Source organism: Aquabacterium soli (assembly GCF_003933735.1).
Taxonomy (GTDB): Bacteria; Pseudomonadota; Gammaproteobacteria; order Burkholderiales; family Burkholderiaceae_C; genus Aquabacterium; species Aquabacterium soli.
Genome location: NZ_RSED01000002.1, coordinates 336018 through 377245, shown reverse-complemented (window position 1 = coordinate 377245; position 41228 = coordinate 336018). Strand labels below are relative to the sequence as shown.

The 41228-nt window shown below is 66.5% G+C and carries 34 protein-coding genes (1 of these 34 only partly in view); 25 read left to right on the top strand and 9 right to left on the bottom strand.

Annotation, left to right across the window (positions count from 1 at the left end):
- Positions 1–278: 278 nt before the first annotated feature.
- The 4 genes from EIP75_RS03920 (at position 279) to EIP75_RS03905 (ending at position 2153) form a co-directional block, all read left to right on the top strand.
- The gene (locus EIP75_RS03920; RefSeq protein ID WP_125241918.1) at positions 279–731 is read left to right on the top strand and encodes a DoxX-like family protein; all 453 of its coding nucleotides are present in this window, start codon (positions 279–281) and stop codon (positions 729–731) included.
- A 48-nt stretch (positions 732–779) separates the two neighbouring features.
- Entirely contained in the window at positions 780–1073 is a 294-nt protein-coding gene (locus tag EIP75_RS03915) for a hypothetical protein (RefSeq protein WP_125241917.1), read from the top strand.
- A gap of 404 nt (positions 1074–1477) precedes the next feature.
- Positions 1478–1828, top strand: coding sequence for a DUF2185 domain-containing protein (locus tag EIP75_RS03910; protein WP_125241916.1), 351 nt, complete (start codon positions 1478–1480; stop codon positions 1826–1828).
- Positions 1818–2153 (top strand): hypothetical protein, encoded by a 336-nt coding sequence (locus tag EIP75_RS03905; RefSeq protein ID WP_125241915.1) that lies wholly within the window; start codon positions 1818–1820, stop codon positions 2151–2153. Before EIP75_RS03910 ends, EIP75_RS03905 begins: the two co-directional genes overlap by 11 nt.
- 168 nt (positions 2154–2321) lie before the next feature.
- Here the strand turns inward: EIP75_RS03905 and EIP75_RS03900 are convergent, their stop codons facing one another.
- Complete coding sequence (locus EIP75_RS03900; RefSeq protein ID WP_199758481.1) at positions 2322–5177, bottom strand: YncE family protein; 2856 nt, start codon at positions 5175–5177, stop codon at positions 2322–2324.
- A gap of 272 nt (positions 5178–5449) precedes the next feature.
- Here EIP75_RS03900 and EIP75_RS03895 point away from each other — a divergent pair, with 272 nt between their 5' ends.
- The 4 genes from EIP75_RS03895 to pdeM are packed head-to-tail and all read left to right on the top strand — an operon-like array spanning position 5450 to position 11575.
- Complete coding sequence (locus tag EIP75_RS03895) at positions 5450–6526, top strand: ligase-associated DNA damage response exonuclease (RefSeq protein ID WP_125241914.1); 1077 nt, start codon at positions 5450–5452, stop codon at positions 6524–6526.
- Positions 6523–8175 carry an ATP-dependent DNA ligase gene (locus EIP75_RS03890; protein ID WP_125241913.1) on the top strand — a complete coding sequence of 551 codons (1653 nt, stop codon included), beginning with the start codon at positions 6523–6525 and terminating at the stop codon, positions 8173–8175. Before EIP75_RS03895 ends, EIP75_RS03890 begins: the two co-directional genes overlap by 4 nt.
- Complete coding sequence (locus EIP75_RS03885; RefSeq protein ID WP_125241912.1) at positions 8172–10883, top strand: ligase-associated DNA damage response DEXH box helicase; 2712 nt, start codon at positions 8172–8174, stop codon at positions 10881–10883. The genes EIP75_RS03890 and EIP75_RS03885 overlap by 4 nt, the downstream gene beginning before the upstream one ends.
- On the top strand, positions 10880–11575 hold the full coding sequence (pdeM, locus tag EIP75_RS03880; RefSeq protein WP_125241911.1) for a ligase-associated DNA damage response endonuclease PdeM: 696 nt from the start codon (positions 10880–10882) through the stop codon (positions 11573–11575). Before EIP75_RS03885 ends, pdeM begins: the two co-directional genes overlap by 4 nt.
- On the opposite strand, the gene EIP75_RS03875 is transcribed toward pdeM, so the two are convergent.
- The 5 genes from EIP75_RS03875 to EIP75_RS03855 all read right to left on the bottom strand — a co-directional run bounded on the left by EIP75_RS03875 (position 11550) and on the right by EIP75_RS03855 (position 18811).
- On the bottom strand, positions 11550–12974 hold the full coding sequence (locus EIP75_RS03875) for a TolC family outer membrane protein (RefSeq protein ID WP_125241910.1): 1425 nt from the start codon (positions 12972–12974) through the stop codon (positions 11550–11552). The two genes, pdeM and EIP75_RS03875, sit on opposite strands and share 26 nt — an antisense overlap.
- Before the next feature lie 71 nt (positions 12975–13045).
- Positions 13046–13699 carry a protein-L-isoaspartate O-methyltransferase family protein gene (locus tag EIP75_RS03870; RefSeq protein WP_125241909.1) on the bottom strand — a complete coding sequence of 218 codons (654 nt, stop codon included), beginning with the start codon at positions 13697–13699 and terminating at the stop codon, positions 13046–13048.
- 67 nt (positions 13700–13766) lie between these two features.
- Entirely contained in the window at positions 13767–16979 is a 3213-nt protein-coding gene (locus EIP75_RS03865) for an efflux RND transporter permease subunit (RefSeq protein ID WP_125241908.1), read from the bottom strand.
- A 6-nt stretch (positions 16980–16985) separates the two neighbouring features.
- Positions 16986–18137 carry an efflux RND transporter periplasmic adaptor subunit gene (locus EIP75_RS03860; protein ID WP_125241907.1) on the bottom strand — a complete coding sequence of 384 codons (1152 nt, stop codon included), beginning with the start codon at positions 18135–18137 and terminating at the stop codon, positions 16986–16988.
- Positions 18134–18811 (bottom strand): TetR/AcrR family transcriptional regulator, encoded by a 678-nt coding sequence (locus EIP75_RS03855; protein WP_125241906.1) that lies wholly within the window; start codon positions 18809–18811, stop codon positions 18134–18136. Before EIP75_RS03855 ends, EIP75_RS03860 begins: the two co-directional genes overlap by 4 nt.
- 108 nt (positions 18812–18919) lie before the next feature.
- On the opposite strand from EIP75_RS03855, the gene EIP75_RS03850 reads away from it, so the two are divergent.
- From EIP75_RS03850 to EIP75_RS03780, 15 genes are all read left to right on the top strand, one after another.
- Positions 18920–19369 carry an acyl-CoA thioesterase gene (locus tag EIP75_RS03850; protein ID WP_125241905.1) on the top strand — a complete coding sequence of 150 codons (450 nt, stop codon included), beginning with the start codon at positions 18920–18922 and terminating at the stop codon, positions 19367–19369.
- A 7-nt stretch (positions 19370–19376) separates the two neighbouring features.
- Positions 19377–20108, top strand: coding sequence for a nitroreductase (locus tag EIP75_RS03845; RefSeq protein ID WP_125241904.1), 732 nt, complete (start codon positions 19377–19379; stop codon positions 20106–20108).
- A 111-nt stretch (positions 20109–20219) separates the two neighbouring features.
- On the top strand, positions 20220–21851 hold the full coding sequence (locus EIP75_RS03840; protein ID WP_125241903.1) for a 3-(methylthio)propionyl-CoA ligase: 1632 nt from the start codon (positions 20220–20222) through the stop codon (positions 21849–21851).
- A 235-nt stretch (positions 21852–22086) separates the two neighbouring features.
- Positions 22087–23322 carry a branched-chain amino acid ABC transporter substrate-binding protein gene (locus tag EIP75_RS03835; RefSeq protein WP_125241902.1) on the top strand — a complete coding sequence of 412 codons (1236 nt, stop codon included), beginning with the start codon at positions 22087–22089 and terminating at the stop codon, positions 23320–23322.
- Positions 23323–23483: 161 nt separating this feature from the next.
- On the top strand, positions 23484–24509 hold the full coding sequence (locus tag EIP75_RS03830) for a branched-chain amino acid ABC transporter permease (RefSeq protein ID WP_125241901.1): 1026 nt from the start codon (positions 23484–23486) through the stop codon (positions 24507–24509).
- A gap of 7 nt (positions 24510–24516) precedes the next feature.
- Positions 24517–25812, top strand: a complete 1296-nt coding sequence (locus tag EIP75_RS03825; RefSeq protein WP_125241900.1) for a branched-chain amino acid ABC transporter permease — start codon at positions 24517–24519, stop codon at positions 25810–25812.
- Positions 25813–25837: 25 nt separating this feature from the next.
- The gene (locus tag EIP75_RS03820; RefSeq protein WP_125241899.1) at positions 25838–26635 is read left to right on the top strand and encodes an ABC transporter ATP-binding protein; all 798 of its coding nucleotides are present in this window, start codon (positions 25838–25840) and stop codon (positions 26633–26635) included.
- 4 nt (positions 26636–26639) lie between these two features.
- Positions 26640–27341 carry an ABC transporter ATP-binding protein gene (locus tag EIP75_RS03815; protein WP_125241898.1) on the top strand — a complete coding sequence of 234 codons (702 nt, stop codon included), beginning with the start codon at positions 26640–26642 and terminating at the stop codon, positions 27339–27341.
- Positions 27342–27657: 316 nt separating this feature from the next.
- Positions 27658–29751 (top strand): 3-hydroxyacyl-CoA dehydrogenase NAD-binding domain-containing protein, encoded by a 2094-nt coding sequence (locus tag EIP75_RS03810; protein ID WP_125241897.1) that lies wholly within the window; start codon positions 27658–27660, stop codon positions 29749–29751.
- Positions 29752–29897: 146 nt separating this feature from the next.
- Positions 29898–31829: an acyl-CoA dehydrogenase gene (locus tag EIP75_RS03805; protein ID WP_125241896.1), complete on the top strand. Its 1932-nt coding sequence runs from the start codon at positions 29898–29900 to the stop codon at positions 31827–31829.
- A gap of 22 nt (positions 31830–31851) precedes the next feature.
- The gene (locus tag EIP75_RS03800) at positions 31852–32133 is read left to right on the top strand and encodes a Dabb family protein (protein ID WP_125241895.1); all 282 of its coding nucleotides are present in this window, start codon (positions 31852–31854) and stop codon (positions 32131–32133) included.
- Between the two features lie 15 nt (positions 32134–32148).
- On the top strand, positions 32149–32949 hold the full coding sequence (locus EIP75_RS03795; protein ID WP_125241894.1) for an SDR family oxidoreductase: 801 nt from the start codon (positions 32149–32151) through the stop codon (positions 32947–32949).
- Positions 32950–32974: 25 nt separating this feature from the next.
- On the top strand, positions 32975–33442 hold the full coding sequence (locus tag EIP75_RS03790; RefSeq protein ID WP_125241893.1) for a PaaI family thioesterase: 468 nt from the start codon (positions 32975–32977) through the stop codon (positions 33440–33442).
- Between the two features lie 47 nt (positions 33443–33489).
- Complete coding sequence (locus tag EIP75_RS03785) at positions 33490–34518, top strand: NADP-dependent oxidoreductase (RefSeq protein WP_125241892.1); 1029 nt, start codon at positions 33490–33492, stop codon at positions 34516–34518.
- Positions 34519–34550: 32 nt separating this feature from the next.
- Positions 34551–35474, top strand: coding sequence for an SDR family oxidoreductase (locus EIP75_RS03780; protein ID WP_125241891.1), 924 nt, complete (start codon positions 34551–34553; stop codon positions 35472–35474).
- Positions 35475–35501: 27 nt separating this feature from the next.
- Here EIP75_RS03780 and rapZ read toward each other — a convergent pair whose 3' ends face one another.
- From rapZ to EIP75_RS03765, 3 genes are read right to left on the bottom strand one after another with little or no spacing between them, the layout of a single operon-like run.
- Positions 35502–36422: an RNase adapter RapZ gene (gene rapZ, locus EIP75_RS03775; RefSeq protein ID WP_125241890.1), complete on the bottom strand. Its 921-nt coding sequence runs from the start codon at positions 36420–36422 to the stop codon at positions 35502–35504.
- Between the two features lie 58 nt (positions 36423–36480).
- A complete protein-coding gene (gene recN / locus EIP75_RS03770; protein ID WP_199758480.1) occupies positions 36481–38229 on the bottom strand; it encodes a DNA repair protein RecN in 1749 nt (582 codons plus the stop codon).
- The gene (locus EIP75_RS03765; protein ID WP_199758488.1) at positions 38229–39119 is read right to left on the bottom strand and encodes an NAD kinase; all 891 of its coding nucleotides are present in this window, start codon (positions 39117–39119) and stop codon (positions 38229–38231) included. Before EIP75_RS03765 ends, recN begins: the two co-directional genes overlap by 1 nt.
- 66 nt (positions 39120–39185) lie before the next feature.
- On the opposite strand from EIP75_RS03765, the gene hrcA reads away from it, so the two are divergent.
- Positions 39186–40208 carry a heat-inducible transcriptional repressor HrcA gene (hrcA, locus tag EIP75_RS03760; protein ID WP_125241887.1) on the top strand — a complete coding sequence of 341 codons (1023 nt, stop codon included), beginning with the start codon at positions 39186–39188 and terminating at the stop codon, positions 40206–40208.
- A gap of 179 nt (positions 40209–40387) precedes the next feature.
- A protein-coding gene (locus tag EIP75_RS03755) for an MBL fold metallo-hydrolase (protein WP_158622734.1) crosses the window boundary here: on the top strand, positions 40388–41228 show its 5' portion. It continues 131 nt past the right edge of the window; only the first 841 of its 972 coding nucleotides appear in the window; it begins with the start codon at positions 40388–40390; its stop codon lies beyond the right edge, outside the window.

Genomic DNA, 41228 nt, shown 5'->3' with positions numbered 1-41228 from the left:
GCTCCGGCGCCGGTTAACCTGCTTGGCAAACCTTCAAGGTGGAATCACTTGATAGAGTCCGGGCACTTACTGTGAATGAAAGGTTGTTCGCCTTTGGACTATTCGAACAATGGGACGCGTCAGGGCCAGAAGGGCATAAAGCCCTCATGGCAAAGGTGCATGCCAATGCCTAGCAGTTTTATCGGCTTGAATCCACGAGCCCTACTGGGCGTTCCAGCGTAAGCTGGCCCGTTCCTTCATTCTCAGCGCTCACCGCTCTCAGATATGGCCGCGCAAATATGCACTCCATCCCGCCTTCACAAATTGCGCTCGGGCGCATTCGTCTGCTCTGCAACCTCGCCGTTGCCGGAATCTGGCTATACCAAGGCCTTGTTCCAAAGCTTCTTGGTCCGCATCCAGATGAGTTGGCAATGTCCGGTTCCTTCGGCATCGCTTCTGCCCTTCAGGTTCCTGTCTCGTATGCAGCTGGCGTTGGCGAGTTGCTCTTGGGCATTTGCCTACTGCTTGTTCGGCATCGTGTTTGGCCCCAGTTTGTCTCTGCCGTTGCGACCGCAGCGCTGTTGGGCTTTGTCGCCATCTACAGTCCAATCTATCTCATCGGGGCGTTCAACCCGGTGGTCATGAACTCTGCGTCCATTGCGTTGTCTATCGTGGCAATACTTGCAATTCGGGCCGAGGTGGACATGTCGGCAGCCCCTGCTTTTAAGCACAAGTCTGACGGCGCCACCTAGATCAAAATGTCAGGCCATTATGCTCAAAGACTCAGACGGGGGCCACAATTGAAAGTCATTCGCCTGATCGCTGTGGTTGTCGCCTTGAGTTGTTCATCAGTCTTTGCTGTCCGTGACCCCGGCGCGTCGATGGAAGAGCTGAAAATGCGGCGCGCGGAGGTGCAACGCAAGATTGAATTCAATCATCAGCGACTCAAGCAGCCTGATCCTTCATCGAGCACGAAGCAGCGGCTGAAGGAAGAGCAGAAGCATCTTCTGCAGCAAAGTGCCGAGCTTCAGCGCGCGATCAAGCTATCGGAGATGGTGCAGCGCAATGAGAGCGTCATGTATGCGAACGAGTAATGCGAACGCTCAGGCATTTCGTGGACGCCAACTCCGTTGTTGCTGCTGCCATTGATAGCGCTTTCCTGCGCGGTGGCCGGTACCAAGCTGGATGCATGGCGCAAGAGCTGGCCTGGTAGACGTGGTCACCAGTCGAAGAATGGCGCGGTCTTCAAGTCGCGGTATGAAACCATCCTGACTGACGCTCACACTCAGCGTGATCAGGACAAGTGGGGAGATCGAGGTAGCCATCAAAGTGCGTGATTGAAGGATCTTCTGGCTCGCCGTCAGCGCGAACAGAAGCGCGTGGTGCTCATCAAGTTCGTTATGCCCCTCTCGTCGCCTGGGTCCACTGCCACAATGAGGTCAAGAACGGCCTCCTTGTCCAGACCCGAGCATTCCTCCCCTTCAGATACTGTCGCCCCATGAACAAGAAAATCCACATCCCCGCTGACCAGATCAAGCCGCTCGCGACAGACCTGGGCACCTGCATCGCCACGGCCAAGATCACCCTGGATGGCCTGCCTGTGCGTTTCATGTACCGTGAGGATCCGATCGGCCAAGCAGACAGCGGCTGGCGCTTCCTGTCGGGCCTAGAGAGCGATGCCTACATGGAGAACGCCAACAACCAGGGTGCGTACGACATCAACCTCATCGCCAACTGCGATCCCTCGATCATCCCCTTCCTCGCGGCCCCCATCGGCGCCGCTTTTGAAAAGACGGAAGAGGGCGGTGATTTCCAGGAGGCGGGTGACTGGGAGCCCGATGAAGACTGAGCTTGCAGGCGCGGTGCTGGCCTGCGCCGCAGGGGGCGTCTTCGCATCCCATGAACCGTACGAGCTTGACTGGCCCGTCAAGCAGCAGGCGCTGACCTACCAATCGTGCGGCTGCGCCGATGACTGCTGGGTGGCCGAGTTGTCTGACCGGCAAAGCCGCATTTTCCGTGGCCGCCTGAGGTGCGATTGCAGCACCTTGTTCTTCTACAAGCCATCGCCCAACCCGCAAAGCCGTGTGCTGGGCAGTTGCGCACCGGTCAACGCGGCGCAGAGCAAACCCGCCGCCATCGCCGAAAAACTCATGCAGTTGCTGCCCGCGGATTGACCGCTCACGCCAGGGTGTCGCTCATGGCCCCCCGGGAGTTGTCCACGAATCCTGTGGACAAGTTTGTGTGCAAGCCAAGCACAAGCGGCCTTCCCCCAGGGAAAGCCGCTTGTTTGCCCATAAAACAGGCAGGTGACACTGCCATGAGCCTTTCGGCCCATGCGCTGGTCAGCTGTTGTACGCGATGCGTTTGCCCGAGCCGGGCGGCGTGCAGGTGTAGGTCACCTCCTGGCCGGCCGTGCTGCCCAGGGCGCGCAGCGCCGCATCGGTTCGGCGGCTGCCGTCACCGGCCACGAAGCTGCTGCTGGCCACCTCGTAAACGTAGCCGCGGCGCACGCCACCTTCGACCACCTGCGCCACCAGATCGCATTCCGTCACTGCACCGCCCAACTCCTTCGACACAAAGGGCGTGCGGGCGCGCTGGATAAGCAGGTTCACGCGCGCTGCGGCCGCTGCCGCGTTGGCCGGTGACAGAGTGACCTGCTGGCCCACGATGGGTGCCAGATCACTGTCCATGGCGTGCATGAAGTCGGACACATCGCGGCGCATGCCGTTGGGGTTGATCAGTGGGAAGCCCGAGTTCAGGGTGGGCGTGAACACGCGCACCGTGAAGAAGTGCGCCAGGGTGTCGGAGGTGCCGTCGTGCACGAAGCCGTAGCCACGCACTTGATCGCCCAGGTGCCCTGTTCCGATGGCGCTGGAGAAAGGGATGGCGGGCGAGCCGAAGCGGCCGATCTTGGTGTACATGTTGCGCAGTTGCGGGACCTTCACGATCTGCGAGATGCCCTCGAAACTCTGGTCGCCACCGGTGCCGTACATGCCCTTGGCCGGATCGACCGTGTGGCAGCCGTTGCAGTTCTGGTTCGGCGTGATCGATTCGCCATTGATGATGATCTTGAAGCCATCGGAAGGGCGGTCACCGAAGTAGAAATCCGAGCCGCGCTTCTGTGCCGTGGTCAGCGAGTTGTCCAGGTTGCGGATCGGGTTGGGCGGCATCATCACCGCGAGCTGGAAGTCGGCAAAGGTCTGCATCTCCGCTTCGGTCATGTCGCGCGTGTTCCCCAACAGGCCAGAGAACGCCACGGCGAAGTTCTTGAACGACAGGGTGGCGTCCTTGGCCGAGGTGCCGAACACACCGGTGGCTCGGTCACCGCGCCAGTGCATGGCGCCGGAGTTGACCATGCCCCGCAGGGTCTGCGTCACCATCGGGCCCTTCATGGGGTGGAAATCCTTTGGGTCGTCGCTGCCGTTGATCTTGTTCTGCACGCCAAAGATCACCTTGGCCACGTTGAACTGGATCTTGTCGACGAACTTGCCAGGGATGGGGCTCTTGGTGACCACGCCGTCCGGATCGCCCAGGTCCCAGGCCAGGTCGTCCGCATCGCCGAAGGTGTGGCACGAGGCGCACGATGCCTCGCCATTGGCCGACGAGCGCACGGCGTCATACAGGAAGGGCCGGCCGTTGACGATGTGGGAGGGCTCGGGGTTGTTGAGCATGGCCTTGGCCACTTCGGTGCGGCTGCTCAGGTTGATCACCTTGATCGCGTTGTCGAAGCGGGTCATCACGTACAGGCGGTTGCGGGCTTCATCGAGCACCAGGCCGCTGGGGCCGCCGCCGCTGACGGTGATGTAGTGGCTGCTGGCCGATCGCGGGTTGAAGGTGTCGGCCTCGATCTCGGAGGTAGCGAACACGCCGATGCGGCTGGAGCCGAAGGCGGCCACATAGAGTGTGCGGCCGTCGCGGCTCACCGTCATGTCCAGCGGTGTGGCCAGGCTGTGGTCCTTTGCGCTGTAGTCGAAGCCGGCCTGCCCGGCCAGCTTGCTGTAGTCGATGTGCTTGTTGAGGTGGCGCGGCGATACCTGACCATTGGCGATCACCGTCACGCGGGACAAGGCCAGCTTGCCTTGCAGGGTCTTGCCGGTGTAGTGGCCCGGTCCTTCGAAGCGCACCATGTTGTTGGCTTCCGTATTGGACACATACACAGCGCCGGAGACAGGGTTCACGGCCATGTTGAAGAGCACCGTCCCTACGTGCGGGAAGGCCACCTTCTCGGTGAGCTTGTTGGCATCTACCGCGAACACGTCCTTGTCTGGCAGGGTGAAGTCGACGCCGTTGTTCCAGTTGCGGCCCAGCTCATCTTCCCAGCGCTTCTTGTCGCGGTTGTACTTGACCAGCAGGCCGGTCTTGGGCGCGGGCTTGCCTTCGGCATTGGTCTCGGGGCCCAGGCGGCCGCCGGGCATGATTTTGCTCTTAATGATGCAGGGCACGTTGACTTTGAAGCCATCGCACACCAGCTCTTCGTTGATGGACGAGGTCTGGTTGCCCGATTTGAACGCGGCCACATAGACGGTGTTGCGGTCGGGGCTGACGGCCAGCGCTCGCGGCGTGTCGGCGAAGAAGCTCATGATGCGCAGCGGCACACCGCCCAGGGCGCTGCCCAGCGAGGCGGGGTTGAACACCCACACGTCGGCTCGGCCGATGCCTTCGGTGGTGAGGCCCGGGTCGCCGGCGCCAGGCACGCCCGTGATCGATGGATCGGTGAGGTGCTGGCCGCGGTGCGCGGTGGTGACGAAGGCGCGTGTGGGGGATCCGGCGAAGACGATGTCGCGCGGCTCATCGCCCACCAGCAGGGTGCGCACCACGCGGGGCGCGCCATCCAGGCTGACCACGCTCACGCTGTCGGACAGGTGGTTGACCACCCAGATCTCGGTGTCGGTGCGCGCGGCCACGGCCACCGGCTCCAGGCCCACGGGCACGCGGGCGAACAGTTGCAGGCCGGTGGGCGTGATGTTGAAGATGTCCAGCGTGTTGTTCGGTGTGTTGACGGCGAACAGGCGCGTGCCATCGGGCGATGCCGCGATGGGCCGCACGTGACCGCTTTCGAACGCGATGAAGTTGGGCGAGGCGGCGTGGGCGGCCGGCACGGTGGCGCTCAGCGCGAGCAGGGTGGCGACGACGGTACCAGACACCAGGCGCAACGCAGCAGCCCAGCCCGTGGCACGACGGGGGATGTTGGAAATCATGGCGGGTCTCCTCGGACCTTGTTTTGGGGAACGGACGCCATTCAATGTAAAGAAGTGTTCAGCTTTCGATAAGGCGGGAAGTTCCGACACACCACAGGCGCGAGCGCTCATCCCCCGCGTTTCGAGGGCCGGGTAACCATTGAATGTCCGTTTAATGAGGTTCGGGTGATCCCGGGGCCTTGCAGGGCGCTGCTATGGAGCCCTGGCGCCGCGCGGGCCCTTGCGCGCGGGCGAGGGCGCGTTGCAGGGCCCCGCGCTAGCATGGTCCGCATATGCCTGCCCTGGATCTCGTCGTTGCGCGGCCTGAAGGCCTGTACTGCCCGGCCGGCGACTTCTACATCGACCCCTGGCGGCCCGTGGACCGGGCCGTGATCACGCACGGCCATTCCGACCATGCCCGGGTGGGCCATGGCCACTACCTGGCCCACCGTGACAGCGGCGGCGTGCTGCGCGCTCGCCTGGGCGAGGTCAATCTTCAATTGCTGGATTACGGCGAGGCCATCGTTCACCAGGGCGTGCGCGTGTCGCTGCACCCCGCAGGGCATGTGCTGGGGTCGGCCCAGGTGCGTCTGGAGCACGGTGGGCAGGTGTGGGTGGCCTCGGGCGACTACAAGCTGCAGGACGACGGCACCTGCCCGCCGTTCGAGCCGGTGCGCTGCGACACCTTCATCACCGAATCCACCTTCGGGCTGCCCATCTACCGCTGGCCCACGCAGGCCGAGCTGGTGGCCGAGATCGATGCCTGGTGGGCGGCCAATGCGGCGCAGGGGCGCTGCTCGGTGCTGTTCTGCTATGCCTTCGGCAAGGCGCAGCGCGTGCTGCATGGGGTGGACCCGGCGATCGGGCCGATCGTGGTGCATGGCGCCGTGGAGCCCTTGAACGAAGCCTACCGGGCCGCGGGCGTGGCCCTGCCGCCCACGCGGCGTGTGGGCGAGGGCGCGCCGGGGCCCGCCTTGACCGCGCAGGATCTGAGCCGCGCCCTGGTGCTGGCGCCACCCTCCGCCCAGGGCACGCCTTGGATGCGGCGTTTCGGGGCCTATGCCGATGCTTTTGCCAGCGGCTGGATGCAGGTGCGAGGCACGCGGCGGCGGCGCGGTGTGGACCGGGGTTTCGTGATGTCCGACCACGCCGACTGGCCGGGGCTGCAGGAGGCGGTGGGGGCCACCGGCGCCCAGCGCGTGATCGTGACGCATGGCAACGTGCCCGTGATGGTGCGCTGGCTGTGCGAGCAGGGGCTGGATGCACAGAGTTTCCACACCGAGTACGGTGACGAGGATGTGGGCGATGTGGCACCCGCCGCGCCGGTGGCCGCCAGCGATCTGGCTGTTGATGAAGGGCCCACAGCATGAGGGCCTTCGCCGCCCTGTACCGCGCCCTGGACGCGACCACCTCCAGCCTGGGCAAGCAGGCGGCGCTGCAGGCTTACCTGGGCCAGGCTTCGGCGCGCGATGCGGCCTGGGCCGTGTACTTCCTGGCGGGCGGCAAGCCGCGCCAGATCGTGCCCGTCAAGCTGCTGCGCGAACTGGCCCAGCAGGCCGCGGGGTTGCCCGAGTGGCTGTTCATCGAATGCTATGAATCGGTGGGCGATCTGGCCGAGACCATCTCGCTGCTGCTGCCCCCGCCCGATGCGCCGGCCGACCTGGGCCTGGCCACGTGGATCGAAGAGCACCTGCTGCCGATGCGTGGCCAGCCACCACAGGCTCAAGCCGAGGCGCTGCAGTCGCAGTGGCGCATGCTGGAGGCGCAGGACCGGCTGGTGTACTTCAAGCTGATCACCGGGGCGTTCCGCGTGGGCGTGTCGCGCCTGCAGGTCACGCAGGCCCTGGCCGTGCATGCGGGCCTGGATGCCAAGCGCGTGGCCCAGCGCCTGATGGGCTACACCCACATCGGGGCGCGCCCGGGCGTGGCCGATTTCGAGGCCCTGGTGGCACCCGAATCCGACAGCGAGCAGCGGCGTGCCACCAGTGGCCAGCCTTATCCCTTCTTCCTGGCCCATCCGTACAACGAGCCGGTGCTTGCCATGGATGCATCCCTGGGCCCCGTGGACCAATGGCAGGTGGAATGGAAGTGGGATGGCATCCGCGCCCAGGTGGTGCGCCGTGCTGGCCAGGCCTGGCTGTGGTCGCGCGGCGAAGAGCTGGTGAGCGACCGTTTCCCCGAGCTGATGGCCATGGCCCAGGCCCTGCCCGATGGCACCGTGGTGGACGGCGAGATCGTGGTGTGGCGCGACGGCCGCGTGCAGCCCTTTGCCGAACTGCAGAAGCGCATCGGCCGCAAGACGCTCTCGGCCAGGCTGCTCAAGGACCTGCCCGTGGTGGTGCTGGCCTACGACCTGCTGGAATGGCAGGGCCAGGACCTGCGCACCCAGCCCCTGGCCGCGCGCCGGGCCCTGCTGGATGAACTGCTGGCCCAGGCCAACCACCCGCAGTTGCTCGACAGCCCACGCCTGCACGGCCAGGATTGGGCCGACCTGGCCCGCCAGCGCGAAGCCGCGCGCAGCCTGGGCGTGGAAGGCATGATGCTCAAGGCCCGTGATTCGCGCTATGGCGTGGGCCGCACCAAGGAGTCGGGCGTGTGGTGGAAGTGGAAGATCGATCCACTGTCCATCGACGCCGTGCTGATCTATGCGCAGCGCGGCCATGGCCGCCGAGCCAGTCTCTACAGCGACTACACCTTTGCCGTGTGGGATGCCGAGCCGGGCGCGCCTGACCGCAAGCTGGTGCCCTTTGCCAAGGCGTATTCAGGGTTGACAGACGCCGAGATGGCCCGCGTGGACGCCATCATCCGCAAGACCACGGTGGAGAGCTTCGGCCCCGTGCGCAGCGTCAAGCCCACGCTGGTGTTCGAGCTGGGCTTCGAAGGCATCTCGCGCAGCAGCCGGCACAAGAGCGGCATCGCGGTGCGCTTTCCGCGCATGCTGCGCTGGCGCGAAGACAAGCCCGTGGACGAGGCCGATTCGCTGGACAGCCTTCAGGCCCTGCTGCCTGCCACGCCATGAGTGGTTCGCGCTTGGTAGCCTCGCGCCTGAAGGGCTGGTTCGAGCAACGTGGCTGGCAGCCGTTCAAGTTCCAGCGCGAGGTGTGGCGCGCCGTGGCCGATGGGCGCTCGGGCCTGCTGCACGCCACCACGGGCGCGGGCAAGACCTATGCCGTGTGGCTGGGCGCCTTGCAGGCCTTGATGAAGACACGCCCGGCGCCCAAGGCCCCGACACCCGGCCGCAAGGCCAGTGCGCCGGTGGCCGAGCCTTTGACCGTTCTGTGGATCACACCGATGCGCGCGCTGGCGGCGGACACCGAGCGCGCCCTGCGCCAGCCGCTCGAGGTGCTGCTGGCCGATGGCGGCCTGCGCCACTGGACGCTGGGCGCCCGCACGGGGGACACCTCGTCCAGCGAGCGCCAGGCGCAGTCGCGGCGCCTACCCACGGCCCTGGTGACCACGCCAGAAAGCCTGTCGCTGCTGCTGGCCCGCGCCGATGCCCGGGAAACACTGGGCAAGGTCAGGATGGTGGTGGTGGACGAGTGGCATGAACTGATGGGCAACAAGCGCGGCGTGCAGGTGCAGTTGGCGCTGGCGCGATTGCGTGGCTGGAGCCCGGGCCTGTGCGTGTGGGGCATGTCGGCCACGCTGGGTAACCTGGATGAGGCCATGCACACCTTGCTGGGCTCGGCGCCCGGCCTGCTGGTGCAGGGCCAGCAGCCCAAGCAACTGACGATTGACACCTTGCTGCCCGCCCAGGCCGAGCGCTTTCCGTGGGCCGGCCACCTGGGCCTGCGCATGCTGCCGCAGGTGGTGGCTGAGCTGGACACCAGTGCCAGTTCGCTGGTGTTCACCAATACGCGATCGCAATCCGAGGTCTGGTACCAGGCCTTGCTGGAGGCGCGCCCCGATTGGGCCGGGTTGATCGCGTTGCACCACGGCTCGCTGGACCACAGCGTGCGCGACTGGGTGGAGCAGGGCCTCAAGGCCGGCCAGCTCAAGGCGGTGGTCTGCACGTCCAGCCTGGACCTGGGCGTGGATTTCCTGCCTGTGGAGCGTGTGCTGCAGATCGGCTCACCCAAGGGCGTGGCCCGGCTGCTGCAGCGTGCCGGCCGTTCGGGCCACGCACCGGGCAGGCCTTCGCGCGTCACCCTCGTGCCCACGCACAGCATGGAACTGGTGGAGGCGGCGGCCGTGCGTGCGGCCGTGCAGCAGGGACAGATCGAGGCACGCCACACGCCACATCGCCCTTTGGATGTGCTGGTGCAGCACCTGGTGACGGTGGCCCTGGGCGGTGGCTTCGAGCCCCAGGCCTTGTACGGCGAGGTGCGCAGCACCGCGGCATTTGCCGATCTGTCACCAGAGCAATGGCAGTGGTGCCTGGATTTCGTGAAGCAGGGTGGCGCCTCGCTGGCGGCTTATCCCGACTACCACCGCGTCGTGCCCGATGAGCATGGCCTGTGGCGCGTGCCCGATGCGCGTCTGGCCCGGCGCCACCGCGCCAACATCGGCACCATCGTGAGCGATGCCAGCATGGTGGTGCAGTTCTGGAGCGGCGGTGGAGGGGCAGGCGGGGCCCGGCTGGGCACCGTGGAAGAAAGCTTCATCGCGCGCATGAGGCCCGGCGACAGCTTCCTGTTCGCTGGCCGCCTGCTGGAGTTGGTGCGCGTGCACCAGATGACCGCCTACGTGCGCCGCGCCACGGGCCCGCGCGCCGCGGTGCCCCGCTGGAACGGCGGCCGCATGCCCTTGTCCACCACGCTGGCCGATGCCATGGTGCAGCAGCTTGCCCTGGCCGATGCCGACCGGTACGAAGGCCCCGAGATGCTGCGGGCCAAGCCCCTGCTGGATCTGCAGCACCAGTGGTCGGCCCTGCCTACGCCCGACACCCTGCTGGCCGAAACCCTGAAATCGCGCGAAGGCTGGCACCTGTTTCTGTACCCCTTTGCCGGCCGCCATGTGCACCTGGGCCTGGCCAGCCTCCTGGCCTGGCGCGCCGCCAGCCACCGGGCCGGTACCTTCTCGATCGCAGTCACCGATTACGGACTGGAGCTGCTCAGCGCCACGGAGGTCGATTGGGCGCAAGGGCTGCCTGGCTGGCTGGGCGGTGAGCCCGGGGCCGACGGCATCGATCCCGCGCAAGAGCGAAGCCTGCTGCTGCGCGAAGTGATGGCCAGCCTCAATGCCAGTGAACTGGCGCGCAGGCGCTTTCGCGAGATCGCGCGGGTATCGGGCCTGATCTTCCAATCCCATCCAGGTGAGAAGCGCAGCAACAAACAGCTGCAGGCCTCGTCGTCCCTGTTCTACGAGGTGTTCCGCCAGCACGACCCGGCCAACCTGCTGCTGCGCCAGGCTGAAGAAGAACTGCTCAGCCAGGAGCTGGACATCGAGCGCCTGGCAACCAGCCTGCAGCGCATGCGGGCACAGCGCCTGGTGTGGCGCGCTCTGAAGCGCCCGACACCGTTTGCGTTTCCCTTGATGGTCGAACGCTTTCGCGAGCAACTGTCCAACGAATCGCTGGCCGACCGCATCGCACGCATGGTGGGGCAACTGGAGCGCGCTGCGGGCGCTGGTACAGGCCCCGCCGATGGCGATGACGAAGCCTGGCAACAGCGGGTGACTTTCGCGCAGGACGCGGGTGGGGCGGGTTCGAATGCCACCCGGGCGCCGCGTGCAGGCCGAAGGCCGCGGACGCGTGCTCAACGCACGGTTCCTGGAGGCCGCGCATGAGCGCTGCGTCGCTCACCTGGGCAGGCGAGCCCGTGCACCTGCTGGCCGATCGGGCCCTGTGGTGGCCCGGCGGCCAGGCCCTGTTTGTGGCCGATGTGCACCTGGGCAAGGCCGCCGCCTACCGGGCGCTGGGCCAGCCCGTGCCCGCCGGCACCACCGACGACAACCTGGCCCGGCTTGATGCACTGCTGACCGCGCACCCGGTGCGTGATCTGGTGTTCCTGGGTGATCTGCTGCATGCGCCGCAGGGCGTCACGCCCGCCTTGCTGCAGCGCCTGCGCACCTGGCGCGATGCCCATGCCGAGGTGGCGATGACGCTGGTGCGCGGCAATCATGACCTGCGCGCCGGGGATCCTCCGCCCGAAATGGGCATCACGGTGGTGGACGAGCCCCATGGCATGGGGCCTTTCGCAGCCTGCCACCATCAGCAGCGTGTCCCTGGCTGCTTCGTGCTGGCCGGGCACCTGCACCCAGCCGTGGCGCTCAACGGCCCCGCCCGCGACCGATTGCGCCTGCCGTGCTTCTGTGTGGACGCGGGACCCGAGCCCGGTGAGGGCCTGGCCGTGCTGCCTGCCTTCGGTGCCTTCACAGGCACCTGGCAGGTGACCCCGGCGCCCGGCCGGCAGGTCTATGCCGTGGGCGGCGGGGCCGTGTGGCCGGTGCCGATCAGCGAGCGATCAGCAGGCGGTTGAGGCTTTCCAGGTCCTCGGGCTTGAGCGAGCCGCTGGCCTGGCGCAGCTTCATCGTGGCCACGATCACGTCGTAGCGGGCCTTGTACAGGTCCTTCTGCGTGCTGGCCAGGGCGGTTTGCGCATCCAGCACGTCCTTGTTCACGCGCACACCCACGCGGTAGCCCAGTTGCGTGGCCTCCAGGGCCAGCTTGGCCGAGCTTTCGGCAGCTTCCAGGGCCTTGACCTGCGCCTGGCCCGATTGCACGCCAAAGAAGGCCTGGCGCGTGGCCAGGGTCACGCTGCGCTTGGCGTTGTCCAGGTCACGTTCGCTTTTTTCTTCGAGCGAAAGGGTCTCACGGATCCGGTTCTGGGTGGCAAAGCCGGCAAACACCGGCACGTTCACTTCCACGCCGATGGACGAGTTGGTGCCGTCGCCGGCCCTGACGGTGGCCGGGCCGTTGCCGTCGATGTCCGTCCTGCTGACCGACGCCACCAGATCAGCGGTGGGCAGGTGGCCGGCCTTGGCCCGGGTGGTTTCCAGCTTGGCGTATTCCAGGCCCACCTGCGCCTTGCGGATGGTGCTGGAGTTGGGCGTCAGGCTCACCCATTCTTCGGACGTGGCGGGTTGCAGCGGGGGCAGCACCACTGGCGTCATCAAGCCCTGGGGCTGCACATTGCTGCGGCCCACCAGCTGATCCAGCGTGATGCTCTTGATCTGCACGTCGTTCTCGGCGGCGATCTCCTGGGCAGTGGCCAGGTCGTGGCGGGCCTGGGCTTCGCGCGTGTCGGTGATGGTGGCGTTGCCCACTTCGAAGTTGCGCTTGGCCGAGGCCAGTTGCTCGGCCAGGGCGGCCTTGTTGGCCTGTGCGGTGGACAGCACGTCCTTGGCGGCCAGCACGTCGAAGTAAGCCTGGGTCAGGCGCACCAGCAGGTCGTCTTCCGCCGTTTTGAGATCCGCCTCGGCGGCGATCAGCGATTGATCGGCCTGGTCGATGATGGCCGACAGTTCTGCATTGAACAGCGACTGGCGGGCTTGCAGGGCCAGGCTCTTGGTGGTGATCGAGTAGTTGCTGGAGCTCGAGCCCCCCTGGGCGGCCAGGGCAGCCCGCTGGGCAGGGGTGAGGTCCAGCCCCGATTCAAAATGCTGGCGGTAGACCGTGCCCTTCAGACCCACCTGCGGCAGTCGCTGGCCGCGTGCCTGGGCGGCCTTGAACTCGACGGAATCGGCCTGGGCCTTGGCGGCCAGGTAGGCGGCGTCATAGCCCCGTGCCGCCTGGTAGAGATCCACCAGGCTTTGCGCTTGGGCGCCCGCTGCCATGCCGGCCAGCATCAGGGCGACCGCGAGAGGGGCGCGGGCAAAGGCTCCCCGGGAGCGCTGCAAGGCGTTCGGGCGGGAGGGGCGGGGTGCGCGGATCGGCATGGAGGGTCCTTCTGGGGTGCGACTGAAAACTGCAGAGAGGCATCAAGGCCGGCGCCAGGCCGGCCGGAAGATCAGAACGTGAAGGGGCGGTCCGGGGCCATGCCATCCAGCGGGGGGGCGATGGTGTCGAACAGTTCTTCGTGGGTGACTTGGCCTTGCTCGCTCTTGGTGTAGAGCACGGCCTGCATCACCGGCTCGCGGCCGACGATGGCCAGCAGGCGGCCACCGGGCTTGAGCTGGTCGAACAAGGCTTGCGGCACAGCGGTGACCGAGCCCGTCAGCAGGATGGCGGCATAGGGGCCCTGGGCTGCAAAACCCCGGCTGCCGTCGCCTTCGACGATCTCGGCGTTGTTGATCTGGGCGTGGCGCAGGTTGTTGCGGGCCAGCGACACCAGCTCGGTCTTGTTCTCCAATGCGATCACGCGCTGGGCCTTGTGGGCCAGCAAAGCGGTCACGTAGCCAGAGCCCGCGCCGATCTGCAGCACGTTGTCGCGCTTGCCCAGGTTCAGGTCCTGCACCAGGCGGGCCTCGACCTTGGGGTTGAGCATGGACTGGCCTGCCGGCAGCGGCACTTCCAGGTCCATGAAGGCCAGCGCCTGGTGGGCGGGCGGCACGAAATCCTCGCGGTGCACGGCGGACAGCAAGGCCAGGATCGATGAGTCCAGAACGTCCCAGGGACGGATCTGTTGTTCGATCATGTTGAAGCGGGCTTGTTCGACGTTCATGCGCAAAATCCTAGGAGTCAAAGCGTCTGGGGACGGGCGGCCGACAAAAAATGGCCAGACCACGATTTTAAGAAGGGTGCGAACCTCGATCGGCTGAAATTGTGGGGTTAGGCACGCTTTCTGAACTCCAACGGCGTTTGATCCACTGCGACAAACGGTCGGTGTAACCGTAAATCACTGGGACAACCACCAGGGTCAACACCGAGGAGGCGATCACCCCCCCGATCACGGCCTGCCCCATCGGGGCCCGTTGCTCCGACCCTTCTGACAGGCCAAAGGCCAGCGGCACCATGCCGAAAATCATCGCCAGCGTGGTCATCAGGATGGGGCGCAGGCGCACCTTGGCTGCCAGCAGCAGGGCTTCGCGGCGGGGCAGGGGGGCCTGGGGCTGCCCATCCTCGCCGACCATGCCTTCGCGGGCGCGGTTGGCAAAATCCACCAGCAAGATGGCGTTCTTGGTGACCAGGCCCATCAGCATGATGATGCCGATGACCGAGAACATGCTGATCGACGAACCGAACGTCAGCAGGGCCAGCACCACACCGATCAGCGTGAGCGGCAGCGAGCTCATCAGCGCCAACGGCTGCGAGAAGCTGCGGAACTGCGAGGCCAGGATCATGTAGATGAAGATCACGGCCAGGGCCAGCGCCGACAGCGCATAGCCGAAGGCCTCGACCATGTCCTTGGTGGCGCCGCCGAAACGGCTGCGGTAGCCGGGCGGCAGCGGGTGCTCTTTCAACACGCGCTGGATGTCGGCCGACACCTCGCCCACCGAGCGGCCGGTCACGTTGGCGGTGAACTCGACCTCGCGGTTCAGATCACGCCGGTTGATCTGCGTGGGGCCCACGCCTTCGGTGATGCGCGCCACCTGCGACAGGCGCAGCACCCGCGGCCCGGCATCGGTGCCTTGCCCGCTCTGAGCACCTGGCCCGATCACCAGGCGCGTGTCGGCCAGGTTGGCCGCGTCCTGCCGCGCAGAGGGCGTCAAGGACACGCGGATGTCGTAGTTCTCGTCATCGTCGGCGCGCCAGCTGCCCGCCACGCGGCCACTGACCATCACGTCCAGCGCGCGGCTGATGGACGACACGCTCAAGCCCCGGTCTGCCGCGGCATCGCGGTCCACCACCACGTTCAGAGTCGGCTTGCTGGGCTTGAGGCTGGTGTCCAGGTCCACCAGCCCGGGGATCTGCTGCAGGCGCTGCATCAGGTCCTGGCTCAGGCGGTCCAGGGTGGCCAGGTCGGTGCCCTGGATGGACAGCTGGATGGGCTTGAGCCCTGCCACGGAATCGAGCACGCCCACCTGTGTCACGGTGATGCCCGGGATCCGGCCCAGCGCCTGGCGCATCGGGGCGGACAGTTGGTCCACATTGCGCGTGCGCTCGCGCCTGTCCTTCAGTCGCACGTAGATGGACACCTGGTTGCGCCCAAGCGCAAAGCCCGTGTTGATGGTGGCCAGGGTGTAGCGCACCTCGGGCATGGCGCGGATCACCTGGTCGACCTGGCGCGTGCGCGCTTCGGTAGCTTCGATCGCCGTGCCTGGCGGCGTATAGAAGCTGACGTACGTCTCGGAGAAATCGGCGCGAGGCACGAACTCGGTGCCCAGCAGCGGCATCAGCACCATGCTGAGCACCAGGCTGCCGCCCGCCACCAGCAAGGTGATGGCGGGGCGGTCCAGCGACCAGGCCAGCAGGGACTGGTAGCCGGCCGACAGCGATTCGGTGCGGCGATCGAACCAGCCCGTGAGGCGGCCGATGCTGCGGTCGTACCAGGTGCGTGCGCCTTCCCGGCCGGCCTGCAGGGCCGGGTCGTGCCAGATGCTGGACAGCATCGGATCGAGCGTGAAGCTCACGAACATCGAGATGCCCACGGCGGCCACGATGGTCAGCCCGAACTCGTGGAAGAACTTGCCGATGATGCCGCCCATGAAGCCGATGGGCAGGAACACCGCGATGATCGACAGCGTGGTGGCCAGCACGGCCAGGCCGATCTCGCGCGTGCCGTCCAGCGAGGCCTGCAGCGGGCTCTTGCCCATCTGTACGTGCCGCACGATGTTCTCGCGCACCACGATGGCATCGTCGATCAAGAGGCCCACGCTCAGGCTCAAGGCCATCAGCGTGAGCATGTTGATCGAGAACCCGAAGGCGTACATGAAGAAGAAGGTGCCGATGATGGAGATCGGCAGCGTGAGCCCCGTGATCACCGTGGAACGCCACGAGTTCAGGAACAGGAAGACGATGCCCACGGTGAGCAGGGCGCCTTCGATCAGCGTCTGCCGCACGGTGCTCACGGCCACCTCGATGGGGCGGCTGTTGTCGCGCACGATGCGCAACTCGGTGCCGGGCGGCAGCTCGGCCTGCACCTCGGCCACGGCCTGCTTGATGCCGCGCACCACGTCGATGGTGTTCTCGCCCTGGGCCTTGAGCACCTCCAGCGCCAGGGCTCGGCGGCCATCGATCAGGGCCAGGCTCTCCAGCTCTTGCGGGCCGTCGACGATGTCGGCCACCTGGCCCAGGCGGATGGGCTGGCCACCGCGCGTGGCGATGATCAGCCGCTCGAAATCGGCCACTCGGCGCAGGCGCGCGTCGATCTGCACCACCCGATCCTGGTCGCGTGTGCGCACGCTGCCGGCGGGCTGGTCCTGGTTCTCCTGCGCCACGGCCGAGAGCACCTGCTCAGGGCCGATGCCCAGGGCCTCCATGGCCTGGGGCCGCAGGTAGACATTGATCTCGCGCTTGGTGGCGCCCACCAGGTTGACGGTGCCCACGCCGCGCACGTTCTCCAGGCGCTTGCGCAGCACCTGGTCGGCGTAGGTGGACAGGGTGACGGTGGGCACCTTGCCATCGGGCGAACTGAGCGCCAGCGACAGGATGGGCCGGTTGGCCGGGTCGAAGCGCTGCACGCGCGGCTCTTCCACCTCGTCGCGCAGCAGCGGCCGCAGGATGGCGATCTTCTCGCGCACATCGTCGGCGGCGCGGCGGCTGTCCACATCCAGGTTGAACTGCACAATCACCACGGCCGTGCCTTCGTAGGATCGTGAATAGATCTGGTTGATGCCCGCGATGGTGTTGACGGCCTCCTCGACCTTGCGCGTCACCTCCGATTCGACGATGGCCGGCGCTGCGCCGGGGTAGTCCATCTGCACGGCGATGGTCGGGAACTCGATGTCGGGGAACTGGTCGACCTTAAGCCGCTGGTACGAGAACAGGCCCAGCACCACCAGGGCCGCCATCATCATGGTGGCCAGCACGGGGTTGCCGATGGACAGGCGGGTGAACCACATGGCGGATCAGGGGCCAGCGGCCGGTGCGGAGGCAGGGGTGTCCACCACGGTGCCGGGCCGCAGCAGCCCGATGGTGTCGCGCAGCACGCGCTCGCCTGGCTGCACGCCCTGGGCAATGGCCACCATGGGTGTGGCCTCGCCTTCGATGCGCCCGCCAGTGCCCAACGTCACCGGCAGGTGCTCGATGCGCGTGCCACGCAAGGCCTGCACGAAGGGGCCGGTGGCCCCGGCACGTACCGCAGCGCGCGGAAGCACCACGGCCTCGGCCTGCGACAGGTCCAGCTGCCCCTGGGCGAACAGGCCCTGGCGCAGGGCAGGGTGGGGCGCCACCGACAGGTACACCATCACCGCCCGCGTACCTGCCGTGGCGCTGGGGTTGATGCGTGCCACACGCACGGCCAGTTGCTGCGGCAGGCCATCGACGGCCAGCCAGCCCGTGGTGCCTACGCGCACCTGGGCCACGTCTTCAGGCTTGAGCGCGGCTTCCAGTTCCATCCGCGACAGGTCCACGATCTCGACGATGCGTGCATCGGGCGCCAGGCGCTCACCGGTCTGCGCGAACTGTTGCGACACCAGACCATTGATCGGGCTACTCAACTGCGTGTCGCCCAGGGCCTTGGCGGCCACCCTGGCCGCGGCCTGCGCGGCCTGCAGCGTGGCCTTGGCGGCGGCCTCGTTGGACACGGCCGTGTCCAGCGCGTTCTTCGAAATGAAGCCCTGGGCCACCAGGGCCTGGTTGTTGTCCAGCGTCTGCCTGGCGATCTGCCATTGCGCCTGGGCCGAGGCCGTCTGCTGGCGGGCCTGCTCCAGCCGGCTCTGGGAGTCTTCCGCGTCGATGCGCGCGATCAGCTGGCCGCGCTGCACCCGATCGCCTTCGCGCACCGACAGCCCCTGCAACTCACCGCTCACGCGGGCCTTGATGACCACGCTGTCCACGGCGCGCAGGCTGCCCGAGATGTCGATGGTGCGCCACAGCGGCAGGCGCCGGGCTTCGACCAGATCGCCCGCGCCCAGGCGCAAGGTGCCCTGGCTGCTGGCAGCGCCCGTCTGCGTGATCTGCGCCCGCTCGGCCTGGCGGGCCAGGATGGCCCGCGTGATGCCGCCGGCCAGGGCCAGCAAGGCCACGCCACCCACCGCCCAGCGTTGCCAGCGCTTCATGCGTGGCCTCGGGGCACTTCCAGGCCGTGCAGCAGCAGTTCCATCTGTGTCTTCATGAAGGTCTCCGCATCCAGCGGGAAAGGGTGGTCGGGCAAACTGCCCACGCAATAGGGGTAGAGCATCAGGAACTGCGCCGATGCCATCAATGATTGAACAACGGCGGTCACGTCGAAGGCCCGGAACTCGCCACGGGCCACGCCGCGCTCCACCGCGCGGCCCAGCAGTTGGTGCGTGGGCACGATCACTTCGTCCAGATAGAACTGCGCCAGCTCCGGCATGTTGCCCACATCGGCCACCACCAGCTTGAAGATGCCCGAGGCCTTGGACGCGCCGATACGGCTCCACCAGGTGTGCATCAGCGTGTGCAGCAACTCGGACGTGGGGCCTTCGAAACGGTCCACGATGTCGCTGCCCTCGGTCAGCACCGTGACGACGGAATTGCGCACCACGGCCTTGAACAGCTCGTCCTTGCTGGGGTAGTACAGGTACAGCGTGCCCTTGGACACCCCCGCCTGCCGGGCCACATCGTCCATGCGCGTGGCGGCCAGCCCCTTGCTGACGAACTGCGCGAGCGCGGCGTCCAGCAGTTCCTGCGGGCGCTCGGCCTTGCGGCGCTGGCGTGCGGGGGGCGTGGCGGCGGCGTCGCCCAGGGGCGGTGCCGGGGTCTTGGGCATGGGAGGGGACTGCTTGGTTAATGACTGGTCAGTCAGTAATGGTAGACATGTCCTGCCGTGCAGGTCAAGCCGCATCAGCCCGGGTCAGATGCCCAATAATCGCCATCCATGAGCAAGCCCACGCCCACCACCCGCGCCGAATACGCCCATCTCAGCACCATCACCACCCGCTGGATGGACAACGACATCTACGGCCATGTCAACAACGTCACCTACTACAGCTACTTCGACACGGCGGTAAACCGCTACCTGATCGAGGCTGGCGTGCTGGACATCCACGCCGGCAGCGTGATCGGTCTGGTCATCGAGACGCACTGCAACTACTTCGCCGCGCTGGCCTTCCCGAAAGACGTGCAGGCCGGCATCCGCGTGGCCCATGTCGGCCGCAGCAGCGTGCGCTACGAGATCGGCCTGTTCGAGGCCGGCCAGGAGGCCGCCGCCGCGGTGGGCCACTTCGTGCACGTGTACGTGGACCGCGAGACGCGCCGCCCCGTGGCCCAGCTGCCGGATGATTTCGCCGCCGCGCTCAAGCGCCTGACCCTGCCTGCTGCGGAGTGATCGCGCCATGAGCAACGCCTCGCAGCCACGCCAGGACTCCCCACTCACGGCCGAGCACACTGCGGCCGTGGACCACGCCATCACCTCGCGCCGTTCCATCCGCCGCTTTCTGCCCACGGAAGTGCCGCGCAGCGTGATCGAAGACATCCTGCGCGTGGCCGCGCGCGCGCCCTCGGGCACCAACACCCAGCCCTGGAAGGTGCACGTGCTCACCGGGCAGTCGCGTCAGACCCTGGTCGATCGCGTCACCGCGGCGTATGAGGCCGAAGGGAACGCCCACCGACACCAGGAGCAGTACGCCTACTACCCCTCGCAATGGGTGCCGCCCTACATCGACCGCCGCCGCAAGGTGGGCTGGGACCTGTACGGCCTGCTGGGCCTGGAGCGCGGCGACAAGGCCGGCATGCACGCCCAGCACCGCCGCAACTACGCCTTCTTCGATGCGCCCGTGGGCCTGATCTTCACCATCGACAAGATCATGGGGCAGGGCAGCTGGCTCGATTACGGCATGTTCCTGCAGAGCGTGATGGTGGCGGCGCGCGGCCGCGGCCTGGACACCTGCCCGCAGGCCGCCTGGAACCAGTTCCATGCCGTGATCGCCGAGGTGCTGGGCCTGGACGAGGGCTCCGAGATGGTCGTGGTGGGGATGGCGCTAGGCTATGCCGCCCCCGACGCGATCGAGAACACCCTGCTGACCGAACGCGAGAGCGTCGCCAGCTTCACGCAGTTTTTGGGGTAAACCCGGATCAGTCAGATCTGATTAATCAGACTACAGTGCCCGATCCGACTACGTCGATTGTCCGATTCACACCCCTGCGTTTCTTCGCTGTCCGTTTCCGGAGGTAGTTCCATGAGCCTGATGGGCCAAATGATGCACATGCCCTTGACGATCTCGTCGCTGTTGACGCACGCCTCGCGTCACAACGGGGATGTCGAGATCGTCTCCAAGCGTGTCGAAGGCGACATGCACCGCACCACCTGGACCGAGGTGGATGTGCGCGCGCGCAAGCTGGCCCAAGCCCTGGCGCGCCTGGGCCTGCAGGCCGGTGACCGTGTCGGCACCCTGGCCTGGAACGGCTACCGCCACGTCGAGATCTATTACGGCGTCTCGGGCTCCGAGCTGGTGTGCCACACCATCAACCCGCGCCTGTTCCCGCAGCAGGTGGCCTGGATCATCAACGACGCCGAGGACAAGGTCCTGTTCGTTGACCTGAACATCTTCCCCCTGGTCGACAAGCTGGCCGCCATGCTGCCCACCGTCAAGCACGTGGTCGTCATGACCTCGCGCGAGCACATGCCCAAGGAATCGGCGATCCCGAACCTGCTGTGCTACGAAGAGCTGCTGGCCGCCGAGGACGGCAACTACCAGTGGCCCGACTTCGACGAGAACACCGCCGCCAGCCTTTGCTACACCTCGGGCACGACAGGCAACCCCAAGGGCGCGCTGTACTCGCACCGCTCCACCGTGCTGCACGCCTACGCCGCCGCCTTGCCCGACGCCATGAATGTGGCCTCCAAGGACACCGTGCTGCCCGTGGTGCCCATGTTCCACGTCAACGCCTGGGGCCTGCCCTACACCGCCGCCCTGATCGGCTGCAAGCTGGTGCTGCCGGGCCACCACCTCGATGGCGCCTCGCTGTTCGACCTGTTCGAGACCGAGAAGGTCACCTTCAGCGCCGGCGTGCCCACGATCTGGCTGGGCCTGATCAACCACGTCAAGTCCAACAACCTGAAGTTCAGCACCTTCAAGAGCACCGTCATTGGTGGCGCGGCCTGCCCGCCGGCCATGATCAAGACCTTGCAGGATGACTTCGGTGTCGAGGTGATCCACGCCTGGGGCATGACCGAGATGTCGCCGCTGGGCACGCTCAGCCGCCTCAAGGCCAAGCACGCTGACCTGCCCAAGGACGCCAAGCAGCGCATCCTCGAGAAGCAGGGCAAAGGCATCTACGGCGTCGACATGCGCATCGTCGATCAGGACGGCAAGGAACTGCCCTGGGATGGCAAGGCCTCCGGGGATCTGGAAGTGCGCGGCCACTGGATCATCAGCAGCTACTTCAAGATGGACAAGTCGCCGCTGCACGATGGCTGGTTCCCCACGGGCGACGTGGCCACCATCGATGCCGACGGCTACATGCAGATCACCGACCGCAGCAAGGACGTGATCAAGTCCGGCGGCGAATGGATCAGCTCCATCGACCTGGAGAACGTGGCCATGGGCCACCCCGCCGTGCACGAGGCCGCCGCCATCGCCGCGCATCACCCCAAGTGGGACGAGCGCCCGCTGCTGGTCGTGGTCAAGAAGCCGGGCGCCGAGGTGACCGCCGCCGAGATCCTGGCCTTCTACGACGGCAAGATCCCCAAGTGGCAACTGCCGGACGACGTGGCGTTCGTGGACGAGATCCCGCACACCGCCACGGGCAAGATCTACAAGCTCAAGCTGCGTGAGCAGTTCAAGGACCACAAGCTGCCTACAGCTTGATCCTCGGTGAAGAAAAAGGCGCTGAAAAGCGCCTTTTTTGCGCATCAAGCCTGAACAGGCAATGATTTCTCAGGACAGCTTTCGCTGCTTTCCGGACGTCGTCGTGACTGCACCGCAGACCGTTGCATTTTTGATGTAATGAAAACCCGGAAACGCGGGTCTTCCCGAGGTGACCCCCTCCAAACGGGGGGATAAATTGCCGGGGTCACGGATCATTTTTGACGAGGAGAACTAGATGCGCTTTCCCCACCGTACCCTGGCCGTTCTGATTGCCGCTTCGCTCACTTCTGCTGCTGCTTTTGCCCAGAAGGGCGAGACGGTCAAGGTGGCCTGGATCGATCCGCTCTCGGGTCTGATGGCCAGCATCGGCCAGAACCAGCTCAAGAGCTACCAGTTCGTGGCCGAGAAGCTCAACGCCAGCAACCCTGCCGGCGTGAAGTTCGAGATCATCAGCATCGACAACAAGCTGAGCCCCGCTGAGTCGCTCAACGCGCTCAAGTCCGCTGCCGACCAAGGCGTGCGCTACGTGGTGCAAGGCCTGGGCTCTGGCGCCGCGCTGGCGCTGGTCGATGGCATCAACAAGCACAACGAGCGCAACCCCGGCAAGGAACTCGTGTTCCTGAACTACGCCGCGGTGGATCCTGACCTGACCAACAGCAAGTGCAGCTACTGGCACTTCCGCTACGACGCCGACACGTCGATGAAGATGGAGGCCCTGACCACCTTCATCAAGGAGCAGGCCGACGTCAAGAAGGTCTACCTGATCAATCAGAACTACGCCCACGGCCACCAGGTCGCCAAGTACGCCAAGGCCGGCCTGGCCCGCAAGCGCCCGGATGTCCAGGTGGTCGGCGATGACCTGCACCCCCTGGCCCAGGTGCGTGACTTCGCGCCCTACGTGGCCAAGATCAAGGCCTCCGGCGCCGACACCGTGATCACCGGCAACTGGGGCTCCGACCTGGCCCTGCTGGTCAAGGCCGCGAACGATGCGGGCCTGACCGCCAAGTTCTACACCTACTACGGCAACTTCGGTGGCACCCCCACCGCCCTGGGCAAGGCTGCTGACGGCCGCGTGTACCAGGTCGGCTACGGCCACTACAACATGGGCGGCGTGTACGGCCAGTTGCTGACCGACTTCAAGAAGCGCTTCAACGACGACTTCTACTCGGCCGCCGTGTACTCGGTGATGGTCTCGCTGTCCGACGCGATGGCCAAGGCCAAGTCGACCGACCCCGTCAAGGTGGCCGCTGCGCTGGAAGGCCTGAAGTTCAAGACCTTCAACGGCGACGTCGAAATGCGCAAGGGTGATCACCAGCTGCAGCAGCCGCTGTTCATCACCAAGTGGCAACCGGTCGATGCCAAGAACGCTTACGACGTCGAGAAGACAGGCATGACCTTCGGCCTGGTCAAGGCCTACGACGCTTATGTGTCCAGCACGCCCTCTTCGTGCCAGATGAAGCGTCCTTCCTGATGCTCTGATGCTTCGATACCCCGGCGGTCCGTCCGCCGGGGCTTGAAGACCGCTCCCAGTAGTCGATGCCCTGAAGCCTTGCGCGCAAGGCATCGCCCCGTTCGCGGCCACCGCAGCGGGGCCTCATTTTTTGCCGGCCAACGCCGTGCCGAGCCCGGGTCATGGAAACCTTTGTCGTCTTTTTTCTCAACGGCCTGAGCTACGGCCTGCTGTTGTTCATGCTGAGCGCGGGCCTCACGCTCATCTTCAGCATGATGGGGGTGCTCAATTTCGCGCACGCCAGTTTCTACATGCTGGGCGCCTATTTCGCCTACGCGCTCACGGGTTGGCTCGGCTTTGCCGCCGCCCTGGTGCTCGCGCCGCTGCTGGTCGGCGCGCTGGGCGCCGCGTTCGAGCGCTATAGTCTGCGCAAGGTGCACGCCTATGGCCATGTGCCAGAGCTCTTGATCACTTTCGGCCTGTCCTATGTGGTGTTCGAGCTGGTGCGCCTGGTCTGGGGCCCGTCCAACGTCGACTACCGCGTGCCCGAGGCCCTCAGCGGCCCGATGTTCACGCTGGTCAATGCGCATGCCCAGGGCCTGAGCATGGTGTGGGGCTCGGGTGATCCGGCCCTGTGTTCGGCTGCGTCCGGCAACAGCTGCAACCAGTTCCCCCTCTACCGCGGCTTCATGGCCATCGTGGCCCTGTTCATGCTCGGCTCGCTGTGGCTGCTGCTGACCAAGACCCGCATCGGCCTGGTCATCCAGGCGGCGCTCACCCATCCCGAGATGACCCAGTCCCTGGGCCACAACGTGCCCCGCGTGATGATGGGCGTGTTCGGCGGCGGTTGCGCCCTGGCCGGCCTGGCCGGTGTGATCGGCGGCAACGCCTTCGTCACCGAGCCCAACATGGCCGCCTCGGTGGGCGCCATCATCTTCGTGGTGGTGGTGGTCGGCGGCATGGGCTCGCTGGCCGGGGCCTTCGTGGCCTCGCTGCTGATCGGCCTCATGCAGACCTTCGCCGTGATCGTGGACGTGTCCGTCGTGACCGTGCTGCAGTCCATGGGCCACCCGCTCGATTTCGAGCACTGGGCCTATCCCATCCTGAAGATCACCATCTCGCAGATGGCCCCCATCCTGCCTTACCTGCTCCTTGTCCTGATGCTCATCCTGCGACCCAAGGGTCTGCTGGGCACCCGTGAGGAGTGATCGAACCATGTCCCAACAAGCTGTCTACCATTTCAAGCCGGTCAATTTGGGCCGGTGGATCGTCTGGACCCTGTTCGCACTGATCCTGTTCGTCGCGCCCAAGCTGTTCACCAGCAGCCTGTCGATGACCATGCTGTCCCAGATGGGCATCGGCATCATCGTCTGCCTGTCCTACAACATGCTGCTGGGGCAGGGCGGCATGCTCAGCTTCGGGCATGCGGTGTATTCCGGGCTGGGCTCGTTCGCGGCCATCCACGCGCTGAACCATGTGTCCGGGGGCGGCCTGAACATCCCCGTCAGCCTGATCCCCGTCGTGGGCGGCATCGGCGGCCTGATCGTCGCGGCCATCCTGGGCGCTGTCACCACCAAGAAGTCCGGCACCATCTTCGCAATGATCACGCTGGGCGTGGGTGAACTGGTGTACTCCATGTCGCTGATGCTGCCGGAGTTCTTCGGCGGTGAAGGCGGCATCTCGGGCAACCGTGTCGTGGGCGAGCCCTTCATGGGCATCACCTTCGGCCCGCAAACACAGGTGTACTACCTGATCGCGGTGTACTGCTTCATCTGCACCGTGCTGATGTACGCCTTCACGCGCACGCCGCTGGGCCGCATGCTCAACGCGGTTCGCGACAACCCCGAGCGCGTCGAGTTCATCGGCTACGACACGCAGCGCGTGCGCTTCTTGTCCTTCATGATCGCGGGCTTCTTCGCGGGTGTGGCCGGTGGCCTGTACACGCTGAACTTCGAAATCGTCACAGCTGAGGTGGTCAGCGCGCACCGCTCGGGCGCCTACCTGCTGTTCACCTTCCTGGGGGGCGCGCTGTTCTACTTCGGGCCGATCATCGGCGCGGTGCTGATGGTGTTCGCCACGGTGCTGCTGTCCGAGCTGACCAAGGCCTGGCTGCTCTACCTGGGCGTGATCTTCCTGGTGATGGTGATGTACGCGCCCGGTGGCGTGGCCAGCCTGATCATGATGAACGTGCGCGTGGCCGCCTACGGCATGCTGCGCCGCCTGTGGACTTCCTACCTGGCGCTGGCCGGCACGCTGGCCACCGCGCTGCTGGGCATCTCTGCCATGGTCGAGATGGTCTACCACATCAAGCTCAACGAGGCCCTGGGTCCGCAGATGAGCTTCCTGGGCGCCGAGCTCAACACCCGTGGCCTGGATGCCTGGCTGGGCGCTGTCCTGCTGGTGATCGTGGGCGTGGGCCTGTTCGAGCTGTCACGCCGCACCTTCGTGCAGCAATGGGGCCAGATCCAGGAAGAGATCGAAGCCGAGAACCGCCGTCGCGCGGCCCTGTGACCCAAGGACCACCAAGGCAGTTTCCATGAGCACCCCGACCTCATCCAATGGCTTCGCGCTCGAGTTGCGCGATGTCCGCAAATCGTTCGGCAAGACCGAGATCATCCGTGGCGCCAACCTGGCCGTGAAGGAGGGCGAGCGCGTCGCGCTGATCGGCCCCAACGGTGCCGGCAAGTCCACCCTGTTCAACCTGATCAGCGGGCGCCTGCCCATCACCAGCGGCGAGATCACGCTGCACGGCGAGCGCATCGATGGGCGCAAGCCCTATGAAGTGAACCGCCGCGGCCTGGCCCGCAGCTTCCAGGTGTCCAACCTGTTCCCGCGCCTGTCGGTGTACGAGAACATCCGCTGCGGCGTGCTGTGGTCCCAGGGCGCTGGCTACTCGTTCTGGCGCTTCCTGGGCGACATGAAAAAGGTCAACGACCGTACTGAAGAGATCCTGCACATGATCCGGCTGGACAAGCGACGCGACACCTCGGTGTCCTCGCTGACCTATGCCGAGCAGCGTGCGCTGGAGATCGGCGTGACCATCTCGGGCGGCGGCAACGTGGTGCTGCTCGACGAGCCCACCGCGGGCATGAGCAAGTCCGAGACGGCCCGCTTCGTGAACCTGATCCGCGAGGTCACCGTGGGCAAGACCCTGCTGACCGTGGAGCACGACATGGGCGTGGTGTTCGGCCTGGCCGACCGCATCGCAGTGCTGGTGTACGGCGAGGTGATCGCCTTCGACACGCCCGAGAACGTGCGCGCCAACGAGCGCGTGAAAGAAGCCTATCTGGGCTCGGTGCTGGCCGACCAGCAAGCCGCCGAAGCCGGAGTCTGACCCCATGCTTGCCATCAAAGACCTGCACGCCTTCTACGGCAAGAGCCACATCCTCCACGGCGTGAGCATGGAGGTGAAACCCGGCGAGATCGTCAGCCTGCTGGGCCGCAACGGCTCGGGCCGCTCCACCACCATCAAGACCATCATGGGCCTGGTCGACGGCCAGGGCTCGATCGAGTGGAACCAGCACAAGCTGCTGGGCGAGAAGACCTACGACATCGCCCGCCTGGGCCTGGGCTACGTGCCCGAGAGCCGCGACGTGTTCCCCAAGCTCACGGTCGAGCAGAACCTGCTGCTGGGCCAGAAGCCCGGCGCCAAGGGCAAGAAGGGCCGCTGGAGCATGGACGACATGTACCAGATGTTCCCGCGGCTGAAAGAGCGCCGCCACACCGAGGCCGGCGTGATGTCTGGCGGCGAGCAGCAGATGCTCACGCTGTGCCGCACCTTGATGGGCGACCCGGACCTGATCATGATCGACGAGCCCACCGAGGGCCTGGCGCCCAAGATCGTCGAACTGGTGGCCGAGTACCTGAAAGAGCTCAAGCGGCGCGGCCTGGCCGTGCTGCTGGTGGAGCAGAAGCTCACCATTGCGCTCGACATCTCCGAGCGCTGCTACGTGATGGGCCACGGGCGCATGGTGTTCGACGGCACGCCGCAGGCCTTGCGGGCCGACGACTACATCCGCCGCGAATGGCTGGAGGTCTGAGCCTTCAGCAGGCTCGGCAGCGAGCCGGTATCTGATCAAGGGCGCGCGTCGCCCTTGATCCGCTGTGCGGGCCGACGTGAACGCTTGCTGAATCACGTCCGCCAAACCCGGTAGGCCGGCTCAGAAGCAGATAGGGGTTTGCCCTGGTTTGTCCTCTGTGGACATTCAACCATTGCAGAAGCTCTGTCACAATAAGCCAGGTTCTTACAATGACCATTGTCAGAATTGGCGCCGACAGGGTCAACCCATCCGGCGTACCATTTTCCGCGGCGCCGACCGGCGCTCCCAGACACCCCGATCTGCCAAAGAAACAGCCATGAGCACTTCCTACAACGTCACCGACGGCGTGGCCGTCATCACGCTGGAAAACCCACCCGTCAACGGCCTGGGCCAGAGCACCCGCGCGGGCATCGTCGATGGCATCGCCAAGGCCAATGCGGACGCCGCCGTGAAGGCCGTGGTCATCACGGGTTCGGGCAAGGTGTTCTGCGGTGGCGCGGACATCAAGGAGTTCGGATCGCCCAAGGCCGGCGCCGAACCCAACCTGCACGTGGTGATCGACACGGTCGAGAAGTCGGCCAAGCCCGTCGTGGCGGCCATCCATGGCGTGGCCATGGGCGGGGGCCTGGAGCTGGCCCTGGGCTGCCACTACCGCGTGGTGGTCCCCGGCGCGCAGATCGCGCTGCCCGAGGTGAACATCGGCATCGTGCCGGGCGCTGGCGGCACGCAGCGCCTGCCGCGCGTGCTGGGCGTTGAAACGGCCCTGCAGATGATCACCACCGGCGCCTCGGTGCCCAGCGAGAAGCTGGCCAAGGCCCCCGGCCAGAAGCTGTTCGACCGCGTGATCGAGGGCGATCTGGTGCCCGGCGCCATTGCCTTCGCCAAGGAGTTCGCCGACGCCCGCCCGCTGCCTTCCGTGCGAGACCTGACCGTGGCGGCACCCGCCGATGCCGAGGCCTTCACCAAGGCCCGTGCCGAGCTGGCCAAGAGCCGCCGCGGCCTGGAAGCGCCGCAGCGCTGTGTCGATTGCGTCGAGGCTTCCGTCAAGCTCGACCTGGATGCCGGCATCAAGTTCGAGCGCGAGGTGTTCGAGAAGCTGGTCACCAGTGACCAGGCCCGTGCGCTGCGCCACGCCTTCTTCGGCGAGCGTGCTGCCAGCAAGATCCCCGATGTGCCTGAAAGCACGCCCCTGCGCAAGATCGAGCGCCTGGCCGTGATCGGCGCCGGCACCATGGGCGGCGGCATCACAATGAACTTCCTCAATGCCGGCGTGCCCGTCACCCTGCTGGAAATGAAGCAGGAAGCCCTCGACCGCGGCGTGGCCACCATCCGCAAGAACTACGAAGCGCAGGTGTCCAAGGGCAAGCTGGCGCAAGACAAGTACGAGCAGCGCATGAGCCTGCTGACCACCACCCTGAGCTACGACGACATCGCCCAGGCCGACATGGTCATCGAGGCCGTGTTCGAAGACTTCGGCGTCAAGTCGCAGGTCTTCACCAAGCTCGATGCGGTGATGAAGCAAGGCGCCATCCTGGCGTCCAACACCTCCACGCTGGATGTCGACAAGATCGCTGAAGTGACGAAGCGCCCGGCGGATGTCGTGGGCCTGCACTTCTTCAGCCCGGCCAACGTGATGCGCCTGCTGGAAGTGGTGCGCAGCAAGCACACCGCCAAGGACGTGATGGCCACCGTGATGGCCGTGGCCAAGAAGATCAAGAAGGTCGCCGTGGTCTCCGGCGTGTGCGACGGCTTCATCGGCAACCGCATGATCGAGCAGTACAGCCGCCAGGCCGGCTTCCTGCTGGATGAAGGCGCCACGCCGCAGCAGGTCGACAAGGCCGTCGAGAAGTGGGGCATGGCCATGGGCCCGTTCCGCATGGGCGATCTGGCCGGCAACGACATCGGCTGGGCCATCCGCAAGCGCCGCTACACCGAGAAGCCCGACATGCGCTACAGCGCCACGGCCGACAAGCTGTGCGAGCTGGGCCGTTTCGGCCAGAAGACCGGCGCCGGCTGGTACGACTACGAAGCCGGCAAGCGCGAGCCGATCCCCTCGCCGGTGGTCGAAGAGATGCTGGCCAAGCACCGTGCCGACAAGGGCATCACGCCGCGCCAGATCAGCGATGAAGAGATCGTCGGCCGCCTGATCCTGGCCCTGGCCAACGAAGGCGCCTACATCCTCGAGGAAGGCATCGCCTCGCGCGCCTCCGACATCGACATGGTCTACCTGACGGGCTACGGCTTCCCCGTGTTCCGCGGCGGCCCGATGTTCTATGCCGATACCCTGGGCCTGAAAACGGTGGTCGAGACGATGAAGAAGTTCCAGCAGAACCCGCTGGACGATGCCAAGGGCTGGGAGCCGGCGCCGCTGCTGTCCAAGCTCGCGGCCGAAGGCAAGTCGTTCAACTGAAGACCCACCACACCGTGAGCGTTTGAGCCACATACGCTGACACCAGGCAGCCCAGCACGAGCCATCCGCGCGCGCTGGGCTTTTTTCCGACCCGCCCAGGCTGTTCCGTACAACGGAACGGTGCTGGGCGCACGATGCGCCACACCATGACCCACCGCGCCACCATCGACTTCCTGCTGCACGACTGGCTGCACGCCGATGCCCTGTGCGACCGCGAGCGCCACACCGACCACAGCCGCGAAACTTTTGATGCCGTGCTCGACTTGAGCGAGAAGCTGGCCAACGAGCAGTTCGCGCCCCTTAACCGCCTGATCGACATCCATGAGCCCGAGTTCGACGGCGTGGCCGTCAAGCTCCCAGCCGAGACGCCCGTGGCCTTGAAAGCCTTTGGCGAGGCCGGCCTGGTGGGCGCCAGCAAGGATGTGGAGCTGGGGGGCATGCAGCTGCCCACGGTCGTCGAGATCGCCTCGATGAGCTTTTTCTACAAGGCCAGCGTGGGCCTGGCGGCCTACCCGATGCTCACGCGCGGCAACGCCAACACCATCGTGGCGCACGGCACCCCAACGCAGATCGAAACCTTCGCCAAGCCGGGCCTGGAGGGCCGCACTTTCGGCACCATGTGCCTGAGCGAGCCGCAGGCTGGCTCCAGCCTGTCGGACATCAACACGCGCGCCGTGCCCGATGTGAACGGCGATGGCAGCGGCACCGACTGGGCGCAGGACCCGCTGGGCCAGCGCTACCGCCTCAAGGGCAACAAGATGTGGATCTCGGGCGGCGAGCACGAGATGGGNCGCTACCGCCTCAAGGGCAACAAGATGTGGATCTCGGGCGGCGAGCACGAGATGGGCGAGAACATCGTGCACCTGGTGCTGGCCAAGATCCCCGGTGAGGACGGCAAGCCCGTGCCGGGCGTGAAGGGCATCTCGCTGTTCATCGTGCCGCGCAAGCTGGTCAAGGCCGATGGCAGCATCAGCGATCAGCGCAACGACGTGGCACTGGCGGGCCTGAACCACAAGCTGGGCTACCGCGGCACCGTCAACACGCTGCTGAATTTCGGCGAGGGCAAGTTCCCGGTGAACGGCCAGCCCGGCGCCGTGGGCTACCTGATCGGCAAGCAGGGCGAGGGCCTCAAGTGCATGTTCACGCTGATGAATGAAGCGCGCATCGGCGTGGGCCTGGGCGCGACCATGCTGGGCTACGCCGGCTACGAGGCCTCGCTGAACTACGCGAAAGAACGCCCGCAAGGCCGCCACATGGGCGCCGGCGGCAAGGACCACAGCGCGCCGCAGATCCCCATCATCGAGCACACCGATGTCAAGCGCATGCTGCTGATGCAGAAGGCCGTGGTCGAAGGCGGCCTGGCCCTGGGCCTGCTGTGCTCGCAACTGGTCGATGACGAGCTGACCGGCTCCAGTGAACAGGGCGAGAACGCCCGCCTGTTGCTGGAGCTGCTCACCCCGATTGCCAAGAGCTGGCCCAGCGAATGGGCGCAGGAGGCCAACAGCCAGGCCATCCAGATCCTGGGCGGCTACGGCTACACGCGCGATTTCCCGGTGGAGCAGTACTGGCGCGACAACCGCCTGAACATGATCCACGAAGGCACGCACGGCATCCAGGGCCTGGACCTGCTGGGCCGCAAGGTGGTGATGAACGGCGGCAAGGCCCTGAGCGTGCTGGCCGAGCGCATCAGCCAGACCATCCAGAAGGCGGGCCACGTGCCGGGCCTGGCCGAGCATGGCACCGCGCTGGCGCAGGCCCTGCAGAAGGTGGGCGCCACCACCAAGGCCGCCTGGTCCACCGGCGTGCCCGAAGAAGCCCTGGCCAACGCCACGCCTTACCTGCAGGCCTTCGGCCACACCGTGCTGGCGTGGATCTGGCTGGAGCTGGCGCTGGCCGCCAAGGCTGCCCAAGCCGAAGGCGAGTGGGACCAGCGCCCTGAAGGCCCCGGCTTCCTGCAAGGCAAGCTGGCCGCCGCTGACTACTTCTTCGCCTACGAGCTGCCCAAGATCGACGCCTGGCTGGGCGTGGTCTCGCGCCGCGACCTGACCTGCGCCAAGGCCCAGGCCGACTGGTTCTGAACACACGCTCCAAGGAATCGACATGCTCCGACACATCGTGATGTGGACGCTCAAGCGCCCCGAAGACGCGCCCAAGGTCAAGGCCCTGCTGGACAGCTGCAAGACCCTGGTGCCCGGCATCCATGAGTTCGACATCGGCATCAAGACCGAAGGGCTCGACGCCAACTGCGACGTGGTGCTGGTGTCCACCTTCGTGGATGCCGAGGCGCTCGACGCCTACCAGCCGCACCCGCACCACCAGGAGGTGGTCAAGCAGATCCGCGAGATGGCCTCGACCCGCCACGTGCTGGACTACACCGTTTGACAAGGACTTTTTGAGATGAGCAATACCCCCCGCAAGGTTCAGCAACTGTTCGACCTGACCGGCCGCGTGGCCCTGGTCACCGGTGGCTCGCGTGGCCTGGGCCTGCAGATGGCCCACGCCCTGGGCGAGGCTGGCGCCAAGGTGGTGATCAGTTCGCGCAAGGCGGCCGATCTGGAGCAGGCCGTGATGGCGCTGCAGGACGCCGGCATCGATGCCCGCTGGGTGGCGGCCGACGCCGGCAACCCCGCCGACATCGAACGCCTGGTCGGTGAAACGCTGGAGCGCATGGGCGATGTGGACATCCTTGTCAACAACGCCGGCGCCACCTGGGGCGCCCCCGCGCAGGACCACCCGCTGGAGGCCTGGGACAAGGTGATGAACCTCAACGTGCGGGGCTACTTCCTGCTGTCGCAGGCCATCGCCAAGCGCAGCATGATCGCGCGCAAGAAGGGCCGCATCATCAACGTCGCCTCCATCGCCGGCCTGGGCGGCAACCCGCCCTTCATGCAGACCATCGCCTACAACACCAGCAAGGGGGCGGTCGTGAACTTCACGCGGGCGCTGGCCTGCGAGTGGGGCCAACTGGGCATCAACGTCAACGCCATCGCGCCGGGCTTCTTTCCGAGCAAGATGACTGCGGGCCTGCTGGGCGCTGTGGGCGAAGACAACATCGCCAAGCACGCACCGCTGCTGCGCGTGGGCGATGACGAGGATCTGAAAGGCGCCACCGTGCTGCTGGCGTCTGACGCCGGCAAGCACATCACCGGCCAGATCCTGGCGGTCGATGGCGGCGTGAGCGCCTGCACCGGCGGCTGACCACGCTGAGACAAGGCACACCACCATGTCCATCCCCTTCGCCGTCAACATCCCCTTCGTGAACGTGCTGGGCGCCGAGCTGCAGCGCTATGAAGGTGGCCAGGCCGAGCTGACCCTGCAGCTGCGCGAGGACGCGCACACCAATTCCTTCGGCGTGGCCCACGGCGGTGTGCTGATGACCCTGCTCGATGTGGTCATGGCGCACGCGGCGCGCAGCATCCACCGCCACCTGCCCGATGGCGGGCCGGGCCTGGTCACGCTGGAGATGAAGACCAGCTTCATGCGTCCCGGCCTGGGCCTGCTCACCGCCCACGGCAGCATCCTGCACAGCACCGCCAAGCTGGCCTTCTGCGAAGGCCGCGTCATCGGCGGTGACGGCGAGCTGTGCGCCCACGCCACCGCCACCTTCAAGTTCCTGCGCGCCTTGCCCATCTCGGGCAAGGAGGCGCGCCCCGCGGCCAAGCCGATCCTGCAAGGCCCCGGCTCCGATTGATCAGGGATCAAGCCGAACGAACAACCCATCGCTTAGGAGAACACCCCATGAGCCAGATCAACCGCCAGATCCAATTGGTCTCTCGCCCCCAAGGCGAGGCCACCACCGACAACTTTAAGCTGGTCGAGGTGCCCGTGCCTTCGCAGGCCGAGCTGGCCGATGGCCAGGTGGTGGTGCGCCACCACTTCCTCTCGCTCGACCCGTACATGCGCGGCCGCATGAACGACAGCCGCAGCTATGCCGAGCCACAACCGCTGAACAGCGTGATGATCGGCGGCACCGTGGGCGAGGTCGTCGCCAGCAAGCACCCCAAGTTCGCCGTGGGTGACCAGGTGCTGGGCATGGGCGGCTGGCAGGAGTATTCGGTGGTCGATGCCAACGTGCGCGGCGCCATCCACAAGGTCGACACCACCCACATCCCGCTGTCGGCCTACCTGGGCTCGGTGGGCATGCCGGGTGTCACGGGCTGGTATGGCCTGGTCAAGATCATCAACCCGAAGGAAGGCGAGACCGTGGTGGTCAGCGCCGCCAGCGGTGCCGTGGGCAGCGTGGTCGGCCAGCTGGCCAAGGCCCGTGGCTGCCGCGTGGTGGGCGTGGCCGGCGGTGCCGACAAGTGCCGCTACGTGGTGGAAGAGCTGGGTTTCGACGCCTGCGTGGACTACAAGCAGCACAACGACCCCAAGAGCTTCTACGCCGCCTTGAAGGAGGCCACGCCCAAGGGCATCGACGGCTATTTCGAGAACGTGGGCGGCATGATCCTGGACGCCGTGATGCTGCGCATGAACGCCTTCGGCCGCATCGCCGTGTGCGGGATGATCGCCGGCTACGACGGGCAGTCGCTGCCGCTGGCCAACCCGGCCATGATCCTGGTGTCGCGCCTGAAGATCGAAGGCTTCATCGTGAGCGAGCACCCCGAGGTGTGGCCCGATGCCACGAAGGAGCTGGGCGGCATGGTCGCCAGCGGCAAGATGAAGCTCCGCGAGTCCGTGGCCGATGGCATCGCCAGCGCCCCCGAGGCCTTCCTGGGCCTGCTCAAGGGCAAGAACTTCGGCAAGCAACTGGTCAAGCTGAGCTGACCACCCACTGTTCACGAGAAGGAACGCATTCCATGTCCACACTGGAACTCAAAGCTGGCCGCACGGCCGTGATCACCGGCGCTGGCAGCGGCTTCGGCCTGGAGCTGGCCCGCCTGGGCGCTTCGCGCGGCATGAACCTGGTCCTGACCGATGTGCAGGCCGACGCACTGGAAGCCGCCGTGGCCGAACTGAGCCAGACCGGCGCCAAGGTGGTGTCGCTGCGCGGTGATGTCTCGCGTGCCGAAGACGTGCAGGCCCTGGCCGACCTGTGCCTGGAGCGCTTCGGCGTGCCGCACCTGCTGGTCAACAACGCCGGCGTGGCGCATGGCGGCCTGATCTGGGAGCACACCCAGCGTGATTGGGAATGGGTGCTGGGCGTGAACCTGTTCGGCGTGATCCACGGCGTGCGCATCTTCACGCCGCTGATGCTGGAGGCCGCGCGCAAGGATCCGTCATGGACGGGCCACATCGTCAACGTGGCCTCGATGGCCGGCCTGCTCAACGCGCCCAACATGGGCGCCTACAACGTGAGCAAGCACGCCGTGGTCAGCCTGAGCGAAACGCTCTACCAGGACCTGGCCCTGGTGACCGAGCAGGTCAGCGCCTCGGTGCTGTGCCCGTACTTCGTGCCCACCGGCATCCACCAGTCGCACCGCAACCGCCCTGAAGAGCTGCGCAGCGATGCCCAACCCACCGCCAGCCAGATGATCGCGCAGGTGATGAGCAGCAAGGCGGTCACGTCTGGCAGGCTCACGGCCACCGACGTGGCCAACCTGGTGTTCAAGGGCGTGGAAGACCGCCAGTTCTACCTGTACACCCACCCGCAGGCCCTGGCCATGGTGCAGACGCGCCTGGAAGACGTGGTGCAGGTGCGCAACCCGACGGACCCCTTCGTGGGCAAGCCGGAGATCGGCGAGCAGCTCAAGAAGGCGTTGCGCGAAGCTGCGGCGCGTTGATGCGCAGGTGGCGCGGGCAGGGGGGGCTCAGCGCCCGTCCTGCTCGCGGTGGCGGGCCAGCACCACGTTGCGGCCCGCGAAGCGCTGGGTGAGCTGCTCCACGCAGTACACCGAGCGGTGCTGCCCGCCGGTGCAGCCGATGGCCACGGTCACGTAGCTGCGCTGGTCGTTTTCCAGCGCGGGCAGCCAGCGCAGCAGGAAGGCCTCGATCTGGGCGATCAGCTCGCCGGCCTCGGGCTGCTCGCGCAGGTAGTCGATCACCGGCTGGTCGCGCCCCGTCAAGGGCTTGAGCTCCTTGATGTAGTGCGGGTTGGGCAGCATGCGCGAATCGAACACGAAGTCCGCATCCAGCGGCACGCCGTTCTTGTACGCGAAAGACTGGAACACCAGGGTCAGCCTTGAAGGCAGGGCCTGCACGGTGTGGCGCACCCACATGCGCAGTTGTGCCGGCCGAAGCAAGGTGGTGTCGATGATGGCGGAGCGCTCGCGCAGCGGCTCCAGCAGCTCGCGTTCCAGTTCGATGGTGTCCAGCAGGGCCTGGGCCGAGTCGTCGTCCAGCGGCATGGCGGCGGTGTCGGCGCTGGCATCCCGCAGCGAGGCCAGCGGGTGAGGGCGGCGCGTTTCAGAGAAGCGCCGCAGCAGCGCCTCGTTGCTGGCGTCCAGGAACAAGGGGCGCACCACGGTGCCTTCGGTGCGCAGGTTGTCCAGCACAGGCAACAGGTAGGGCAGGGACTTGGCGCTGCGCGCGTCCACGGCCACGGCCAGGCGGCGGGTGCGTCCTTCGTCTTCGCTGGCGCGCTGGCGCTCCAGGGTGAGCAGCTGCGTCAGCAGCTCCGGCGGCAGGTTGTCCACGCAGTAGTAGCCGGCGTCCTCCAGCGCATTGAGCGCCACAGACTTGCCCGAGCCGGACATGCCGGTCAGCACGATGATGTCGAGCGCGGCGCTCATGGACGGGCCTCCGCCTGGCAAGCTGTGGCGCGAGCGCCTTCGGGCGGCCGGACGGCGCTCATGCCGCTTTCCGAGGCTTGCCGCCTTTGCCTGCGGGCGTGGCAGCGGCCTGGACCTTCGCTGCGGCCTCATGCGCTTGCGCCAGCATGGCCTGTGCATGCGCGCGGCTGGTGTCGGTGATGCTGCCGCCCAGCATGCGGGCCACTTCCTGCACGCGCGTGTCGCCGTCCACGGGCCGGATGTCGCTGGTGGTCTGCTTGCCTTGCAGCGCCTTGCTCACCACCAGGTGGTGGTGGGCGCTGGCGGCCACTTGCGCCAGGTGGGTCACGGCCAGCACCTGGCGGCCTTCGCCCAGTTGCTGCATCAGGCGGCCCACGGTGTCGGCCACCTGGCCGCCCACGCCGGAATCGATCTCGTCGAAGATCAATGTATCGACCTGCTCATCAAGGCCGGCCTGCTGCGAGGTGGTCACGGCAATGGCCAGGGCCAGGCGCGACAGCTCGCCACCCGAGGCCACCTTGCCCAGCGGCCGCGGTGTGCTGCCGGCGTGGCCGGCCACCAAAAATTCGGCCGACTCAAGGCCATAGGCCTGGGGCTCGGGCTGTGCCGTGAGGGCCACCTCGAAGCGGCCACCGGCCATGCCCAGGGCCTGCATGGCCTGGGTGACGCTGGCCGCCAGCTGCGGCGCGGCCTTGGCACGCTGGCGCGACACGCCCTGCGCCACCTTCAGCCAGGCCGCATGCGCCTTGTCGGCTTCGCGGGCCAGGCCGTCGATGTCGGCCGCGGCGTCCAGTTCGGCCAGCTCGGCCTTCCAGGCCAGCAGGGTGCCGGGCAGTTCATCGGCGGTTTTGCGGAAGCGCCGCGCCAGGCCCATCCAGGTGGACAGGCGGGTGTCCAGTTCGCCCAGGCGATCAGGGTCCAGCTCGGTGTGGCGCAGCGCGGCGTTCAGGCTGTGGGCGGCGTCCTGCAACTGGGCCTGGGCACCGCGCAGCACCTCCAGCGCATCGGCCAGGTTCTGCTCCACGCCGGCCACGTCTTCCAGCGCGTGGATGGCGCGAGAGGTCAGGCTGTCGGCGCTGTCATCGGCTTCAGACACCGCATTCAAGGCCAGCTGGGCCGCGTCCAGGATGGCCTGGCCGTGCGCCAGGCGCTGGTGTTCGGCGTTCAGCTCGGGCCACTCGTCGGCACCGGGGTTGAGCTTGTCCAGCTCGGTGATCTGCCATTGCAGGCGCTCGCGTTCGCTGTCCAGGCTGGCCTGGCGGGCCTTGGCCTCATCCAGGCGGCGCTGGGCCTCGCGTCGGGTGCTCCAGGCGGCCTGCAGCGCGGCGGTGTCCACACCGGCCTGGGCATCCACCAGGGCGCGCACCGAGTCGGCGCGGGTCAGGCTCTGCCAGGCGTGCTGGCCGTGGATGTCGACCAGGTGCTCGCCCAGTTCACGCAGCTGGGCCACGGTGGCGGGGCTGCCGTTGATCCACGCGCGGCTCTTGCCTTGTGCGTCGACCACGCGGCGCAGCAGCAGGGCTGGTTGTTCGTCGTCGATGGCGTCGAAGCCGGCTTCTTCCAGCCACGGGGCCAGGCGCGCGATCAGCACGCTGGAGGGCTCGAACTCGGCGGTGATGTCGGCACGGGCCGCGCCTTCGCGCACCACGCCCGCATCGCTGCGGCTGCCCAGGGCCAGTTGCAGGGCATCGATCAGGATGGACTTGCCCGCGCCGGTCTCGCCGGTCAGGGCCGTGAAGCCGGCGCCCAGATCAACTTCCAGGGACGTGACGATCACGAAATCCCGCAAGGTCAGGCGGCGCAGCATCAACTCACTCCTTCGTTCCAGCGCAGCTTGCGGCGCAAGGTGGCGTAATAGTTCCAGCCCTTGGGGTGCAGGAAGCGCACCCGGTGGGCCGAGCGGCGCACCGTCACGCGGTCGCCGGGCAGCAGGCTGGCCAGGCTCTGCATGTCGAAGTTCATGCTCGCGTCCTTGGCCGCCACGATCTCGATGGTGATGGTGCCTGAATCGGGCACCACGATGGGCCGGTTCGACAGCGTGTGCGAGGCGATCGGCACCACCACCCAGCCGCCCAGGCCGGGGTGCATGATGGGGCCGCCGGCCGACAGCGAATACGCGGTCGAGCCGGTGGGCGAGGCCACGATCAGGCCGTCTGCGCGGTAGTTGGCCACGAACTGGCCATCGACCTCGGCGCGCAGCTCCACCATGCTGGCGGTGGCACCACGGCTTACCACCACCTCGTTGATGGCGAAGCCCTCGTAGATGGTATCGACGCCGCCATCGCGGTTGGGGCGCAGCACGGCGCCGGCCAGCATGGCGCGCTTTTCTTCCTCGTACTGGCCGCTGAGCATCAAGGGCAGCGCGGTCGCCATTTCCTTGTGCTGGATGTCGGTGATGAAGCCCAGGCGGCCCTGGTTGATGCCGATCAGCGGGATGTCAAAAGGCGCCAGCTCGCGCGCGGTGGCCAGCATGGTGCCGTCGCCGCCCAGCACCACGGCCACATCGCACTGCTTGCCGATGTCCTGCACCGACAGGGCGGGGTAGTCGGTCATACCCGTGTTCTGCGCGGTTTCAAGCTCCAGCGAGACATCCAGCCCGGCGCGCACCAGCAGGTGGGCGACATCTTCCAGAACAGGCCGGATGCCGCGTGCGTGGTACTTGCCCACCAGGGCGGCATGACGGAAGCGGCAGGGCAATTGGGGCATGTCTGGAATTACACCACAGGGCCATGACGGCACGGCGACGCTCTAGAATGAAACGACATGCTGGAAGACCGCGCCAAACTTCTCCTGAAAACCCTGGTCGAGCGATACATCGCCGACGGGCAGCCCGTGGGGTCGCGCACCCTCTCACGTGCCTCGGGCCTGGACCTGTCTGCCGCCACCATCCGCAACGTGATGGCCGACCTGGAAGAGCTGGGCCTGATCGTCAGCCCGCACACCTCGGCGGGCCGGGTGCCCACGCCGCGCGGCTACCGGCTGTTCGTGGACACCATGCTCACGGCCTCGCGCGGCCGCCAGTTCGATGACCTGTCATCGGGCAGCCACCAGCAACTGCAGCCCGACCAGCCCCAGCGCGTGATCACCAACGCGGCGCAGATGCTGTCCAGCCTGTCGCAGTTCGTCGGCGTGGTCACGTCGCCGCGCAAGGCCAGCGCCTTCCGCCATGTCGAGTTCTTGCGGCTGGGCGAGCGCCGCGTGCTGGTCATCCTGGTCTCGCCCGATGGCGATGTGCAGAACCGCGTCATCTTCACCGCGCAGGATGTCAACCAGAGCCAGCTGGTCGAGGCCAGCAACATCCTCAACACCCATTACTCGGGCCTGACCATCGAGCAGATGCGCGAGCGTCTGCGGCAGGAGGTCGACGCCCTGCGCGCCGACATCGCTTCGCTGATGAGCGCGGCCGTGCAGGCCGGCAGCGAGGCCATGGACGAGAACACCGACCAGGTGGTGGTGTCCGGCGAGCGCAACCTGCTGCAGGTGCAGGATTTCAGCAATGACCTGGGGTCGCTGCGCCGCCTGTTCGACCTGTTCGAGCAGAAGACCCAGCTGATGCGCCTGCTCGACGGCTCCAGCCGCGCCGAGGGCGTGCAGATCTACATCGGCGGCGAAAGCCAGGTGGTGCCCTACGAGGAGCTGTCCGTCGTGTCGGCGCCTTACCAAATCAACGGCCAGGTGGTCGGCACGCTGGGCGTGATCGGCCCCACCCGCATGGCCTACGACCGCATGATCGAGATCGTGGACGTCACGTCCCGTCTGGTCAGCAACGTGCTTAGCCAGAAATAAGCTTTTCACGGGTTCTCCGCCCTGGCATGGCACTGGCTTGTTCTTGGTATAGGTATTTCTATAAAATATAGCAAGAAAATACGATTTTACTTATCGATGTGGTTTGCCTATCGTGAGGCGCTCTCTACAACATCCAAGGCGCATCGATGACCAAGACCACATCCCTTAGGCCCCCACACTTGCTGTGGAAACGCGCAGGCTGGGCCGTGCTGGGCCTGATCTTGCTGCTGGCGCTGGGCTGTGGCCTGATCAGCGCCGGGGATCACAAGCTGCCGGTAGGCCCCGAGCTCGCCGGCTTGGCCACCTTCCCCGCTGCACAGCCGCCGCAGGGCCTGGCCTTCACCACCTTGCAGACCTCGCAATCCAATGGCGCGGCCGAGGCCCTGATCGTGGCCGGTGGCCGCTGGTGGGTGCACCGCCGGCCCGTGCAGGTGGCCGTGCTGGTGCGCCACCCCAAGGGGCAGTTGCTGTTCGACACCGGCCTGGGCCGCCAGGTGGATGCGCAGTTCGCCGGCAACAACCTGTTCCACCGCCAGGTGTTCGCTTACGAGCGCGGCGGCAGGCTGCCGGTGGCGGATCAATTGCAGCGCCAGGGTTGGCCGCTCAAGGACATCAAGATGATCGTGCCTTCGCACATGCACTGGGACCACATCAGCGGCCTGCCGGATTTTCCGGACGCCGAGGTGTGGGCCACGCCCGCTGAGCGTGAAGAGGCAGGGCATGCCCATGCGCCCGCCTTCCTGCGCAGCCAGTTCGACGGCGTGAAGCACTGGCGCGAGTTGCGCTTCGAAGGCCCGCCTGTGCTGGGCTTCGCGCACAGCCACGATGTGTTCGGCGATGGCAGCGTGCTGCTGCTGCCGCTGGGCGGCCACACGGCGGGGCAGGTGGGCATGCTGCTGAGCCTGCCTTCCGGCCAGTGCTACCTGTTCACGGGTGATGTGACCTGGGCGATCGAGGGCTTCCACAAGCCGGCCGATCGATCATGGCTGCTGCGCCGCATCCTGCCGCTGGACCATGACC

Bases quoted from the DNA above. Each gene is read 5' to 3' on its own strand.
- EIP75_RS03920 (WP_125241918.1), top strand. From the start codon at position 279: ATGCACTCCATCCCGCCTTCACAAATTGCGCTCGGGCGCATTCGTCTG.
- EIP75_RS03910 (WP_125241916.1), top strand. From the start codon at position 1,478: ATGAACAAGAAAATCCACATCCCCGCTGACCAGATCAAGCCGCTCGCG.
- EIP75_RS03905 (WP_125241915.1), top strand. From the start codon at position 1,818: ATGAAGACTGAGCTTGCAGGCGCGGTGCTGGCCTGCGCCGCAGGGGGC.
- EIP75_RS03900 (WP_199758481.1), bottom strand. From the start codon at position 5,177: ATGATTTCCAACATCCCCCGTCGTGCCACGGGCTGGGCTGCTGCGTTG.
- EIP75_RS03895 (WP_125241914.1), top strand. From the start codon at position 5,450: ATGCCTGCCCTGGATCTCGTCGTTGCGCGGCCTGAAGGCCTGTACTGC.
- EIP75_RS03890 (WP_125241913.1), top strand. From the start codon at position 6,523: ATGAGGGCCTTCGCCGCCCTGTACCGCGCCCTGGACGCGACCACCTCC.
- EIP75_RS03885 (WP_125241912.1), top strand. From the start codon at position 8,172: ATGAGTGGTTCGCGCTTGGTAGCCTCGCGCCTGAAGGGCTGGTTCGAG.
- pdeM (WP_125241911.1), top strand. From the start codon at position 10,880: ATGAGCGCTGCGTCGCTCACCTGGGCAGGCGAGCCCGTGCACCTGCTG.
- EIP75_RS03875 (WP_125241910.1), bottom strand. From the start codon at position 12,974: ATGCCGATCCGCGCACCCCGCCCCTCCCGCCCGAACGCCTTGCAGCGC.
- EIP75_RS03870 (WP_125241909.1), bottom strand. From the start codon at position 13,699: ATGAACGTCGAACAAGCCCGCTTCAACATGATCGAACAACAGATCCGT.
- EIP75_RS03865 (WP_125241908.1), bottom strand. From the start codon at position 16,979: ATGTGGTTCACCCGCCTGTCCATCGGCAACCCCGTGCTGGCCACCATG.
- EIP75_RS03860 (WP_125241907.1), bottom strand. From the start codon at position 18,137: ATGAAGCGCTGGCAACGCTGGGCGGTGGGTGGCGTGGCCTTGCTGGCC.
- EIP75_RS03855 (WP_125241906.1), bottom strand. From the start codon at position 18,811: ATGCCCAAGACCCCGGCACCGCCCCTGGGCGACGCCGCCGCCACGCCC.
- EIP75_RS03850 (WP_125241905.1), top strand. From the start codon at position 18,920: ATGAGCAAGCCCACGCCCACCACCCGCGCCGAATACGCCCATCTCAGC.
- EIP75_RS03845 (WP_125241904.1), top strand. From the start codon at position 19,377: ATGAGCAACGCCTCGCAGCCACGCCAGGACTCCCCACTCACGGCCGAG.
- EIP75_RS03840 (WP_125241903.1), top strand. From the start codon at position 20,220: ATGAGCCTGATGGGCCAAATGATGCACATGCCCTTGACGATCTCGTCG.
- EIP75_RS03835 (WP_125241902.1), top strand. From the start codon at position 22,087: ATGCGCTTTCCCCACCGTACCCTGGCCGTTCTGATTGCCGCTTCGCTC.
- EIP75_RS03830 (WP_125241901.1), top strand. From the start codon at position 23,484: ATGGAAACCTTTGTCGTCTTTTTTCTCAACGGCCTGAGCTACGGCCTG.
- EIP75_RS03825 (WP_125241900.1), top strand. From the start codon at position 24,517: ATGTCCCAACAAGCTGTCTACCATTTCAAGCCGGTCAATTTGGGCCGG.
- EIP75_RS03820 (WP_125241899.1), top strand. From the start codon at position 25,838: ATGAGCACCCCGACCTCATCCAATGGCTTCGCGCTCGAGTTGCGCGAT.
- EIP75_RS03815 (WP_125241898.1), top strand. From the start codon at position 26,640: ATGCTTGCCATCAAAGACCTGCACGCCTTCTACGGCAAGAGCCACATC.
- EIP75_RS03810 (WP_125241897.1), top strand. From the start codon at position 27,658: ATGAGCACTTCCTACAACGTCACCGACGGCGTGGCCGTCATCACGCTG.
- EIP75_RS03800 (WP_125241895.1), top strand. From the start codon at position 31,852: ATGCTCCGACACATCGTGATGTGGACGCTCAAGCGCCCCGAAGACGCG.
- EIP75_RS03795 (WP_125241894.1), top strand. From the start codon at position 32,149: ATGAGCAATACCCCCCGCAAGGTTCAGCAACTGTTCGACCTGACCGGC.
- EIP75_RS03790 (WP_125241893.1), top strand. From the start codon at position 32,975: ATGTCCATCCCCTTCGCCGTCAACATCCCCTTCGTGAACGTGCTGGGC.
- EIP75_RS03785 (WP_125241892.1), top strand. From the start codon at position 33,490: ATGAGCCAGATCAACCGCCAGATCCAATTGGTCTCTCGCCCCCAAGGC.
- EIP75_RS03780 (WP_125241891.1), top strand. From the start codon at position 34,551: ATGTCCACACTGGAACTCAAAGCTGGCCGCACGGCCGTGATCACCGGC.
- rapZ (WP_125241890.1), bottom strand. From the start codon at position 36,422: ATGAGCGCCGCGCTCGACATCATCGTGCTGACCGGCATGTCCGGCTCG.
- recN (WP_199758480.1), bottom strand. From the start codon at position 38,229: ATGCTGCGCCGCCTGACCTTGCGGGATTTCGTGATCGTCACGTCCCTG.
- hrcA (WP_125241887.1), top strand. From the start codon at position 39,186: ATGCTGGAAGACCGCGCCAAACTTCTCCTGAAAACCCTGGTCGAGCGA.